The 57,377-nt window shown below is 69.2% G+C and carries 55 protein-coding genes and 1 pseudogene (2 of these 56 only partly in view); 27 read left to right on the top strand and 29 right to left on the bottom strand.

The features are described 5' to 3' along the window. From A4R44_RS33615 to A4R44_RS33635, 5 genes are all read left to right on the top strand, one after another. Positions 1–283: the final stretch of an alpha-hydroxy acid oxidase gene (locus A4R44_RS33615; protein ID WP_067589677.1), read on the top strand. Its footprint begins 743 nt before the window's first position; the window shows 283 of its 1,026 coding nt (coding positions 744–1,026); its start codon lies beyond the left edge, outside the window; it ends in the stop codon at positions 281–283. Continuing rightward, positions 280–1,602, top strand: coding sequence for a cytochrome P450 (locus A4R44_RS33620; RefSeq protein ID WP_067589680.1), 1,323 nt, complete (start codon positions 280–282; stop codon positions 1,600–1,602). The genes A4R44_RS33615 and A4R44_RS33620 overlap by 4 nt, the downstream gene beginning before the upstream one ends. After that, on the top strand, positions 1,599–2,870 hold the full coding sequence (locus A4R44_RS33625) for a cation:proton antiporter (protein WP_067589683.1): 1,272 nt from the start codon (positions 1,599–1,601) through the stop codon (positions 2,868–2,870). Before A4R44_RS33620 ends, A4R44_RS33625 begins: the two co-directional genes overlap by 4 nt. Positions 2,871–2,962: 92 nt before the next feature. Further along, on the top strand, positions 2,963–3,610 hold the full coding sequence (locus tag A4R44_RS33630; RefSeq protein ID WP_043831817.1) for a response regulator transcription factor: 648 nt from the start codon (positions 2,963–2,965) through the stop codon (positions 3,608–3,610). Continuing rightward, on the top strand, positions 3,607–4,788 hold the full coding sequence (locus tag A4R44_RS33635) for a HAMP domain-containing sensor histidine kinase (RefSeq protein ID WP_067589686.1): 1,182 nt from the start codon (positions 3,607–3,609) through the stop codon (positions 4,786–4,788). The genes A4R44_RS33630 and A4R44_RS33635 overlap by 4 nt, the downstream gene beginning before the upstream one ends. On the opposite strand, the gene A4R44_RS33640 is transcribed toward A4R44_RS33635, so the two are convergent. Beyond that, positions 4,763–5,455, bottom strand: a complete 693-nt coding sequence (locus tag A4R44_RS33640) for a YitT family protein (protein ID WP_067589688.1) — start codon at positions 5,453–5,455, stop codon at positions 4,763–4,765. The two genes, A4R44_RS33635 and A4R44_RS33640, sit on opposite strands and share 26 nt — an antisense overlap. A 23-nt stretch (positions 5,456–5,478) precedes the next feature. Beyond that, positions 5,479–7,236, bottom strand: a complete 1,758-nt coding sequence (locus tag A4R44_RS33645) for an adenine deaminase C-terminal domain-containing protein (protein ID WP_198545535.1) — start codon at positions 7,234–7,236, stop codon at positions 5,479–5,481. A 117-nt stretch (positions 7,237–7,353) separates the two neighbouring features. Here A4R44_RS33645 and A4R44_RS33650 point away from each other — a divergent pair, with 117 nt between their 5' ends. Then, positions 7,354–8,262, top strand: a complete 909-nt coding sequence (locus A4R44_RS33650) for a LysR family transcriptional regulator (protein WP_067589694.1) — start codon at positions 7,354–7,356, stop codon at positions 8,260–8,262. Between the two features lie 174 nt (positions 8,263–8,436). On the opposite strand, the gene A4R44_RS33655 is transcribed toward A4R44_RS33650, so the two are convergent. Then, a complete protein-coding gene (locus A4R44_RS33655) occupies positions 8,437–8,799 on the bottom strand; it encodes a hypothetical protein (protein WP_067589698.1) in 363 nt (120 codons plus the stop codon). Positions 8,800–9,234: 435 nt separating this feature from the next. Here A4R44_RS33655 and A4R44_RS33660 point away from each other — a divergent pair, with 435 nt between their 5' ends. Beyond that, a complete protein-coding gene (locus A4R44_RS33660; RefSeq protein WP_067589984.1) occupies positions 9,235–9,618 on the top strand; it encodes a hypothetical protein in 384 nt (127 codons plus the stop codon). Positions 9,619–9,654: 36 nt separating this feature from the next. Next, positions 9,655–10,950, top strand: coding sequence for a histidine--tRNA ligase (hisS, locus tag A4R44_RS33665; protein ID WP_067589700.1), 1,296 nt, complete (start codon positions 9,655–9,657; stop codon positions 10,948–10,950). A gap of 445 nt (positions 10,951–11,395) precedes the next feature. Here hisS and A4R44_RS33670 read toward each other — a convergent pair whose 3' ends face one another. Further along, complete coding sequence (locus A4R44_RS33670; protein WP_067589703.1) at positions 11,396–11,845, bottom strand: flavodoxin family protein; 450 nt, start codon at positions 11,843–11,845, stop codon at positions 11,396–11,398. 10 nt (positions 11,846–11,855) lie between these two features. Beyond that, positions 11,856–13,484 carry a phospho-sugar mutase gene (locus A4R44_RS33675; protein ID WP_067589706.1) on the bottom strand — a complete coding sequence of 543 codons (1,629 nt, stop codon included), beginning with the start codon at positions 13,482–13,484 and terminating at the stop codon, positions 11,856–11,858. A 57-nt stretch (positions 13,485–13,541) separates the two neighbouring features. Between A4R44_RS33675 and A4R44_RS33680 the strand changes: the two genes are divergently transcribed. Continuing rightward, a complete protein-coding gene (locus A4R44_RS33680) occupies positions 13,542–14,693 on the top strand; it encodes a glycosyltransferase (protein WP_067589709.1) in 1,152 nt (383 codons plus the stop codon). A 53-nt stretch (positions 14,694–14,746) separates the two neighbouring features. Here A4R44_RS33680 and A4R44_RS33685 read toward each other — a convergent pair whose 3' ends face one another. The 3 genes from A4R44_RS33685 to A4R44_RS33695 are packed head-to-tail and all read right to left on the bottom strand — an operon-like array spanning position 14,747 to position 16,934. After that, entirely contained in the window at positions 14,747–15,532 is a 786-nt protein-coding gene (locus A4R44_RS33685; RefSeq protein WP_067589712.1) for a purine-nucleoside phosphorylase, read from the bottom strand. Further along, positions 15,529–15,957: an ABA4-like family protein gene (locus A4R44_RS33690; protein ID WP_093575881.1), complete on the bottom strand. Its 429-nt coding sequence runs from the start codon at positions 15,955–15,957 to the stop codon at positions 15,529–15,531. The genes A4R44_RS33685 and A4R44_RS33690 overlap by 4 nt, the downstream gene beginning before the upstream one ends. Then, entirely contained in the window at positions 15,954–16,934 is a 981-nt protein-coding gene (locus tag A4R44_RS33695; RefSeq protein WP_067589715.1) for a hypothetical protein, read from the bottom strand. The genes A4R44_RS33690 and A4R44_RS33695 overlap by 4 nt, the downstream gene beginning before the upstream one ends. A 107-nt stretch (positions 16,935–17,041) precedes the next feature. On the opposite strand from A4R44_RS33695, the gene A4R44_RS33700 reads away from it, so the two are divergent. Beyond that, positions 17,042–17,662, top strand: coding sequence for a MerR family transcriptional regulator (locus tag A4R44_RS33700; RefSeq protein WP_067589989.1), 621 nt, complete (start codon positions 17,042–17,044; stop codon positions 17,660–17,662). 55 nt (positions 17,663–17,717) lie between these two features. Here the strand turns inward: A4R44_RS33700 and A4R44_RS33705 are convergent, their stop codons facing one another. Beyond that, positions 17,718–19,412, bottom strand: coding sequence for a serine/threonine-protein kinase (locus A4R44_RS33705; protein ID WP_067589992.1), 1,695 nt, complete (start codon positions 19,410–19,412; stop codon positions 17,718–17,720). A gap of 268 nt (positions 19,413–19,680) precedes the next feature. On the opposite strand from A4R44_RS33705, the gene A4R44_RS33710 reads away from it, so the two are divergent. From A4R44_RS33710 to A4R44_RS33730, 5 genes are all read left to right on the top strand, one after another. Further along, positions 19,681–21,546 (top strand): methylmalonyl-CoA mutase family protein, encoded by a 1,866-nt coding sequence (locus tag A4R44_RS33710; protein WP_198545536.1) that lies wholly within the window; start codon positions 19,681–19,683, stop codon positions 21,544–21,546. After that, entirely contained in the window at positions 21,543–23,711 is a 2,169-nt protein-coding gene (gene scpA / locus A4R44_RS33715) for a methylmalonyl-CoA mutase (RefSeq protein ID WP_067589718.1), read from the top strand. Before A4R44_RS33710 ends, scpA begins: the two co-directional genes overlap by 4 nt. A 3-nt stretch (positions 23,712–23,714) precedes the next feature. Then, complete coding sequence (gene meaB / locus A4R44_RS33720; RefSeq protein ID WP_067589720.1) at positions 23,715–24,707, top strand: methylmalonyl Co-A mutase-associated GTPase MeaB; 993 nt, start codon at positions 23,715–23,717, stop codon at positions 24,705–24,707. A 174-nt stretch (positions 24,708–24,881) separates the two neighbouring features. Beyond that, positions 24,882–25,196 (top strand): hypothetical protein, encoded by a 315-nt coding sequence (locus tag A4R44_RS33725; protein WP_067589723.1) that lies wholly within the window; start codon positions 24,882–24,884, stop codon positions 25,194–25,196. A gap of 190 nt (positions 25,197–25,386) precedes the next feature. Next, positions 25,387–26,673, top strand: a complete 1,287-nt coding sequence (locus A4R44_RS33730; protein ID WP_067589726.1) for an amidohydrolase — start codon at positions 25,387–25,389, stop codon at positions 26,671–26,673. Positions 26,674–27,281: 608 nt separating this feature from the next. Here A4R44_RS33730 and A4R44_RS33735 read toward each other — a convergent pair. Next, positions 27,282–27,734, bottom strand: coding sequence for a gamma-glutamylcyclotransferase (locus tag A4R44_RS33735; protein WP_198545537.1), 453 nt, complete (start codon positions 27,732–27,734; stop codon positions 27,282–27,284). A 131-nt stretch (positions 27,735–27,865) separates the two neighbouring features. Between A4R44_RS33735 and A4R44_RS33740 the strand changes: the two genes are divergently transcribed. From A4R44_RS33740 to A4R44_RS33760, 5 genes are all read left to right on the top strand, one after another. Continuing rightward, the gene (locus A4R44_RS33740; RefSeq protein ID WP_067589732.1) at positions 27,866–29,269 is read left to right on the top strand and encodes an NAD(P)H-quinone dehydrogenase; all 1,404 of its coding nucleotides are present in this window, start codon (positions 27,866–27,868) and stop codon (positions 29,267–29,269) included. 78 nt (positions 29,270–29,347) lie between these two features. Beyond that, the gene (locus A4R44_RS33745; protein WP_067589735.1) at positions 29,348–29,800 is read left to right on the top strand and encodes a hypothetical protein; all 453 of its coding nucleotides are present in this window, start codon (positions 29,348–29,350) and stop codon (positions 29,798–29,800) included. A gap of 198 nt (positions 29,801–29,998) precedes the next feature. After that, positions 29,999–30,637: a hypothetical protein gene (locus A4R44_RS33750; protein ID WP_067589738.1), complete on the top strand. Its 639-nt coding sequence runs from the start codon at positions 29,999–30,001 to the stop codon at positions 30,635–30,637. A gap of 58 nt (positions 30,638–30,695) precedes the next feature. Beyond that, entirely contained in the window at positions 30,696–31,280 is a 585-nt protein-coding gene (locus A4R44_RS33755; protein ID WP_067589741.1) for a class F sortase, read from the top strand. Positions 31,281–31,364: 84 nt separating this feature from the next. Continuing rightward, a complete protein-coding gene (locus tag A4R44_RS33760; protein ID WP_067589744.1) occupies positions 31,365–32,162 on the top strand; it encodes a VOC family protein in 798 nt (265 codons plus the stop codon). A gap of 311 nt (positions 32,163–32,473) precedes the next feature. Here the strand turns inward: A4R44_RS33760 and glpK are convergent, their stop codons facing one another. After that, a complete protein-coding gene (gene glpK / locus A4R44_RS33765) occupies positions 32,474–33,982 on the bottom strand; it encodes a glycerol kinase GlpK (protein WP_067589747.1) in 1,509 nt (502 codons plus the stop codon). A gap of 22 nt (positions 33,983–34,004) precedes the next feature. Then, positions 34,005–34,754, bottom strand: a complete 750-nt coding sequence (locus tag A4R44_RS33770; protein ID WP_067589998.1) for an MIP/aquaporin family protein — start codon at positions 34,752–34,754, stop codon at positions 34,005–34,007. A gap of 207 nt (positions 34,755–34,961) precedes the next feature. Between A4R44_RS33770 and A4R44_RS33775 the strand changes: the two genes are divergently transcribed. Next, positions 34,962–36,731 carry a glycerol-3-phosphate dehydrogenase/oxidase gene (locus A4R44_RS33775; RefSeq protein WP_067589750.1) on the top strand — a complete coding sequence of 590 codons (1,770 nt, stop codon included), beginning with the start codon at positions 34,962–34,964 and terminating at the stop codon, positions 36,729–36,731. A gap of 42 nt (positions 36,732–36,773) precedes the next feature. Here A4R44_RS33775 and A4R44_RS33780 read toward each other — a convergent pair whose 3' ends face one another. The 6 genes from A4R44_RS33780 to A4R44_RS33805 all read right to left on the bottom strand — a co-directional run bounded on the left by A4R44_RS33780 (position 36,774) and on the right by A4R44_RS33805 (position 41,878). After that, complete coding sequence (locus A4R44_RS33780) at positions 36,774–37,307, bottom strand: GNAT family N-acetyltransferase (RefSeq protein ID WP_198545538.1); 534 nt, start codon at positions 37,305–37,307, stop codon at positions 36,774–36,776. An 89-nt stretch (positions 37,308–37,396) separates the two neighbouring features. Further along, the gene (locus A4R44_RS33785; protein ID WP_067589756.1) at positions 37,397–38,674 is read right to left on the bottom strand and encodes a sensor histidine kinase; all 1,278 of its coding nucleotides are present in this window, start codon (positions 38,672–38,674) and stop codon (positions 37,397–37,399) included. Beyond that, entirely contained in the window at positions 38,659–39,039 is a 381-nt protein-coding gene (locus A4R44_RS33790; RefSeq protein ID WP_067589759.1) for a DUF1707 domain-containing protein, read from the bottom strand. Before A4R44_RS33790 ends, A4R44_RS33785 begins: the two co-directional genes overlap by 16 nt. 8 nt (positions 39,040–39,047) lie before the next feature. Then, a complete protein-coding gene (locus tag A4R44_RS33795; RefSeq protein WP_067589762.1) occupies positions 39,048–39,608 on the bottom strand; it encodes a DUF1707 domain-containing protein in 561 nt (186 codons plus the stop codon). Positions 39,609–39,662: 54 nt separating this feature from the next. Then, positions 39,663–41,456, bottom strand: coding sequence for an acetyl/propionyl/methylcrotonyl-CoA carboxylase subunit alpha (locus A4R44_RS33800; protein WP_067589765.1), 1,794 nt, complete (start codon positions 41,454–41,456; stop codon positions 39,663–39,665). Between the two features lie 101 nt (positions 41,457–41,557). Continuing rightward, positions 41,558–41,878: an SAV_915 family protein gene (locus tag A4R44_RS33805; protein WP_093575869.1), complete on the bottom strand. Its 321-nt coding sequence runs from the start codon at positions 41,876–41,878 to the stop codon at positions 41,558–41,560. A 29-nt stretch (positions 41,879–41,907) separates the two neighbouring features. Between A4R44_RS33805 and A4R44_RS33810 the strand changes: the two genes are divergently transcribed. Continuing rightward, complete coding sequence (locus tag A4R44_RS33810) at positions 41,908–42,627, top strand: hypothetical protein (protein ID WP_067589768.1); 720 nt, start codon at positions 41,908–41,910, stop codon at positions 42,625–42,627. A gap of 42 nt (positions 42,628–42,669) precedes the next feature. Here the strand turns inward: A4R44_RS33810 and A4R44_RS33815 are convergent, their stop codons facing one another. The 4 genes and pseudogenes from A4R44_RS33815 to A4R44_RS33830 form a co-directional block, all read right to left on the bottom strand. Beyond that, positions 42,670–44,016 (bottom strand): dicarboxylate/amino acid:cation symporter, encoded by a 1,347-nt coding sequence (locus tag A4R44_RS33815; protein WP_067589771.1) that lies wholly within the window; start codon positions 44,014–44,016, stop codon positions 42,670–42,672. A gap of 103 nt (positions 44,017–44,119) precedes the next feature. Next, positions 44,120–44,731, bottom strand: a complete 612-nt coding sequence (locus A4R44_RS33820) for a nucleoside triphosphate pyrophosphatase (RefSeq protein WP_067589774.1) — start codon at positions 44,729–44,731, stop codon at positions 44,120–44,122. A 799-nt stretch (positions 44,732–45,530) separates the two neighbouring features. Beyond that, positions 45,531–47,158: pseudogene (locus A4R44_RS33825) on the bottom strand (DHA2 family efflux MFS transporter permease subunit). Beyond that, positions 47,139–47,747: a PadR family transcriptional regulator gene (locus A4R44_RS33830; RefSeq protein WP_067589777.1), complete on the bottom strand. Its 609-nt coding sequence runs from the start codon at positions 47,745–47,747 to the stop codon at positions 47,139–47,141. Before A4R44_RS33830 ends, A4R44_RS33825 begins: the two are co-directional and overlap by 20 nt. Positions 47,748–47,994: 247 nt before the next feature. Between A4R44_RS33830 and A4R44_RS33835 the strand changes: the two genes are divergently transcribed. Next, positions 47,995–48,708 (top strand): tyrosine-protein phosphatase, encoded by a 714-nt coding sequence (locus A4R44_RS33835; protein ID WP_067589780.1) that lies wholly within the window; start codon positions 47,995–47,997, stop codon positions 48,706–48,708. Here the strand turns inward: A4R44_RS33835 and A4R44_RS33840 are convergent. After that, positions 48,698–49,987, bottom strand: a complete 1,290-nt coding sequence (locus A4R44_RS33840; RefSeq protein WP_232791894.1) for an MFS transporter — start codon at positions 49,985–49,987, stop codon at positions 48,698–48,700. The two genes, A4R44_RS33835 and A4R44_RS33840, sit on opposite strands and share 11 nt — an antisense overlap. Positions 49,988–50,078: 91 nt before the next feature. On the opposite strand from A4R44_RS33840, the gene A4R44_RS33845 reads away from it, so the two are divergent. Both A4R44_RS33845 and A4R44_RS33850 read left to right on the top strand, forming a co-directional pair. Further along, on the top strand, positions 50,079–50,690 hold the full coding sequence (locus A4R44_RS33845; protein ID WP_067589786.1) for a TetR/AcrR family transcriptional regulator: 612 nt from the start codon (positions 50,079–50,081) through the stop codon (positions 50,688–50,690). A gap of 12 nt (positions 50,691–50,702) precedes the next feature. Then, entirely contained in the window at positions 50,703–51,107 is a 405-nt protein-coding gene (locus tag A4R44_RS33850) for a hypothetical protein (protein WP_067589789.1), read from the top strand. A 299-nt stretch (positions 51,108–51,406) separates the two neighbouring features. On the opposite strand, the gene A4R44_RS33855 is transcribed toward A4R44_RS33850, so the two are convergent. From A4R44_RS33855 to A4R44_RS33870, 4 genes are all read right to left on the bottom strand, one after another. Further along, complete coding sequence (locus tag A4R44_RS33855; protein WP_067589792.1) at positions 51,407–51,619, bottom strand: acyl-CoA carboxylase epsilon subunit; 213 nt, start codon at positions 51,617–51,619, stop codon at positions 51,407–51,409. Between the two features lie 7 nt (positions 51,620–51,626). Next, positions 51,627–53,264, bottom strand: a complete 1,638-nt coding sequence (locus tag A4R44_RS33860; RefSeq protein WP_067589795.1) for an acyl-CoA carboxylase subunit beta — start codon at positions 53,262–53,264, stop codon at positions 51,627–51,629. Between the two features lie 14 nt (positions 53,265–53,278). Further along, the gene (locus A4R44_RS33865) at positions 53,279–53,872 is read right to left on the bottom strand and encodes a hypothetical protein (protein ID WP_232791895.1); all 594 of its coding nucleotides are present in this window, start codon (positions 53,870–53,872) and stop codon (positions 53,279–53,281) included. A gap of 110 nt (positions 53,873–53,982) precedes the next feature. Continuing rightward, a complete protein-coding gene (locus tag A4R44_RS33870; protein WP_157905066.1) occupies positions 53,983–54,420 on the bottom strand; it encodes a hypothetical protein in 438 nt (145 codons plus the stop codon). 83 nt (positions 54,421–54,503) lie between these two features. Here A4R44_RS33870 and A4R44_RS33875 point away from each other — a divergent pair, with 83 nt between their 5' ends. Further along, positions 54,504–55,322, top strand: coding sequence for a GNAT family N-acetyltransferase (locus tag A4R44_RS33875; RefSeq protein WP_232791896.1), 819 nt, complete (start codon positions 54,504–54,506; stop codon positions 55,320–55,322). Positions 55,323–55,468: 146 nt separating this feature from the next. On the opposite strand, the gene A4R44_RS33880 is transcribed toward A4R44_RS33875, so the two are convergent. Both A4R44_RS33880 and A4R44_RS33885 read right to left on the bottom strand, forming a co-directional pair. Continuing rightward, positions 55,469–56,251, bottom strand: a complete 783-nt coding sequence (locus A4R44_RS33880) for an SRPBCC family protein (protein WP_232791897.1) — start codon at positions 56,249–56,251, stop codon at positions 55,469–55,471. A gap of 31 nt (positions 56,252–56,282) precedes the next feature. After that, positions 56,283–56,984, bottom strand: coding sequence for an NAD(P)H-dependent oxidoreductase (locus A4R44_RS33885; RefSeq protein ID WP_067589807.1), 702 nt, complete (start codon positions 56,982–56,984; stop codon positions 56,283–56,285). 70 nt (positions 56,985–57,054) lie between these two features. Here A4R44_RS33885 and A4R44_RS33890 point away from each other — a divergent pair, with 70 nt between their 5' ends. Continuing rightward, positions 57,055–57,377: the beginning of a GlxA family transcriptional regulator gene (locus A4R44_RS33890; RefSeq protein WP_095213787.1), read on the top strand. 661 nt of this gene lie beyond the right edge of the window; only the first 323 of its 984 coding nucleotides appear in the window; the start codon lies at positions 57,055–57,057; the stop codon falls past the right edge of the window.

Below are 57,377 nucleotides of genomic sequence, written 5' to 3' on the forward strand. Positions count from 1 at the left end.
GATTTCGAGCCTGGCCGCGCTTCCCGAAATAGTGTCCGTTGTGGACGGTCAGGTGCCGCTGATTCTCGATGGCGGCGTGCGGAGCGGCGCGGACGTGGTCAAGGCCCTCGCTCTCGGCGCGGACGCGGTCGGCGTCGGCAGGCCGGTGCTGTGGGGGCTCGCCGCGGCGGGACAGGAAGGAGTCGCCGAAGTGCTGGAACGGCTGCGCGAGGAAACGGACACCGCACTCGGGCTGTGCGGGGCGCGCACGCCCGGCGAGCTGACCGCGGACCTGGTCCGATGAAGCGGCTCGTGCTCGCCGGGGCGGCCGGGCTGATCGCGACCTCGCCGAAATGGCTGCCCGGCCGGGTGGTCGCGCTGCGGAACCGGATTTTCGCGCTGGTCAACGGGGACGAGGGCTACCCGGTCCCGGTCGAGGACTTCCGCCGGGTGTACGCCGATCCGGCGGCCGACGGACGCAGCGAGGGCGCCGCGCTGTCCGACCTGTTCTGGTACTGGCTCGCGCCCGGACCGCAGGTGCACCAGGAACATCTGGAGCCGGGTCCGCGCTACGACGAGGTCGCCAAGACCACCCGCAACATCCTGGTCAAGTCCAAGGCGGAGTCGCAGGCGCTGACCGAACGGGTCGCCGCGCGCGTGCTCGACCGGATCGAGACCGGGCCGGGACGGTTGATCCGGTTGCGCGACGAGATGATGCCGGTCTGGGCCGAGCTGTACTACGAGCTGGTCTTCGGCGAACCGTGTCCGCCGGAAGCGCGGGACCTGATCGTCGGGCATGCCGACGACGTCGTGTCCGCGCTGAAGTGCGTGCGCCCGCGCAACATGCGCCGTCGCGCCCGGCTCACCGCGTACCTGCGGCGCAGGCTCGACGACGTACCGCATCCGCTGCCGTCCCGGCTCACCCGCGAGGAGCAGGCGTTCTACCTGCAAGGGACGTTCTTCAACACCGCGGTCGTGCAGATGTCCGAGGCGATGGCGCACCTGCTGATGGTGCTCGCCGAACATCCGCAGGTGCAGCAGCGGCTCGCGGAAAACCCGGACGACGACGAGTATTTCGACCGCGTGCTGGACGAATGCCTCCGTACGTACCCGCTGTTCGGCATCGCGCACCGCATCACCACCGGCGACATCGAACTGGCCGACCGGACCATCGACGCCGGCACCGTGCTGCTGTTCAGCTACCCGGAATTCCACCACGCCGGGGTCGACCGTGCCGACGAGTTCGACCCGGAGCGCTGGGTCGGCTGCCCCGCGCACCAGCAGAGAAATTTCCTGCCCTTCGGCGTCGCGCAGAACCGGTCGTGCCCCGCGCGCGGCCTCGCCCCGGTGACCATGCGGGTGGTCACCAGGGAGTTCCTGCGCCGGTTCACCCTTGCCACGAGCGCCGCGCACACCCGGTCGATTCCCAATCGCGGGCCGGTTTTTCTCGCCTCGCGCGGATCGCGGAGAAACCCGCGGACGGTGCTGGCCTATTTGGCGGTGCGCGATCGCTGGGAAGACGTGTGGCGCAGCCTCGCGCAGTTGGTGTTCGGCACCTACATGGTGCTCGACGCGCGCCGGCTCCGGTTGTGTACCACACACTTCCAAGGAGGAACCCGATGAGCGCCGTAGCAGCCGCACCCGCGTTTTTCCTGGCGGCCGTGGTGATCCTGGCGGCCTGCCGGGCGGTGAACGCGCTCGCCGTGCGCCTCGGGCAGCCGCCGGTGGTCGGCGAAATGATCACCGGCGTGCTGCTGGGCCCGTCGTTGCTCGGGCTCGTGGCACCGGGCGTGCAGGAATGGCTGTTCCCGGATTCGGTGCGGACGCTGCTGTACCTCGGCGGCCAGATCGGGCTGGTCATCTACATGTTCGGCGCGGGCTACGAGTTCCGGCTGAGCGCGCTGAAGGAAGGGCGGAAAACCGTCGCGGCGGTGTCCGCCGCGGGCACCGCCGTGCCGCTCGCGCTCGGCGTGGGGGTGAGCGTGCTCGGCGCGAACTGGGCCGGAATCCTGAAACCCGGGGTGTCGCCGGTGGTTTCGGCGGCGTTCGTCGCGGTGGCGCTCGCGATCACGGCGTTCCCGATGATGGCCCGGATCATCACCGAGCGCGGCCTGGGCAGCACGAGGTTCGGTTCCCTCGCGCTGGCCTGCGGCGCTCTCGACGACGTCCTCGCCTGGATCCTGCTGGCCGTCGTGCTCGGCATGCACGCCGGCACGGCCGGTCCGATAGCGACGGCCATCGGCGGCGGAGTGCTGTTCGTGCTCCTGGTGTGGCTGGTGGTCCGCCGGATCGTGGCGAAGGTGATGGACAACCCGCGCGGGTCGGTGGACCAGCGGATGCTCGTGACCGTCATGTTCCTGTTCGGCGCCGCGTGGTTCACCGACGTCATCGGCCTGTACGCGGTGTTCGGCGCGTTCATGCTCGGGCTGGTGTTCCCGCGCGGCGAGGCGGCCGACGCGGTGCTCGCGCGGATCATGCCGGTCGGCCGGGTCGTGTTCCTGCCGCTGTTCTTCACCTATTCCGGCCTCAACACGCGATTCGCGCTGCTCGCCGACCCGAAACTGCTGCTGTTCGCGCTGGTCTGCATCGCGGTCGCGGTGGCCGGCAAACTCGGCGCCTCGTGGGGCGCGGCACGGATGACCGGCGAACCGCAACCGGTCGCGCTGCGGATCGGCGTGCTGGTGAACGCGCGCGGGCTGATGCAATTGGTGGCATTGAACGTCGGGCTGTCCGCCGGAATCGTCTCGCCCGCGCTGTTCACCGTGCTGGTGCTCGTCGCGCTCGTCACCACGATCATGACCTCGCCGCTGCTCGGCTGGCTGGACAAACGCGACGCCCGCCGGTACGCGGACGGGGAAATGCCCGAATTTCTCCTGAGCGGGCGAAGCTGAGCGATTGCCTACGAAAGTCGAGGGTCGGATGGCCGGATCACTGCGAGTATGGACCTGTGCACGATGAGGCAGAGACCCCGGCGGCTTCCCGGGTGCTCCTGGTCGAGGACGATCGCGACCTCGCCGGGATGCTCGTCGAATTGCTCGCCGGAGAAGGTTACGAGACCGAAGTGGCCCACGACGGACAGCGCGGCCTGCACCTCGGGCTCACCGGAAGGCACGCGGTGGTGATTCTCGACCGGCGGCTGCCGGTGGTCGACGGCCTGTCGGTGCTGGCCCAGCTGCGCCGCCGGGCGGTGCCCGCACGGGTGCTGGTGCTGTCCGCGCTGGGCGAGCTGGCCGACCGGGTGCACGGCCTCGACACCGGGGCCGACGACTACCTGGTGAAACCGTTCGAGACCGACGAACTGCTCGCCCGGGTGCGTGCGTTGTGCCGCCGCGACGAGGAACACGCCGAATCCCTCCCGCTCGGCGCGGCGGCGCTCGACCTCCAGCGGCACGAGGTCGTACTGCCGCGTGGCGAGCGGGTGACGCTGTCCGGTCGCGAGTTCGAGCTGTTGCGCACGCTCGCCCAGCGGCCCAAAGCGATCCACCCGCGCGCGTCGCTGCGCGCGGGAGTGTTCACCGAATCCGCCGCGGAGTCCATTGTGGACACCTATGTTTACTACCTGCGGCGGAAGCTGGGCCGGGGCGTAGTGAAGACCGTGCACGGCCTCGGCTACCAGATCGGGGCGGTGTGACCACCGTCGTCGCCCCGGAGGCGCGGGCGCTGCGGCGCGCGCGGCGGACCATCGCGAGTCAGATCGCCGTGGTGATCACGATGGTCGTGCTCGCCGCGGGCGTGATCGCGTACTGGGTGCTGCTGCGCGGGCAGGCCGCGGAGACCGAACGGCAGCTGGAATTCGCGCTGGGCCACGGGCTTTCCGCGACCCCGCCCGGATGCACCTACCTGGTGACGCCGCAGGGGCACGCGCCTGCCGGGCGGCTGCCGTTCCCGCTCCCGCCGGCGCCGCGAGTACCGAATGACGGCGATGTGGTGACCGAAGAACGCGTGCTGGACGGTGCCACGTACACCATCCGCACGGTCAACCGCGGCGGCGAAGTCTGGCAGGCGTTCTTCAACGAGCATTACCTGATCTCGGACCGGGAACAGCTGCTGCTAGGGCTCGGGGTGGCCGAGCTGGTGGTGCTGATCGTCTCGGTGATCAGCGGGTATCTGCTGGCCGGGCGGGCGATCCGGCCGTTGGGCGAGGCGTTGCGCAGGCAACGGACGTTCGTCGCCGACGCGTCCCACGAGCTGCGGGCGCCGCTGACCCGGTTGCACACCCGCACGCAGCTGCTGGCCCGGCGCGGCGGCGCGGGACCGGCCGAGCTGGAAACCCTGGTCTCCGGCACCCGGGAACTGGGCGCGGTGGTCGACGATCTGCTGTTGTCCGCGCAGGCCTGTTCCGAGCGGCCGCACCTGGAACCGGTACAGCTTGCGGTGCTGGCGGAACAGGCCGTGGCGGCGGAATCGGTCCGCGCGAGCGACCGGCAGGTGGACCTCCGGCTGAGCCGTTCGCCGGGGCTGGAGGACGTGGTGCCGGGTGTGCCGACCGCGTTGCGGCGAGTGCTGTCCGCCTTGCTGGACAACGCGATCGGGCACACGCCGCCGGGCGGGTCGATCGAGGTGATTCTCGCCAACCCGGACGCCCGGCACGTGGAACTGCGCGTGTGCGACACCGGGACGGGCTTCCCGCAGCACGAAGCGGAACGGCTTTTCGAGCGGTTCGCCCACGGGGCGCACGGCGAGGGGCGGCGGTTCGGACTGGGGCTGGCGCTGGTGCAGGAAGTGGTCGCGGGACACGGCGGGACGATCGCCGCGTTCGGAAAGCCCGGGGCCGGCGCGACGTTCACGTTGCGCTTTCAACGGGCTTGAGCTTGCGGGCTTGGAACTTCCGGTACAGGAAGAAGTAGAGCTTGATGTACTGACCGACCAGTACGGCGTTGATGATCGTGCCCTCGCGGATGAAATGCGGTCCGCCGAGGAAGATCAATCCGATGCCCGCCGAGATGGCCAGCAGCGTGCAGTCGAAGCCGGTCTTGATGTTTCCCCATTTGCGGCCGGTCTTCTTCTGCAGGGTGTTGACGAACAGGTCGATCGGCATCAGCACCAGATTGGCGCGGATCATCAGGAAAAGCCCGAACGCCAGCATCGCGTCGGCGAGGAACAGCAACGCGAGATTAGCCGCGTACGGCGCCAGGGAGATCCACTTCGTCGCCATCAGGTTGAAGTCGAGCAACGCGGCCAGGATCAGTGCCGGTACCAGCGAGAACAGATTTTGGAGCGTGAATGCCCTTGGCAGCACCAGGAAAGTCAGGATGAGCATGAGCACTTCGAGCATGAGATTGAACGTGCCCTGGCTGAGCGGCGGGAGCACGAGCGTCATCGTGCGGGTCAGGCTGCTTTGCGGGGAGATGCCGATCCCGGCCCGGATGGCCAGGCCGAGACCGAGTGTCAGCAGATAGATGCCGACGATGTAAGTGATCCAGCGCCGTACTGCGTTTCCGTTGTCGACTACGCCCGCGTCTTTGTCGTAAGGCACGACCGCGACCTCCTCGTTGAGGGTTACTTCATGAATCCGAAACGGTCGAGCGAGATGAACAGGGTCAGGAGCTTGTTGACAACGGGCTCGCCTTCGTTGCGGTTGCCCAGTTTTTCGAGCGCGGTGTCGACCGTGTGGGTCGCGTCGATGAGTTCGGCGAGGTTCATGTCGGCCATCACGCCGTAGAACTCCAGCGGCAGACACGCTTTCGTCTCGCCGTCCTCGGTCACGAGGCAGCCGCCGACCAGCGTGTCCAACTGCTTGAGGTTGGCGCACATCTCCGCGCTCTCGCTGCCGACGCTCACGAAGTACGCCGACGGTGCGGGCCAGAACGTCGACACCGCACCGCGGTCGATCTTCACGCCCTTGAACAACCCGGTGACGATGTGCCGTTTCCCATCGGCATAGCGCTGCACGACCGAGATCCGGTTGAGCCGCTCGCCTTCGTGCTCGGGCACGACCGCGCCGTCGCGGAACGGTACCCAGATCTCTTGGGCGAACTTGCGGTGACCGCGTCCGTAAACGTCGAAAAGCAGCACCTTCGCCTGATCGCCCGCTGCCGAGATTTCGATCGGCTTCAGATCGAGCTGTTCGGGCGTAAGATCGGTGAGCCCCGGTTTCGGTTCCTTGGCCAGACTGGAGTAATCGATGCCGACGCGGTTGAGCAGCTCGCGGTCGCGGGCCACCAGCTCGCCGCCCTTGAACACATACCGCGGGTTGATCTTCGCGAGACTGTCGGTGAGGACGATGTCCGCGAAGCGGCCCGGGCTGAGCGAACCGAGGTCCCGGTCCTTGCGGAACGAGCGGGCGGCGTAAAGGGTGCCCATTTTGATCGCCTTGATCGGCGGCATGCCCATTTCGATCGCCAGCGAGATCACCCAGTCGATATGGCCCTGCCGCAGGACGCGGTCCACCGAGATATTGTCGGCGCAGAGCTGGAAGTTCTCCGCGGGCCAGCGCCGTTTCACGATGGCACGCAACATGGTCCGGATGACCTCGGGACTTCCGACGCCGAACTTGATCTGCGTGTTCAGGCCGTAGCGGACGCTCTTTTCGATGTCGTCCTCGTTCCAGACGTCGTGGTTGTTGTCGACGCCGATCGCGGGCATGTAGTTCAGCAGCATGTCCGACAGCGCCGTGACGCCCCAATGGCAGTTCACGAACCCGGAATTGGCCCGGCCCAGCGCGGATTTGCGGAAGTCGTCGGCGTCCCCGGTCATGTAGGACAGGTGAGCCAGTTCGCCCAGCCCGATCACCGGATCCATCTTCAACATGGCCTCGGTGACGTCCGTCGAGGTCTTCTTCCCCGGCGCGAACGCGTAAAGCCGATACGGCAGCTTTTCGTGGTCAGCGAACAGCGTCTGGACCGCTTCCACCGCCTCGTCCCCGGCCGCGCTGGCGAAATCCAGGGTTTCCCCGAAGACCGTGGTCGTTCCGCTCGGGACGATCGCCTCCCCGAACGCCGCCGGATGCGCGAGCTGAGACTCGAAATGCAGATGCGCGTCGATCAACCCGGGAATCGCGTAAAGCCCCTCGCCGTCGAAAACCTCACGCACCCGCACGATCGACTCGTCGGGGTTCAGCGCGATGATCCGCTGCCGGTAAACGAGAAGCGTGCCGGGATAGACACTTTCCGTGTGCACGTCGACGATGTGAAGATTGCGCAGCAGCAGGTCCGCTTCCTGCTCGCCGGCGAGAATGTCGAAGATCGTCCGCAGGTGATCTTCTTGCGCGGCAACGTCTTCCGTCGCGAGCGGGGGATAGGTCGGCGATTCCGGCACGGTGTCCTCACTTCGATGTCGTTGGTGCACTGATAGAACCCGGCGGACACCGTTGCTGACAAGCATTCATTTTCGTACGACGTGTACTCTTTTTTCGTACGCTTAGGAGGTCCGCCCGTGCTCCACTCCCGGTTGCTGCAGTACATCGACGAAGTGGCGCGCCTCGGGTCCATCCGCGCGGCCGGCGCCCGGCTGCATGTCGCGCCGTCGGCGATCAACCGGCAGATCCTGCTGCTGGAAGCGGAACTCGGCCAGCCGCTGTTCGACCGCCTGCCGCGCGGCATGCGTCCGACGCCGGCCGGGGAGGCGCTTCTCGCGCACGTCCGGCGCACCCTGCAGCAGTACCGCGAAACCGTCGCGGACATCCGCGACCTGCACGCGCTCGGCAGCGGCGAGGTCGTGATCGCCACGATGACCGGCCTGGCCAGCAGCGTCGTCGCCACCGCCGCAGCGGCGTTCCGGGCTCGGCACCCGCGAGTCCGGATCTCGATCCGGACGATGACAACGCAGGACATCCTGCGCGCCGTCGAGGCCAGCGAGGCCGACCTCGGTCTCGGCTTCAACGTCCCGCCGTCCGCGCACCTCGAGGTCTGCTGGCAGATGAACACCCGGCTCGGCGTTGTCGTGGCCCCGCACCATCCGCTCGCCGGCGCGGACCCGATCCCGCTCGCGCAGTGCCCGCCCTATCCGCTGATCTTCGCCGACCGATCGATGGTTATCCACGGCATCGTCGCGGAGGCCTTCGCCAAAGCCGGTCTCGACATCGAACCGGCTTTCCACACGAACTCGATCGAGACCATGAAACGGCTCGCTGCCTCCGGTGACGCGATCGCGTTCCTCAGCGAATTCGACATCGCCGAAGAAATCCGGGACGGACGGCTCGTCTTCCGGCCGGTGCGCGACGCGTTCAGCAACAATGTGGTTTCGTTGGTACGCCGGGAAAAGCACGGCCACGGCTTGGCGAGTCTTTTGCTGGCCGAGGACATCGTGGGCGCGCTGACCCACGCACAGACACCGCGGCCGTAACGTTGAGCCTGCCCTGGTTCCGGCGCGGGTCCAGTGTCTCGCCGAAGCGCCCAATGCCACGTTGGGCTTTCTCGGTAGCTGTGGTGTGCGGCCTCGCTGCGGCGCTCTCCTCTCACGCACGCCCACGCCGGGCAGCGCGCTACCGAGAAACCCACTGGGGCAGCGCCAGCCGGCTCAGTCGGTGAGGGTGTCTGTCGGCAACAACGCCCGCAACCGCCGGGTCGTCGCCTCGTACTCGACATACGCGCGCGAATTCTCCGGCCCGCCAGCGGCCATCAGCTCGTCGTGCGCGATCGCCTGCTCCGCGATCACCGAAGCGAGCAGCACCAGAAACCGGGCCGAACGTTCGGAACGGACCGCCATCTCGGCGGAACCGGGGAGGCCGCGTTCGGCGAACCCCTCGAACGCGGCGGTGTTCTCGCGCTGCTTTTCCGCCAGCAACCGGCAGGTCGCCGATTGCTGGCGAAGCTGGTCGGCATAAGCCAACGCGACGTCCTGCGGCGAAGCGGCATCCCCTGGCTGGCTCACGCCCGACATGATGCCCGTTCTCCGCCGCGGACACCTACTGGATCGGTTTCCTGGAACGCGATGCCCGTGAAAACAGCGGAGACAGCGACGGTGAACAGGGTGGATTCGGTGCGGAAGACCCGCAGGGGCACGGTCCCGGACGCATTCAGAGCAGGGTGGCGCGGACGAGACGGAGGCGAGGTTCGCCCAGATCCGGCCTTGAGATGGACCGGTTTCTTCTTCGCCGTCTGGTGCGCGGCCTGAGTGAGCAGGGCGAGACACCGAAGGCGACGGACAAGGCGAGACCGGCCCGCTGGCGCGGCGTCGGAGGTCCTAGCCCATGGACTTCTGTGCCGTGCGCCGTGCCGCACCGCCTGCAGGCGGGGACAGCGGCACCGTCTCCGAAGTTTCGTGACAGTGTTTTAAAACGGTGTTATGGTCATGGTCGCACTCAAGGAGGCGTCCATGCACGGCCCAGTCCAGTTGTTCACCGTCATCGCGCTCGTATCGCTGCCCACCGTCATGTACGGCGGCTACGCGCTGAGTGGCGTGCTGCGCCGCGGTGACCTCACCGAGAAGCAGCGCGGGTTCTTCCGCGCTGGCCACGCACACGCCGGTGTGCTGCTCGTCCTCACGCTCGCCGCGTTGCAGCTGGTCGAGCACGGCGGGCTCACCGACACCGCGCGCTGGATCGTCTGCTTCCTGCTGCTGTTCGGCGTGCTCGCGCAGTCCGGCGGGTTCTTCCTCGCGATGCTGCGCACCCGCGTCGGCATGAGCGTCACGACCGGCGGCGCGGTGCTGCTCGGCGCGGCCATGCTGCTCACCGCCTACGGCATCGCGTTCCCCTGACGAAATCGCTGGCGCCGGGTCGTTAAGCTGGATGACGTGCCTGAATACCTGTCAACTGCGCCTGTCAAGGGGACCCGAGACTTCCTCCCCGCCGAAATGTCCGTCCGCACGCAGGTGTTCGGCCATCTCTACGACGTGCTGGAGCGCTACGGCTACCTCCGCTACGACGGCCCGATCCTGGAGCAGGCGGAGGTCTACGAGCGGAAGTCCGGCCAGGAGATCGCCGACCAGCAGCTGTACACGCTCACCACGCGCGGCGGCGAACGGCTCGCGCTGCGCCCGGAGATGACGCCGTCGGTGGCCCGGATGATCGCCGGCCACGCGAAATCGCTGTCGTTCCCGGTGCGCTGGTACAGCCACCCGAACTGCCACCGCTACGAACGCCCGCAGCGCGGCCGCGTGCGCGAGCACTGGCAGATCAACGCCGACATCTTCGGTTCGGAAAGCGCGAACTGCGAGATCGAGATGTTCGAGCTGATCCACGACCTGATGGGCGGCCTCGGCGCGACGCCGGACATGTTCGCGGTGCGGGTCAACGACCGGAACCTGCTTTCGTCGGCGCTGACCGACGTCGTCGGGATCTCGCCGGATCACTTGGCGCAGGTGTTCGCGCTCGTCGACCGGTGGGAGAAGACCTCGGCCGAGGAGCACGCGGCGAGCGCCGCCGAGATCGGGCTGTCGGACAAGCAGTACGAGAAGCTCGCCGAGACCCTCAGCGCGGGCCCGGCGCTGCTCGACGAGCTGCCCGCGGAGGTCAAGGCCGGGTCGAACCTGGTCAAGGTGCTCTCCAGCAGCGCGGCGAGCCTGGTCCGGTACGAGCCGCTGATCGTGCGTGGGCTGGCGTACTACACCTCGACGGTGTTCGAGGTCTTCGACACCTCGCCGCAGAACCGCCGGGCGCTGTTCGGCGGCGGCCGGTACAGCAACCTCGCCTCGATGTTCACCAAGGAGCAGATCTCCGGCATCGGGTTCGGCATGGGCGACGTGACGTTGATGGACTTCCTCGACACGCACGGCCTTGCGCCGCAGCCGCGCAGCGAGGTCGACGTCGCGGTCATCCCGGTCACCGAGGATCTGGCGGACCCGGCTCGCGACGTCGCGACGGTGCTGCGCAAGGCGGGCCTGCGCACGTCGACCCCGCTGGAACTGCGCAAACTGGGCAAGGAGCTCACCCGTGCGGACAAGGCGGGCGCGGTCGCGGTCGTCATCGTGGGCGAGGAGGACTGGGCGGCAGGCCGGGTGACGGTCCGGAGCCTGGCCACGCGCGAGCAGCAGCAGGTCGCGGTGGCCGATGTCCCGGCCGCGGTGCGGGCGATGGTCTCGCCGGCCTGATTTTCTCGAGGCGGGCGGCGGTCTCCGGACTGGCGCCCGCCTTTCTTATCCGCCGAGTGGCGGATTCGGTGCGTTTTCGTCACTCACCGCAGTCGGCTGCCGGTGAATCAGCCGCCGGCTCCGGCTATCCACAATGGACGGTCCGTTGGGCCGGTCGGGGTGCCGGTGGTCCGCTGACTGGGACACGGAGCGTGCCGGATCCATGTTTCCCGGGCTTCGCGGGCCTGGTCGGCGCCCTCGGAGTTGAATCGAGCACGCTTGGTTGCCAGTGCAGGGTCGTCATGATCGGTTCTTTGTAGTACCCTTGCGTAGTCGAGGTTGATCGCCTTCGTTGCGAACCCTTGACCTGGCCTGTTGCCGGAGGTCGACCCCCAGGGCTTCCGGTGACAGGCCTCTTTACTTTTCCCTGGAAGGCTGGTGGCCCTGTTCCGGACAGCAAGACTGCTCACATGAGCGTCGCGGCAAGGGTTCCGCCGAGTTCGGTCACCGCGTCCAGCGCGGCTTTGCCCGGTTCGCCCGTCACGAGCACGGGCTCGGCCACCCGGGTCCAGCCGAGCCCGGTCGTGATCGCGTCGAGTTGCCGCACGGTCCCGGACGTGTCGTTGTTGCCGTGCACGTACGCCCCGAACGGACGGCCCCTCGTCGCGTCCAGGCACGGGTAGTACACGGTGTCGAAGAAATGCTTCAACGCGCCGCTCATGCTGCCGAGATTCGCCGGCGTGCCGAGGAGGTAGCCGTCGGCGGCGAGCACATCGGCCACGGTCGCGCCGAGCGCGGGACGGCGGACGACGTCGACGCCCTCGATGTCCGGATGCTTCGCACCGGCGAGCGCGGCTTCGAACATCGCCTGCATCGACGGCGACGGCGTGTGGTGCACGATCAGCAACGTTGGCATGGTTCTCCCGTCAGCGCAGCAGCGCGGTGATCTCCTCCCGGACCGAGTCGAGCACTTCCGTCGCGCTGCGCCGCGCGTCGGCGAGCTCGCCGGTCACCGGAGCCACCACTTGCAGGTACGCCTTCAGTTTCGGTTCCGTGCCGGAGGGCCGCACTACGACCCGCACGCCGTCGCCGCTCAGCCGGAGCACGTCGGCGTCCGGCAGGAGGTCTTCGAGCGTCACCGGCACCCCGCCGAGCGCGGCGGGCGGGTTCGAGCGCAACGCGGCCATGAGGCGTCCGCGCACGGAAAGATCGGTGACCCGCAACGACACCTGGTCAGTCAGGTGCACGCCGTGCCGGGTCGCGATGTCGTCGAGGACCTCCAGCAGCGTCCGGCCCTCGGCCTTGAGCGTCGCGGCCAGGTCCGCGCCCGCGACCGCGGCGGCGATGCCGTCCTTGTCGCGAACGAAGCTCGGGTTCACGCACAGGCCGAGCGCTTCCTCGTACGCGAACACCAAGCCCTCGCCCGCGCGGACCAGCCACTTGAACCCGGTGAGCGTTTCCGCGTAGCGCGCGCCCGTTTCCTTCGCGACTTCGCCGAGCAGCGATGAGGACACGATCGTGGTGGCCACCAACGGATCCGGGTTGTCCGTTGTGGACAGAATATGCGACCCGAGCAGAACGCCGGTCTCGTCGCCGCGCAGCATCCGCCAGCCGTCGGGGCCGCGGACGCCGAGCGCGCACCGGTCGGCGTCCGGGTCGAGCGCCACTGCCAGATCAGCGTCCACTTCGGACGCCAGAGTCAGCAGGAGGTCGGTCGCGCCGGGTTCCTCGGGGTTCGGGAACGAGACGGTGGGGAAGTCCGCGTCCGGTGCGGACTGTTCGGAAACCAGGTGCACGTCAGTGAATCCGGCCCGGGACAGTGCGGCTTGGAGAGTCTCCGCGCCGACCCCGTGCAGCGCCGTCGCGGCGATCCGCAGCTCGCGTGTCGTGCCCCGCGGCAGCGCGCCGACCGCGGAAAGGTACGCCTCGCGCGGGTCGACGACCTCGGCGCCGGGCGTGCGCGGAATGCTCCGGGTAGCTGGGGCGGTCTGGATCGCGCGCTCAATTTCGCCGTCGGACGGCGGCACGATCTGTCCGCCGGTGGCGTCGTACAGCTTGTAGCCGTTGTCCGCGGGCGGGTTGTGCGACGCGGTGATCTGGATTCCGGCGACCGCGCCGTAGTGCGGCACCGAGAACGCCAGCAACGGCGTCGGCAACGGCTGCGGCAGCACCTTCGCCACGAACCCGGCGGCGGTCAGCACTTCGGCGGCGGCGGTGGCGAACGCTTCCGAACCGTGCCGTGCGTCGCGGCCGACCACGACCACGCCGCCCGCGTGCCCCTGCGCGGCGAGCCAGGCCGCGACACCCGCGGTGGTCCGCGTGACGACCGCGACGTTCATCCCGTTCGGACCCGCGCGCACCGGCCCGCGCAGACCCGCGGTCCCGAACTCCAGCGGCCCGGCCATCCGGTCGGCGATCTCCTCGATCGCGCCGGGCTCCTTGCCCATCGCGCGGGCGAGGGCGGCGGTCAGTTCCTCGCGCGAGGCCGGGTCCGGGTCGTCGGTGATCCAGCGGTAGACGGAATCGCGGAGGCGGGAATCGAGGCTGTCGGACACCCGGGCCAGCTTACGCGGATCCAGAAACTGGGTGGTGACTGACGATACGCTCGCCTGGTGCGCATTCTCTTCACTTCCCTCGCGTCCTACGGACACCTTTACCCGTTGCTGCCGCTCGCCTCCGCCGCGCGCGACGCGGGCCACGACGTGGTTTATGCGACCGGACCCGGCTTTCACCCGACTTTGGAGAAGGCAGGGCTTGAACCCGTCACCGCCGGGTTGACGCTGCACGAGGCGTTCGGTCTCCTCTTCGCCGGAGACACCCGCAGCCGCTACGAGGTCCCGGAAGCCGAGCTGAACGAGGCGATCGGCAAGGCGTTCGGCCGGCTGCTGCCCACCCGGTTCATGACCGATCTCGCCCCGCTGCTCGCCGAGCGGGAACCGGACCTGGTCGTGTACGAAATGGGCAATCCGGGCGGCGCGTTCGCCGCACACCAGGCGGGGATCCCCGCGATCGCGCACGGCTTCGGCCGGGTGTCCTCCGGCGGCCCGATGGACCACATCAGCGAACAGCTCGGCGTGTTCGCCGCCGAACTCGGCCTCGACGGCGACACCAGGTTTTTCTGGGGCCAGCCGTTCGTGGACATCTGCCCTCCGTCGGTGCAGGCGCCGGAGTTCGCCGCCGGGGCCCGGCGGGTGCCGCTGCGCCCGGTCGGCTGGAGCGAACCGGGCGATCTGCCGCCCGGCGTCGAAAGCCGTGACCGCGGCCGCCCGCTCGTGTACCTGACGCTCGGCACCACCGGAGCCAGCCAGGCGCACCTGCTGACCTCGGCGTTGCGGGGACTGGCCTCGCTCGACGCGGAAGTGCTGGTGGCCACCGGCCCGGCCGTCGACGTCGCGGCGCTCGGCGAGGTGCCGTCGAACGTGCGGCTGGAGGCGTGGGTGCCGCAGTCGGAACTGCTGCCGCACGTCGATCTGGTGGTGCATCACGGCGGCAGCGGGACCACGCTGGGCGCGTTCGCCGCGGGGGCGCCGCAGCTGCTGATGCCCCAGGGCGCGGACCAGTTCACCAACGCGGACGCCGTGGTCGGTGCGGGTGCGGGCGCGAAGCTGGTCGGCGACGAACTGACGACGGAAGCAGTTCGCGAGACGGCTGGCCGGTTGCTCGCCGACAGAGCGGTGGCGGACGTCGTGCGCGGGCTGGCGGAGGAGGTCGCGGGGATGCCTTCGCCGGAGGAGGTGGCGGCGCAGCTGCCGCAGTACGGGTGAGCCGTGAGTGTTGATCCCGGTTATTATAGAATCGGGATCAACACTCACGAGCATCACGCGCGCGCGACGAGTTCCTTCAGCAGCGAACCCATCCGCGTCGCCGACTGCCGTCCGGCTTCGAGGACTTCTTCGTGGTTGAGCGGTTCGCCGGTCATGCCCGCGGCCAGGTTCGTGACCAGCGACAGCCCGAACACCTCAAGCCCGGCCGCGCGGGCGGCGATCGCCTCCAGCACGGTCGACATGCCGACCAGGTCCGCGCCCATGGTGCGCAGCATCCGGATCTCGGCGGGCGTCTCGAAATGCGGCCCGGGCAGGCCCGCGTACACGCCCTCCTCCAGCGAACCGTCGATCTCCCGCGCCAGCTCGCGCAGCCGCTTGGCGTAGAGATCGGTCAGGTCGACGAAGTTCGCGCCGACGATCGGGGAGCGCGCGGTCAGGTTGAGGTGGTCGGAGATCAGCACTGGCTGCCCGACGCTCATGCCCTCCCGCAGCCCGCCCGCCGCGTTGGTGAGCAGCACCGTCCGTGCGCCCGCCGCCGCGGCCGTGCGCACGTTCTGCACGACCGGGTCGATGCCCTTGCCTTCATAGAAATGCGTACGGCCGAGCAGGACCAGCGCGCGCTTGTCGCCGACCCGCAGTGACCGCACCGTGCCGCCGTGGCCGACGGCTCCGGGCGGGGTGAAGCCCGGCAGCTCGCCGAACGGGATCTCCGCGTCGGCGGTTCCGATCACGTCCGCGGCCGGACGCCAGCCCGAACCCAGCACCACGGCGATGTCGTGCTTCTCGACGCCGGTGCGCTCGGCGATGACGGCCGCGGCCGCCTCCTCCAGGTTGCTCATGCCGCCGAGCGTATCCGGGCGCTGCGCACGGCGAGGAACGCGACCAGGCCGAACGGCGACAGGAAGATCGTCAGCAGGAGCAGCGGGCTGACGATCCACCACGGGATCCGCTGCGTGCGTGCCTCGAAGAACATCCAGCGGGCGATGAACAGGTCGAACGCGACGAGGTGCGCCCAGACCAGCGCGGCACCGTACGGCGTGCTCAGGAACCCTTGCAGGACGCCGAGATCCGGCCGTTGCATCGCGTGCCACAGTTCGCCGAAGTGCGGGATCGCGAGCACGAAGTACCAGACCAGCGGCAGCAGCGGCACCCACGGCGAGGTCAGGATCCGGCGAGTGCCGCGCCAGCCGGGCAGGAAGATCATCAGTGCCCAGAACGGAACCGCGACCGGGAACGTCCAGGCGAAGACGGTCAGGTCGCTCACCGGAGCACCTTCCTGGCCGGTGCCAGCACCGACGCCGCGGTAGCCACCGCGATGACGCCGACGAGCAACCCGGCGGCGGCCAGCGTCGTACTGCTCGGGTGGATGAGCGGCTCGCCGCGTTCGGCCTGCCACAGGATCAGGCCGACGAGCCCCGCGTAGCCGGCCGAACCCGTCCACACCAGCCGCACGCGCACCGCGCTCTCGCGCAGCCGGGGCAGCCGCGTCGCGAGCACCGCGAGCCCGAAGGCCAAGAGCGGCAACGCTTGCAGCGCGTGCAGGCCGACGAAGTGCGCGATGCGCAGGTCGCCGCCAGTGGTGCTCCAGCCCAGCAGCGGAAGTCCGGGGCCGCCGTCCGCGACGCCGACGCTGTGCGCGCCGATGAGGTCGGAACGGCCGGTGGCTTTGATCGTGGCCACCTGCTCCGGTGTGGCGCCGGTCATCAGCACGCCCAGCCCGGCTCCGATCAGCGCGACGACCGCACCGGTGCGCACCGCCCAGTACACGGCGCGGTCTTCGATCTGGGTGAACATGAGCAGCACGGTGCCGACGAGTGTGGCGAGCCAGAGCCCCGCCACCATCATGCCCATGATCCGGAAGAGCGTGGCGTCGAAGGGTGAGGTGTTCGCGAAATGGCTCGGCCGGGCGCGGGCCGCTTGAAAGGCCATCGCCACGTACTCGCCGGCGAACAGCACGACGGAGACGGTCGTGGCGACGCTCGCGATCTTGCGCAACCGCCCGTTCAGCAGCGAGACGAGCCAGCTCCAGGTGAAGTAGTAGAGCCCGGCGGACACGGCGAACTTGAACAGCTTCGCCCACACCGGCGAGCCGAGCAGGGTCCGGTGGTCGATCAGCATCGCCGCGACGGTCAGCACGGTCGCGACGCCCATCGCCGCGGCGAACCACAGCGACGGGCGGTGCCAGGTGCGCATCCGGGCGGTGGGCAACGTCGTCGTGGGCGGGTCGACGGTGGTGGTCATGAGGTCCTCCCAGAATGGATAGTAACACTCTCCGTTATAGGAAGTTAAACTATCCATCCTGAGAGGTCCTCAGGGTTTTTCCCGGAAGTAGGGTCGAGCGGGTGCGGATGGCAGAGCTGAGCGCCGAGTCCGGGATTCCGGTGGCGACGATCAAGTACTACCTGCGGGAGGGGCTGCTTCCGGCCGGGGAGCGGACCAGTCCCAACCAGGCTCGCTACGGCGAGGAGCACGTACGGCGGCTGAAGCTGATCCGCGCGCTGGTCGAGGTCGGCGGGTTGTCGGTGGCGACCGTGCGGGAGGTCGTGGCGGCGGTTGAGTCAGATCAGGCCGCGTACAAGGTGCTCGGGGTGATGCAGGGGGCGTTGACCGGTTCCGCGGTCGATGTTTCGGACGAGGATCGCGAGTGGGCGACGGGGTTGCTGGGGGCGCTCGCTCGCGAGCATGGGTGGAAGTTCGAGGACGACAATCCGGTGGCCGGGATGTTGGTGGGGACGGTGTGCGCTATCCGGGCGCTGGGGCATCAGGCGTTGCTGGATCAACTCGGCCGGTATGCGGATGTCGCCGATCGGATCGCGTTGGCTGATCTGGACACTATTGACGCCGTTGGGTCGATGGACCGGATTGTCGAGGCGGCGGTGGTGGGGACTGTTTTGGGGGATCGGTTGTTTGCGGGGTTGCGGAGGTTGGCACAGGCTGCGGAGACTGCGCGGAGGTATTCGGAGTGGTGAATCCGGCTCGTCGCCGGGCGGCGATATTGCGCGGCTTTGGCGCGCTGCCGCGGTTTTAGGAGGTTGCCGGGAAAGACAGGGTCGGCGCTATTTGGCTGAAGGTGTTGGCGGCGGTGTCTTCTTGTTCTGCCGGGACGGTCAGCGACAGAAGCCACAGGGTGTTGTCGGATTGCTTGACGAGCGCGAAGGTGGCCCGGGTGATCGCGGTGGCGTTGCTTTGTGCTCGTTCTACTGCGCGGAACATGACCTCGGTGCCGTTGGCCGTTTGCGCTGGGTCGCGGGTGAAGTTGAAGGAATCCTGCGAACCCGAGGAGCGCAGTGCTGCCATCGCGTCGCCGAGGGAATACTTTTCGTAGAAGTTCGGGATTCGTTCCAGGCGCAGGGATTGGCGGCCGTCCGGGGAAATGTACTGGACTACCGTCGAGGTGCCGAAGACTGATTTCCGGGACGCGATGAAGCGTTTCCATCCCTCGGGCACGGAGAGGGTGTATTCGCTGTCGCGCGTTACGTTCGCTGTTGAGCTCGCGTTGGCCTGCTGGGGGATCAGGTTCAGCGGCTGCGAGGATTCCGCGACGGTGCCCGGAGCGGCCAGCCCGCCCACCGCCGGGCCTTGCGGCGGCAGCAGGTTCTGTCCGCTCACCACGCGGGCCAGCGCGAAACCGCCGCCGCAGGCCAGGGCGAACAGGACTAGTGAGGCGACCGTCAGCATCGCCGTTGCCCTGCCGCCGCGGCGCGGGGGTGGCGGCGGCAGCGGGGCGGGCAGCGGCGGGGGAGTGGGCAGCGGGGGAGCGGGGGTGAAGGCGGGCGCGGATCCGGTGTTTCCCGAGCGCATGAACGGCAGCGGGCCCGGGTCCGCGGCGAGTGCGGCGGGCTGCTCGGGCGAGTCCGGCTTCGGGGCGACCGTCTTGATGACCTGGGTGTCGGTGGCGTCCAGGTGGGCGGCGGTTTTCTTGCCGTCTGGCGTGTGGAACAGCTCGGGGCCGAACAGGTCCACGGTGGCCTTGGTTTGCTTCGGGTACAGCCGGTGGCGCACCTCGCGCAGGGAGATCCGCTTCTCCGGCTCCTTCTTCATCAACGCGGCGATGACGTCGGCCAGCGGGCCCGGCTTCGGGCGCGGGACCTTGCCGTTCACGACCTTGCCTACGGTTTCCAGCGGGTCGCCGTCCGCGTCGTACGGGGGAGCGCCTTCGACGGCGGCGAACAGCGTCGCGCCGAGGCCCCACAGATCGGCGTTCGGGGTGACCGCGCCGCCGGACGCGACCTCCGGCGAGATGTAGGCGGGCGAACCGAGCATGATGCCGGTCCTGGTCATGGTGGCTTCGGAGACGTTGCGGGCGATGCCGAAGTCGGTGAGTTTGATCCGGCCGTCGCTGGCCACCAGCACGTTGCCCGGCTTCACGTCGCGGTGCGTGATGCCTGCGTCGTGGGCCGCTTCGAGGGCCGCCGCCACCGCGATGCCGACTGCTGCGGCCTGTTCGACCGTCAGGGGACCGTGGTCGCGCAACAGGTGCGCGAGGCTGCGTGAGGGCAGCAGCTCCATCACGACGAACGGAGCGTCGTTCTCGCGCGCCACATCGTGCAGCGTGATGACGTTCGGATGCGACAGCACGGCGATCGCCCGGGCCTCGCGGAGCGTGCGTTCGCGCAGTTCATCCGCCTGTTCGGCCGGGATGCCCGGTGGCACCTTCATCTCCTTGACCGCGACCGGGCGGTGCAGGAACTCGTCGTAAGCCGACCAGACCGTGCCCATCGATCCCGACCCCAGAACCGACCGCAGCCGGTAGCGCCCGGCGACTACCCGCGGCTGGTCGCCGCCGGTCGACGGCTCGGCGTTCGCCGAGCCGGTGCTGTCGGTGCTGCCGGGCTGGTCCTTCTCGCTGTTCTCCGAGGGCACCCCATGATTGTGGCCCACCCCGCCGACACTGTTCGACTCAGCACCGCTACCCCTGAGTTCACCCGTACGGGGGGCGAGCAGAGTCACAGGTGCGGGTGGTGGCGTGGCTCTACCATCACTGGGTATGACGAACGTGGCTGGTCCGGAGCCGGCGCCGACTTCCGAGCCCGGGCTCGCGCTCGCGGCGGAGTTCCCGACCGCGGACCGCGCCCAGTGGCAGGAGCTGGTGGCGGGAGTGCTGCGCAAGAGCGGCAGGCTCCCGGAGGATTTCGCGGGTGCGCCGGAGAGCAAGCTCGTCTCGCGCACCTACGACGGCATCGAGATCCAGCCGCTGTACACCGCCGACGACGCGGGCGGCGACCTCGGCTTTCCGGGGCTGCCGCCGTTCGTGCGCGGGGCCCGGCCGCAGGGCGTCGTCGACACCGGGTGGGACATCCGGGTCCGTCACCAGCGCGAAGACGTCCGCGCGGCGAACGCGGCGATCCTCGCTGATCTCGAAGGCGGCGCGTCCTCGGTGTGGCTGCGGCTCGGCGAGGGTTCGCTCCCGATTTCCGCGCTCGCGGACGCGCTGAACGAGGTGTACGTCGGACTCGCGCCGGTCGTCCTCGACGCCGGTGCGGAGTACGAAACCGCTGCTCAGGCGCTTCTCGACCTCTTCGCTGAGCGCGAGGTCCCGGCCAGCGAAGCCGTTGGCACGCTGGGCGCGGACCCGCTCGGCACCTCGGCGCGAACCGGGCAGGCGCTGCCGCTCGGCCCGGCCGCCGAATTGGCCGCGAAGGTTGCCCCTAAGTACCCCAAGGTCCGCACGATCGTCGCCGACGGACTGCCGTTTCACGAGGCAGGCGGCTCCGACGCGCAGGAACTCGGCGCGACCATCGCGGCTGGCGTCGCTTATCTGCGTGCGCTCACCGAGGCGGGCCTGGACGTCGCGGCGGCGGCCGCGCAGATCGAGTTCCGGCTCGCCGCGACTGCGGACCAGTTCCTCACCATCGCCAAGTTCCGTGCCGCGCGCCGGCTGTGGGACCGGGTTCTCGAAGTCTCCGGTGCGGCTGCGGAAGCACGCGGGATGCATCAGCACGCGGTCACGTCGCCGTCGATGTTCACCCAGCGCGACCCGTGGGTGAACATGCTGCGTACCACCGTCGCTTGTTTCGCGGCCGGGGTCGGCGGCGCGGACGCGGTCACCGTGCTGCCCTTTGACGCGGCGATCGGCCTGCCGGATGCGTTTTCCTCGCGGATCGCCCGCAACACCAACGCGATCCTCATCGAAGAATCGAAGCTGGGCAGCGTGATCGACCCGGCGGGCGGCTCCTGGTATGTCGAGAAGCTCACCGGCGAACTCGCCGAAACCGCGTGGCGCGAGTTCACCGCGATCGAAGCGGCGGGCGGCATCGAGGCCGAACTGGCCTCCGGAGCGTTGGCCGGACGGCTTGCCGGGACCTGGGAGAAGCGCGCGAGCCGCCTCGCCACCCGGCGCGACCCGCTCACCGGTGTCAGCGAGTTCCCGAATTTGGAGGAAAAGCCGGTCACCCGCGACCCGGTTCGATCCACTGTGGACGGCGGGCTGCCGCGACACCGGTACGCCGAGGAGTACGAGAAGCTGCGCGACTTGTCTGACGCCTACCTCGCCAAGCATGGTGAGCGGCCGAAGGTTTTCCTGGCCACGCTGGGCCCGGTCGCCGCGCACACCGCGCGCGCGTCCTTCGCGACGAACCTGCTGCAAGCGGGCGGCATCGAAGCGGTGAACCCCGGCGCGACCGACGACCTGCCCGGCGCGTTCCGCGAGAGCGGCGCGAAGGTCGCCTGCGTGTGCGGCACGGACGCGGCGTACGAAGAGCAGGCCGCGACCGTCGCGGCGTCGCTCGGCGCGGACAGCGTGCTGCTGGCGGGCAAGGGAACCTACGACGGAATCAGCGGCAATCTGTACGCCGGGTGCGACGCGCTCGAAATCCTGACCAGCCTCCACGCACAGCTGGGAGTCTCCGCATGAGCATCCCGAATTTCGCCGACATCCCGCTCGGCACGCCGGAACCGGGCGACCGTGCCGCGTGGGCACAGGCCGTGCAGGACGCCACCGGCAAGGGCCCGGACGCGCTGGCCTGGGAAACCCCCGAGGGCATCGGCGTGAAGCCGGTCTACACCGCCGCCGATCTGTCCGATGTGGACTTCCTGGGCACGTACCCCGGCATCGCGCCCTACCTGCGCGGGCCGTACCCGACGATGTACGTCAACCAGCCGTGGACGATCCGCCAGTACGCCGGGTTCTCCACCGCGCAGGAGTCGAACGCCTTTTACCGCCGCAACCTCGCGGCCGGGCAGAAGGGCCTGTCGGTCGCGTTCGACCTCGCGACCCACCGCGGCTACGACTCCGACCACCCGCGGGTGTCCGGCGACGTCGGCATGGCAGGCGTGGCGATCGACTCGATCTACGACATGCGCCAGCTGTTCGACGGCATCCCGCTGGACAAGATGTCCGTCTCGATGACGATGAACGGCGCGGTGCTGCCGGTGCTCGCGCTGTACGTGGTCGCGGCCGAGGAACAGGGGGTGAAGCCGGAGCAGCTCGCGGGGACGATCCAGAACGACATCCTCAAGGAGTTCATGGTCCGCAACACCTACATCTACCCGCCGCGGCCCTCGATGCGGATCATCTCCGACATCTTCGGCTACACCTCCCGTCACATGCCGAAGTACAACTCGATCTCCATCTCCGGTTACCACATGCAGGAGGCCGGAGCGACCGCCGACCTGGAGCTGGCGTACACGCTCGCGGACGGCGTCGAGTACATCCGCGCGGGCGTCGAGGCCGGGCTGGACGTCGACAAGTTCGCGCCGCGGCTGTCGTTCTTCTGGGCCATTGGCATGAACTTCTTCATGGAGGTCGCGAAGCTGCGCGCCGCGCGCTTGCTGTGGGCGAAGCTGGTTAAGCAGTTCGACCCGAAGTCGCAGAAGTCGCTGTCGCTGCGTACGCACTCTCAGACGTCAGGCTGGTCGCTCACCGCGCAGGACGTCTTCAACAACGTCACGCGTACGTGCGTCGAGGCGATGGCCGCCACCCAGGGACACACACAGTCGCTGCACACCAACGCTCTCGACGAAGCGCTGGCGCTGCCCACCGACTTCTCCGCACGGATCGCGCGCAACACACAGCTGTTGCTGCAGCAGGAATCCGGCACCACGCGCGTCATCGACCCGTGGGGCGGCAGCGCGTTCGTCGAGAAGCTCACCTACGACCTCGCGCGCAAGGCGTGGGGCCACATCACCGAAGTCGAAGGCGCGGGCGGCATGGCGCGCGCGATCGACGAAGGAATCCCGAAGCTGCGCATCGAAGAGGCAGCGGCGCGTACGCAGGCGCGCATCGACTCGGGACGACAGCCCGTCATCGGCGTGAACAAGTACCAGGTCACCGACGACGAGCAGATCGACGTCCTGAAGGTCGACAACGAGGGCGTACGCGCACAGCAGCTGGAGAAGCTGCGTCGGCTGCGCGAAGAGCGCGACCCGCAGGCCACCGAAGACGCGCTGCGCCGACTTACCGAAGGCGCGCAGAACAACGGCAACCTGCTCGAATTGGCCATCAACGCCGCGCGCGCCAAGGCCACCGTCGGCGAGATCTCCGACGCCCTGGAGAAGAACTGGGGCCGTCACTCCGGCCAGATCCGCACGATCTCCGGCGTGTACCGGGAAGAGGTGGGGAAGTCGGACAATGTCGAGAAGGCCCGTGAACTGGTCGACAAATTCGCTGAAGAGGAAGGCCGCCGACCGCGCATCCTCGTCGCGAAGATGGGCCAGGACGGCCACGACCGCGGCCAGAAGGTGATCGCCACCGGTTTCGCCGACCTCGGCTTCGACGTCGACGTCGGCCCGCTGTTCTCCACTCCCGCCGAGGTCGCGCGCCAGGCTTCGGAAGCAGACGTGCACGTGATCGGCGTGTCGTCGCTGGCCGCCGGGCACCTCTCGCTGGTGCCCGCGCTGCGCCACGAGCTGGCCGAGCTGGGCCGCGAGGACATCATGGTCGTGGTGGGCGGCGTGATCCCGCCGCAGGACTACCCCGAGCTGCGCGAAGCGGGAGCGGCGGCGATCTTCGGCCCGGGCACGGTGCTCGCGGACGCCGCGATCGACCTGCTCCAGCAGCTGGCCGCGCAGGAGTCCTGAACCTTGCCGCGGCGGATCGACGTCGGCGAATACGCCAAGGGCGTGCTCGCGGGCGACCGGGGGACCCTGTCCAAGGCCATCACGCTGGTCGAATCGCAGCGCGAGGACCACCGGCGGCAGGCGCAGGAGCTGCTCGTCGAGCTGCTCCCGCACGCGGGCGGCGCGAAACGCGTCGGCATCACCGGCGTGCCCGGAGTCGGCAAGTCGACATTTATCGACCAGCTCGGCACCGACCTCACCTCGGAGGGGCATCGCGTCGCGGTGCTGGCGGTCGACCCGTCCTCGACCCGCACCGGCGGGTCGATCCTCGGCGACAAGACCCGGATGGCGCGGCTGGCGGTCGACCCGAACGCGTTCATCCGGCCGTCGCCCACGTCCGGCACGCTCGGCGGCGTCGCCCGCGCGACCCGCGAGACGATCGTGCTGATGGAGGCGGCCGGCTTCGACGTCGTGCTGGTGGAGACGGTCGGGGTCGGGCAGTCCGAGGTGACCGTGGCGAACATGGTCGACTGCTTCCTCTTCCTGACCCTGGCGCGCACCGGAGACCAGTTGCAGGGCATCAAGAAGGGCGTCCTGGAACTCGCCGACGTCATCGCCGTGAACAAGGCCGACGGCCCGCACGAACGCGACGCCAAACGCGCCGCGCGCGAGCTGCAAGGCGCGCTGCGGATGATCTACGGCAAGGACGCGCTCTGGACCCCGCCGGTGCTCACGTGCAGCGGGCTCGAAGGCAGCGGCCTCGACGAGGTGTGGGCGGCGATCGGGAAGCACCGCGAGGTGCTCACCGAATCGGGTGATCTTGGCGAGCGGCGTAAGAGGCAGCAGGTCGACTGGACGTGGTCGATGGTCCGCGAGCAGCTGCTCGACCGGCTCACCGCGCATCCGGTCGTCCGCGCGCAGGTCGCTGACGTGGAACGCGCGGTGCGCGACGGAGAACTCACCGCCACGCTGGCCGCGCAGCGGATCTTGGCCGCGTTTACCGAGCCGTCTTCTTGAACGTCGTCCAAGAAGAAAGACCGCTGTGCGCACAAGTGCCTTTCGACCGTCTCCGGGGCTTGTTGCGCTCGACGGTCGTCAGCACGGGGCGAGCGGCCCGCCTCCACCGCGTGGCGGCTGACGCGTCCTCGCCTCGACGGGCACAATGCACGGTGACGGCGTAGAAGGGAAGTCATGGCGAAGGTGCGGGGACTGCTGCTGGCCGGTCTGCTCGGCGTGCTGCTCACCGGAGTGCTGCCGGCGGCGGCGTTCGCGGCGACCCCGGCTCCGGCCTCGGTCACCGTGGCGGCTGAGACGGCGATCACGCAGGTGAACGTCCTCCGCCAGGCCCCGCCCGGACCGGTGCTGGACCCGTCCCAGACCGACAAGGCCAACGCCGACAAGACGAAGAAGAACCTCATCGCCGGCGGGGCCGCGGTGGTGCTGCTCGCCATCGTGTTCTTCGGCCGCCGCCACCGCATCAAGCGCCGCAAGGCCCAAGGCGGCTGAGCTTTCCGGCGTTCACCCACGCCGAACTTCGTCAGCCGTTCGCCGCAGATCCGCTACCGGCCGTCTTGGTCGAACGGCGGCGCACCGCCGCTTGCCACCTGCATGGTGCACGATCGACTGCAATGCGTAAGACAGATCGATCGGCACGGTGCGTGTTCCCCTGCGCTCGTGTTGCGGGAGGAGGTGCGGCGTGACGGTGCTGGACTCACGGCCGGACGTTCCAGGTGACCACAACCCGATCGCGGCGCCCGGCGCGCTGCTGACCGAAGCCGGCGTCAGCATGGCTCCGGTGGAAGACCTTGGCGCGGGCCGCGGCCCGTTTTGGCTGGACGACTGGCTGCGCGCGAACGCGACCGACGTGCTCGCGTGGCGGCGGCACATCCATGCCCACCCCGAGCTGTCGCGCAACGAGTTCGCGACGACCGAGCTGATCGTCTCGCTGCTGAGCCGGGTCGGGCTCAAGCCGTGGGTGCTGCCCGGCGGCACCGGCGTGGTGTGCGACATCGGCAAGGGCGAACGCTGCGTCGCGCTGCGCGCGGACATCGACGCGTTGCCGCTGACCGAGGACACCGGCCTGCCGTATTCCTCCACCACCGAGGGCGCGGCGCACATGTGCGGCCACGACGCGCACACCGCGATCCTGCTCGGCGCCGGTCGCGCCCTCGCCGGTGCGCCCGAGCTGCCCGGCCGCGTGCGGCTGATCTTCCAGCCCGCGGAGGAGGTCATGCCCGGCGGTGCGCTGGACATGGTCGCCGCGGGAGCGCTGGAGGGCGTCGAGCGGATCTACGGCCTGCACTGCGACCCGCGGCTCGAAGCGGGCAAGGTCGGCACCCGGGTCGGCGCGCTGACCTCCGCCGCCGACCTGATCGAACTGCGCCTGACCTCGCCCGGCGGGCACACCTCGCGGCCGCATCTGACCGCTGACCTGGTGTACGCGCTCGGCACGGTCATCACGTCGCTGCCCTCGGTGCTGTCCCGGCGCGTCGACCCGCGGTCGGGCACGGTGCTGGTGTGGGGCGCGGTGCACGCCGGACAGGCCGCGAACGCGGTCCCGCAGGACGGCGTCCTGCGCGGCACGCTGCGGACCGCCGACCACGAGGTGTGGAAGGCGCTGGAGCCGCTCGTCGCGTCATCGGTGGAATCGCTGCTGGCCCCGACCGGGGTCGGGTTCTCGCTCGACTACCGGCGCGGCGTGCCGCCCGTCGTTTCCGACGAGGAGTCGACCGCGCTGATGCGCGCTGGTGTCGAGGCGGCGGTCGGCGAGACGGGGCTCGCCGGGACGGAACAGTCGTCCGGCGGCGAGGACTTCGGCTGGTACCTGGAGCACGTCAGCGGGGCCTTCGCCCGGCTCGGCGTGTGGTCCGGTCCGCCCGCTCCGCAGGCCGACATCCACCGCCCGACGTTCGTTCTCGACGAGCGCGCGCTGCTCGTCGGAGTGCGCACTTTGGTGCACACCGCACTGGCCTCGCTGGCCTGAGTTATCCACAGGCACCGCGTCGATGTGGATAACTCAGGCGGGTGAGAAGTACCCCTCATGCGGGGGTGTCAGCGAGGAGTTACCCGGCGTGGTCTAGACCGGTCGTACCTCTGCCGCGGCCTGTTTACCGAGAGTAATTCCGGACTTTTGTGCTACCCCGGTGCGGCGGTGGGTCGTTGGCCGCCGATAGTGGATTTCGTGTTGCGCGGCAACGGCTTTGGCGGAACCCGGGGCTGTCCGCGGCGCTCCGCCGACCTGATTTCTGCTGTCATTTCCGGTGACGCACTGCTGTTTTTCCTGCGCTTTGCGGTGCTGGATGCCCATGTGGGTGAGCCTCTGCCGTGTGGTATTGGGTGGCGGTCCGGTCAGCGGGTGGAGCACCTCGTCGCATGGAGTTATCCACAGGGTGGTGCCGTTGGGGACAACTTTCGGCCCCCGGCCGCGGCGAGTGTGGATGACTCCGGAAGCGAGCGTTCTGGGCCGTCTCGGGCGAGGTCGAGGCCACCGGTTTGCTTCGCCTCTCGAACGGCTGAAAGCCGGTGAAGGGCGCCTTGAGGGGATCAGGCTCCCTCAAGGAGCCCTTCACCGGCAGTAAGCCGGAGCGAGCGTCAGCCGCTGATCCCGGTGCACGGCCGGGTGCGCAGATCGTCCACGTAATCCACCGGGGCCCCAGCCGCCTCCGCGGCGTCCGCCAGCACCCCGAGATACCTCGCCGAGGGCAGCCCGCCCTCGTAGGCGTCCAGGACGTAGAGCCAGGCCACCGTCGACCCGTCCATCGTCTGGACCCGCAGCCGGATCTTCGTGTGCATCCCCAGCTCGCCGCCTTCCCAGCGGTCGAGCCGTTCCTCGTCGAGCCCGGTCACGTCGTAGAGCACCACGAACACCCGCGAAGACGGGTCCTCGACGATGGTGGCCAGCGCGCCTTCCCACCCGATGTCCTCGCCGCCGAAGGTCAGCCGCCAGCCTTCCAGCCAGCCGGTGCCCGCCATGGGCGAGTGCGGGGCGCGCTCCAGCATCTGGGCGGGCTCCATGTTGGATCCGTAAGCGGCATACAACGGCACGCGGCACAGCCTAGCGACCCGTCCTTCGCACGATGGGATGCACATGCCGTGTCCGGGCACTTCGCTTGCCGGTCAGGTTCGCCGCGTAGGGTCAGGACCACCGCCAAGCACGCGTACCTAGGAGGACCCCGGTGACCAGGATCGTGATCATGGGTGGCGGCCCGGCGGGCTACGAAGCCGCCTTGGTCGCGGCGCAGCACGGCGCCGACGTGACGATCGTCGAGCGGGACGGCCTGGGCGGTGCCTGTGTCCTCTACGACTGCGTGCCCTCGAAGACGTTCATCGCGTCGTCCGGTGCGCTCGCGAAGATGCACGACCTCGGCGAACTCGGCATCAACACCGATCTCGCGGACACCACCGTCGATCTGCCGACTGTCCACGGTCGCGTGAAAGGCCTGGCGCTCGCGCAGTCGGCCGACATTCGCGCCCGCGTGCAGCGCGAGGGCGTTCGCGTGATCACCGCCGAAGCCCGGTTCGCCGACGACGAGCCCGGTCTGGCCACGCACACGGTGGAGATCACGCACGCCGAAGGGACGGTCGAATCGCTGTCCGCCGACGTCGTGCTGATCGCCACCGGGGCCACCCCGCGCGTGCTGCCCGGCGCGGTGCCGGACGGCGAGCGGATCCTGGACTGGCGGCAGCTGTACGACCTCACTGAGCTGCCCGAACACCTCGCGGTGATCGGATCCGGCGTCACGGGTGCCGAGTTCGCGTCCGCGTACACCGAGATGGGCGTGAAGGTCACCGTCGTGTCCAGCCGGGACCGCGTGCTGCCGCACGAGGACGCCGATGCCGCCGCGGTGCTCGAAGAGGTCTTCACCCAGCGCGGCACCACGGTGGCCAAGCAGGCCCGTGCGGAACGCGTCGAGCGCACCGAGAAGGGCGTCGAAGTTCACCTGGCCGACGGTCGCGTGATCGAGGCAAGCCACGCGCTGATGACCGTCGGGTCCATCCCGAACACCGCGGACATCGGTCTCGACCGCGTCGGCATCGAACCCGGCCCCGGCGGCTTCATCGCGGTGGACCGGGTGTCGCGCACGAGCGTCCCCGGCGTGTACGCGGCGGGCGACTGCACCGGCGTGCTGATGCTGGCGTCCGTGGCGAGCATGCAGGGCCGCATCGCGATGTGGCACGCGCTGGGTGAGGGCGTCGCGCCGATCAAGCTCAAGACTGTCGCGGCGAACGTGTTCACCCACCCGGAAATCGCGACCGTCGGCATCAGCCAGCAGGCGATCGACTCGGGCGAGGTGCCCGCGCGCACGATCATGCTCCCGTTGGCGACCAACGCGCGCGCGAAGATGGAAGGCCTGCGCCGAGGTTTCGTGAAGCTGTTCTGCCGTCCTGCCACCGGTGTGGTGGTCGGCGGCGTCGTGGTCGCGCCTTCGGCGAGCGAGCTGATCCTGCCGATCGCACTGGCCGTGCAGAACCAGCTGACGGTGGACCACCTGGCGCTGACCTTCTCGGTGTACCCGTCGCTGTCCGGATCGATCACCGAAGCGGGCCGCCAGCTCATGCGGCACGACGATCTGGACTAATTTTTCGCGTCCGGGCAACCGCGTGCCGCACACCGCGTCTTGCGGGGTGAACACGGGTGGCACGGGGAAGGAACGAGGGTGCGCAAGAGCGCGATTTTCGCGGTGGCGGCGGCGATCGGATCGGCCGGGACAGCGGTCCCGGCGGTGGCGGCGGACGGTCCGGCCCCCGATCCGGTGACGGTGCAGCTGAACCAGGACACCGCGGTGCTGCACGGCCGGGTGAACGCCTACCAGCGCGGCGCTGACCCGAACCTCGCGCTCGCCTACTGCCCGGGAGCCAAGGCGGGCACGGCGGCGTTCAGTTCGCCCGTGCTGAAGTTCTCGCAGTACTTCTACGGCGAGATGGTCGGGGTGAAGGCCACGATGAACGCGCACGCGAACCTGGTGCCTGGCACCAAACCCGGCAGTTATCCGCTCACCGTCACGTGCGCCGGGAAGCAGTACAACGCGACGTTCACCGTGCCCGCCGCGCAGGTGTCCCGGGTGCCCCGGGGCGCGGCGAAAGCGGGCGACGGGAGCCTCGCCGGCTGATCGTCCATGCTTGCCCAAAACCGCCGGAAAACTGTTTCCGGCGGTTTTTTCGTTCCCAGGGCAACCCCGCGGCGGGCGGAGACGTCTTGATTGTTGTCGGAACGAAAACGCCCGGGCCGCAGGGGGAACTGTCGGCCGGGCGCGGATTCGCCGCCGTTGTTTCGCGGCGGGAATCGCATTTTCATCAAGGGGAGAGTCATGAAGCGTACCGTTGTTTTCTCCACCCTCGTCGCCGCCGGAATGCTTTCGGCCGCACCGGCTTTCGCCGCCGAAGCGCCCACCACGCCGCCCGCGACGAGCACTGCCGGCGCACCGTCTTCCTCGCCCGCTACCGAGGAACCGACGGATGGCAACGCCGGCGTGCCCAAGGCGTTCATCCGGGTGCTGCCGTCCTCCGGCCACGCCGGGGACCGTGTCACGGTGCGGGTCGGCTGCGAGGCCTCGGAGATCCAGAACCTGAGTTCGGCGGCGCTGCAGTTCGGCAAGCTGCACCCGGTCGGCCCGCAGAACGACCCGTCGAAGGCACCTGTCTCGCAGGGCACCGCGACTGTTCGCAACGGCGTGAAGCCCGGCACGTACAAGGTTTCGTTCTTCTGCGGCAGCGGCGACCTCACCACGAAGTTCACCGTGCTGGGCGCGAAGCCCGCCCCGAAGCCGACGCCCGCGCCGAAGCAGGTCAGCAAGGTCCCGTCCGGCGCGCCGCAGACCGGCGGCACGGACGGTCCGGTCGCGGACAACCAGTCGAACCTCGGCCTGCCGATCGCGGCCGGCGCGATGGGCGTGCTCGCCCTCGGCGGCACCGGGCTCGTCGCGGCGCGTCGTCGCCAGCGTGGCTGACTAGTCTCCTGGGCCTGGCTGCTTTCGCGCGGCCAGGCCTGGGCGGATCGGGGGAAAGATGATCAGGAAGACACTTGCCGCGGCTTCCGTCGCGCTCGCCGCGCTGCTGGCCGGATGCTCGGTCGGCTCGACGACCGCGGCGCCCGCTTCCAGCGTTCCGCCGGTTTCGTCGGCCGCCCTGCCGAAATCGGAGCCGGTCTCGCTGGACATCCCGCGCATCGACGCGCATTCCAGCCTGGTGCCGCTCGGCCTCAATCCCGACAATTCGGTCCAGGTCCCGCCGGTCAGCACACCCTTGCAGGCCGGTTGGTACGAAAACGGCCCGACCCCCGGCGAGATCGGCCCCGCGGTCGTCCTTGGCCACGTCGACGGAAACAAGCACAAAGGGATCTTCTACCGGCTCAAGGAAATGAAACCGGGAGACGACGTCGACATCGCCCGCCGCGACGGCTCCACCGCGCACTTCGAGGTGACCAAAGTGGACCAGGTGCCCAAGGACGTCTTCCCGACCGACGCGGTCTACGGGGACACTTCGGACCCGGAACTGCGGTTGATCACCTGCGGCGGCGCGTTCGACCGGGCCGAGCACAGCTATGTGGACAACATCATCGTGTACGCCCACCTGGTGAACGGCGGGCAATGACCTCGCGCATTGAACAAGACGCCCCCGATTTTGCCGGTCCCCGGTGCGACACTGTGGCGGTTGGCACAATTCTGGGAGGCACGCATGATCACCAGGACGCAACCGTGGCCCGCGGGCACACCGTGCTGGGGCGACTTGATGGTGCCTGACCGCGGCAAGGCGGTCACGTTCTACGAGTCGCTGCTCGGCTGGACAGTCGAATCCGGCGGCCCGGAGACCGGTTATTACGGAATGGCGCGGATCGGGGGCAGGCCGGTCGCGGGCATCGGGCAGATCCCGCCGGAGCAGGCAGGCATGCCGCCGAGGTGGACGACGTATCTGGCAGTGTCCGACGCGGACAAAACGGCAGCCGCGATCGCCGAGGCGGGCGGACAGGTCATCGCACCGCCGATGGACGTCCTGACCGAAGGCCGGATGGCCATCGCGACCGACCCGGCCGGGGCGACGTTCGGCCTGTGGCAGCCGGGCCGGCACTCCGGCACGCAGGCGACGCTGACGCCCGGGGCTCCCGCGTGGAACGAATGCATGACCCGGGATTTCGCCGCGGCCAAGCAGTTCTATGGCGATGTGTTCGGGTATGGCTTCGGCGACATGTCCGGGCCGGGCTTCACGTACGCGACACTGGACGTCGACGGCAGGCCGGTTGGCGGCCTCGGCGAGTTGTCCGCGGACAGCCCGGCGTCGCCTGGGTGGGTGACGTACTTCTGGACCGCCGACGCGGACCAGTCGGCAGCGCGGATCCCGGAACTGGGCGGCACGGTGGTGAGCCCGCCGACGGACACGCCGCACGGCCGGATGGCGATCGCGGTGGACGACCAGGGGGCGGGGTTTTCGCTGATGGCACCCAACACCCAGTCCGGAACTCAGGACGGGTGGGGGTGAGGTTCGTCCGGACCTCGCGCAACCGGCTCGGACGAGCTGGCTGAGAGGCGAGGTAGGCGGCGCACGCCATCGGACTGAGCGGGGGCCACCTGGCCGTCGCGCGGTGCGGAGCGGGCTGACTCTGCCGCAGTCTTGCCGAGTTGAGCTGGTGGTGGGTCGCGCCGCTGTGGCGGTGGGCTGGGCGGCGCTGGGCCAGAAGTACGTGAGGGGAGCCCTGAGGGAATCAGCTTCCCTCAGCGCTCCCCTCACGACCCGTCACTCAGCCAGGCGGCAAGCCCTCGCGGCGGACGCGGAAGAGCCTGCGGGAAGGCTCAGTCCTCCACCCAGTCGAAGGTCTTCGTCACCGCCTTCTTCCAGTTCCGGTATTCCTTCTCCCGGCGGGACTCGTCCATCGCCGGGTCCCACTGCTTGTCCTTGGCCCAGTTGGTCCGGATGTCGTCCTCCGACTCCCAGAACCCGACCGCCAGCCCGGCCGCGTACGCCGCGCCCAGTGCGGTCGTCTCGTTCACCACCGGGCGGATCACCGGCACGCCGAGGATGTCCGCCTGGAACTGCATCAGCAGTTCGTTCACGACCATCCCGCCGTCGACCTTCAGCGACTTCAGCGGGACACCCGAGTCGGCGTTCATCGCGTCGATCACCTCTCGCGACTGGAACGCCGTCGCCTCCAGCACCGCCCGCGAGAGGTGGCCCTTGTTCACGAACCGGGTCAGGCCGACGATCGCGCCCCGGGCGTCGGAGCGCCAGTACGGGGCGAACAGGCCCGAGAACGCGGGCACGAAGTACGCGCCGCCGTTGTCCTCGACCGTCCGGGCGAATTCCTCGATCTGGGCCGCCGACGAAATCAACCCCAGGTTGTCGCGCAGCCACTGCACCAGCGAACCGGTGACCGCGACCGAACCCTCCAGTGCGTACACCGTGTCGTTCGAGCCGATCTTGTAGCAGACCGTCGTGAGCAGGCCGTTTTCCGACATTACCTTCTCCGTGCCGGTGTTCAGCAGCACGAAGTTGCCGGTGCCGTAAGTGTTCTTGGCCTCGCCCGGCGAAAGGCACGCCTGGCCGAACGTCGCCGCCTGCTGGTCGCCCAGGATGCCCGCGATCGGCACTTCGGCGAGGGCTCCGCGCGGGCGGACCTTGCCATACACCTCCGACGATGACCGGATCTCCGGCAGCATCGACAGCGGGATCCCCATCTCCGCCGCGATGTCCTCGTCCCACTGCAAGGTGTCGAGGTCCATCAGCAGCGTGCGCGACGCGTTCGTCGGGTCCGTCACGTGCACGCCGCCGTCGGTGCCGCCGGTCATGTTCCACAGCACCCAGGTGTCCATGTTGCCGAACACCAGATCGCCCGCCTCGGCTCTGGCCCGCGCGCCCTCGACGTTGTCGAGGATCCACTTGATCTTCGGGCCGGAGAAGTACGTCGCGAGCGGGAGGCCGGTCTTCGATCGGTAGCGCTCCTGGCCGCCGCCGAGCGCCCCCAGTTCGCCGGCGATCTTGTCGGTGCGGGTGTCCTGCCAGACAATCGCGTTGTACACCGGCTTTCCGGTGTTGCGGTCCCACACGAGCGCCGTCTCGCGCTGGTTGGTGATGCCCACCGCGGCGATGTCGGTCGGCCGCAGGTCGGCCTTGGCGAGCGCGCCCGCCGCGACGGCGCGGGTGTTTTCCCAGATTTCCTCGGCGTTGTGCTCGACCCAGCCCGCCTTCGGGAAGATCTGCTCGTGCTCGCGCTGGTCGACCGCGACGACACGGCCGGAGTGGTCGAAGATCATGCAACGCGTCGACGTGGTGCCCTGGTCGATCGCGGCGACATACGAAGTCATGGATTCCCTCCGGAAAGCTGGGTCAGGTCAGGTTGTGCACGGCCAGGTACACCAGCGCCGCCAGCGCGGCGCCGACGAGCGGACCGAGGACCGGCACCCACGAGTAGTTCCAGTCCGGGTCGCGCTTGCCCTTGATCGGCAGCAGGAACGCGTACGCGATCCGCGGGCCGAGGTCGCGGGCCGGGTTGATGGCGTAGCCGGTCGGCCCGCCGAGAGAGATGCCGACCACCAGCACGATGAACGACACCCCGGCATAGCCCAGCGCGGTGTTGCCGAAGGTCGGCGTCCCGTCCGCGGCGGTCTTGAACGCCGGGGTCAGCAGGATCCAGCCGACCAGCACGAAGGTGCCGATGATCTCGGTCACCAGGTTCCACGCCTTGTTCCGGATCTGCGGGGCGGTGGAGAAAATGCCGAGCGTCTCCTCCGGATTCGGATGGTCGTCGAACTGCAGTTTGTAGGTCAGCCAGCACAGCACGGCGCCGAGAATCGCGCCGAGCATTTCGCCGATCAGATAGAACGGCACGTCCGCCCACGAAACCTTGCCCGAAATGGCCAGGCCGAGCGTGACCGCCGGGTTCAGGTGCGCACCGGTCGGCGCGGCGATGCTGGCCCCGGCGAACACGCCGAAAGCCCACCCGAAAGTGATGAACAGGGTTCCGGCTTGAAAGCCGTTGTTCTTGCGCAGCACGACGTTGGCGACCACGCCGTTGCCCAGCAACAGGAGCACCGCTGTCCCCAGCAGCTCCCAGACGATGATCGCGCCCGGACTCAGACTCACGCTTCCCGCACCTCCACACTGGACAGTCTGTGCAGGGCCGATCACGTCCGGCCACAGCCCCGTCGCCGACCCCAGTCCGCGGCACGTTACCGGTGCGTACGCGCGCAATCCATAAGCCGGGCGAAGCAATGTGACCATGATCGTCATGGGTTCCGCCACACGTGTCACCTCGGGGTCAGCAGACGATCACGCAAGCGTGCGATGCTGGGGAAGGTGGAGCACGAGGAGGAACGAGTGGTGACGAATCCGCACAGCGGCAGCGACCCGGCCCGGCTGGGTCCGGCGGGCCGGGAGGAATCCTGGCGGCGCTTCGGCGACGAGACCTTCGACCTGGTCGTGATCGGCGGCGGCGTCGTCGGCGCGGGCACCGCGCTCGACGCGGCGACCCGCGGCCTGCGGGTGGCTCTCGTCGAGGCCCGCGACCTGGCATCCGGCACGTCGAGCCGGTCCAGCAAGCTCTTCCACGGCGGCCTGCGGTATCTCGAACAGCTCGAGTTCGGCCTGGTGCGCGAAGCGTTGCACGAGCGCGAGCTGATGCTGACGAAGATCGCGCCGCACCTGGTGAAGCCGGTGAGCTTCCTGTACCCGCTGACGCACCGGATCTGGGAGCGTCCGTACACCGCCGCCGGGCTGCTGATGTACGACACGATGGGCGGTGCCCGGTCGGTGCCGGGCCAGAAACATCTCACCCGCGCGGGTGCCCTCCGGATGGTCCCCGCGCTCAAGCGGTCGGCGCTGATCGGCGGCATCCGGTATTACGACGCGCAGTCGGACGACGCCCGGCACACGATGACCGTCGCGCGCACCGCGGCGCATTACGGCGCGGTGGTCCGGACCTCCACCCAGGTCGTCGGCTTCCTGCACGAGGCGGACCGGATTTCCGGCGTGCGCGTGCGCGACGTCGAGGACGGCCGCGAGACCGAGATCCACGCCGGCGCGGTGGTCAACTGCACCGGCGTGTGGACCGATGAACTGCAGCGGCTCTCCGGCGGCCGTGGCCGCTTCCGCGTGCGCGCCAGCAAGGGCGTGCACATCGTGGTTCCGCGCGACCGGATCGTGTCGGAGTCGGGGATGATCCTGCGCACCGAGAAGTCGGTGCTGTTCGTCATCCCGTGGCGCAACCACTGGATCGTCGGCACCACCGACACCGACTGGAACCTCGACCTCGCGCACCCGGCAGCCACCAAGCACGACATCGACTACCTGCTCGAACACGTGAACTCGGTGCTCGCGACGCCGTTGACGCACGACGACATCGAAGGCGTGTATGCGGGTCTTCGTCCGCTGCTGGCCGGCGAGAGCGAAGAGACGTCGAAGCTGTCGCGCGAGCACGCGGTCGCGCGGGTCGCGCCGGGTCTGGTCGCGATCGCGGGCGGCAAGTACACGACGTACCGGGTGATGGCGGCCGACGCCGTCGACGCCGCGGTGGTCGACCTGCCGGGCCGCCCGCCGTCGTCCATCACCGACAAGGTCCCGCTGCTCGGCGCGGACGGCTACCACGCGCTGGTCAACCAGGCCGACCACCTGGCCGCGGAGCACGGACTGCACCCGTACCGCGTGCGGCACCTGCTCGACCGCTACGGCTCGCTGGTGCACGAGGTGCTGGCACTCGCGGCGGACCGGCCGGAGCTGCTCAAGCCGATCGAGTCGGCACCGGACTACCTCGGCGTGGAGGTCGTGTACGCGGCCAGCCACGAGGGTGCGCTGCACCTGGAGGACGTCCTCGCCCGGCGTACGCGGATCTCCATCGAGTACGCCCACCGCGGCGTCGACTGCGCCGAGCAGGTCGCCCACCTGGTGGCCGGCGTGCTGGGCTGGTCGGAGGAGGCGGCCAAGCGCGAGGTCGAGGTCTATCGGGCGCGGGTCGAGGCGGAGCGGGATTCGCAGCTGCAGCCGACGGACGAGTCGGCGGATGCGTTGCGGGCCGCTGCTCCGGAGGCTCGGGCCGGGTTGATCGAACCGGTCAGCTGAGAGGTCGTGAGTGTTTACGCCGGTGCGGACCGGCGTAAACACTCACGAGGGCTTGAGCACCCACCTGATGAGCTTTTCCCCGCTAGGCGAGGGCCGCTCCTCCGCCCCGACCCGGCTGAACCCGGCGCGGCGCGCCACCACCTCGGACGCGGTGTTGCTTTCGTCGTGCCGGTAAGCGATCTCGTGCAGCCCCAAGCGGGCGAATCCGAACTGGATCGCGGCCGAAAGCGCTACTGCCGCAATGCCTTTGCCCCGTTCGGCCGGATGCGTCCACACGGACGCTTCGGCGGTGCCGAAGTCGAGGTCCAGATCGCGCAGCCCCACTTCGCCGAGCAGGCGGCCAGTCGCCGGTTCGGCCACGGCCCATGAGCAGCGCTCGTCGCACGCCCACTGTGCGGCGCGCAGCGTCACGTACTCGGTGGCTTCGTCGGGGGTGCGCAACCGGTAGTTCAGCACGTACCGCCGATGCCGCGGGTCCGCGAACGCCTCCATCAGCGCGGGCCGGTCGTCGAGATGCCGGTCCGCGCGCAGCTGACGCAGGTAGTACGCGCCCGCGTTGATTTCCACGGGTTCCACAATTCGAGCCTAGTCGTCCGGAGGTGGGAAACAGCTGAGCGCCGCGTCACGACCGGGCGGACGCAGGGGGAAAAACCCGCCAAACCGAGTCACGCCGAACCGGGCGAAGGGATCGCCGGGAACTCCGCGTGCACGGCGGTCCCTTCCCCTCGCGCGGACTCGACAGTCAGTGAACCCGCCACCCGTTGCACCCGCTGACGCATGGCTTCCAGGCCGAAACCGGTGCCTTCGCCGCGGTCGCCGGGGGCGAAACCTCTTCCGTCGTCCCGGATGTCGAGCATGACCAGGTCGCTCGTGTAGGTGAGCGTGATGCCGATCCGGTCGGCGTGTGCGTGTTTTTCCGCGTTGGCCAAGGCTTCCTGTGCCACCCGGTACAGCGCCACCTCCAGCTCGGGCAGCAACGGCCGGGCATCGCCTTCGACTGCGGCGGTCACCTTGGCACCGGAGGTGCCGGACACTCGATTCGCCAAGCCCGCCAACGCTTCCGGCAGGTGTGAGTCCGCCAGCGGTTCCGGTCGCAACGCTTGAACCGCTCGGCGCGCCTCGGTGAGGCTGTCTTTCGCCAGCGTGTGCACGTGGTCGAGGTGCCGTTGCCGATCCGCGGCTTCGGTGGCCCGGTCGGCGGCCTGCAACTGGGTGACGATGCCGGTCAACCCCTGGGCGACAGTGTCGTGAATTTCGCGAGCCATGCGCTGTCGCTCGTCGAACACGCCTGCCTCGCGGGCTTGGGTGAGCAATTGCGCGTGCAGTGCCGCGTTCTCCGTTAAGGCCGTTTCCAGCTGCGCGTTCGATTGCGCGAGTTTTTCGTTGGTGCGACGGCGTTGCTCGTTTTCCGCGCCGACGAACCACGCCGCGTACAGGATCGGCCCGACGATCGACACCGCGGTGATCCATGGCGGTGAAGGTTGCCAAATGCCCTTGGCCAGCAACGGAACCACTGCGGTCGCGGCCGCCGCGAAGATGCTCCAGCGCGTCGGGAACAACACGAACGCGATCGGGTAACCGATCGAGGCGAAGGCGGTGAACGGATCCAGCCGCGAGGTGAGCAGGGTCGCGCTGGCCAGCAGCACAATGAAGAATCCGATGGCCAGCCACGGTTTCCGGGTGCGCCGCGGGAAGACCGGGATCAGCACCAGCAGCCACAGTCCGCTCGCCGCGGCGAGAAGCAGCGTGGTGCGCCATTGCGCGGGATCGCCGTGCGGCTGACCGGCGGCGACGATCGTGCACACCGCGAGTGCCAGAATCCCGACCCCGGCGAACATCGGGCCCGCCCGTCGTTCGGTCTTCGGATCGACCGAACCCGGCCGCAGCCCCATTATCGGGCTCGGCCGCGGCGCGCGTTCCGGCGGGCTCAGCGCCGCCGCCATCCGCTGAACAGGATCAGCAGCAACGGCAGCGCGAACACGATCAGCAACCGTCCGCGCGTCACGATGAGCACGACGACCGCCAAGGCGATGGAAAGCGGCACCGAATACCGCCACACGAACGCGCCCAGCTTGCCGTTGCCCGCGGGCACGACCGGTTCCGGCCGGGCCGTGGCCAGCAACGCGCTCGGTCGCGGCGAAGGCAAGTCGTCGAACAGCGGCACCAGTTCGCTGACCAGCTTGGCTGACGTGACCTTCGCCGAGCGGCTGCCGTACTCGTCGATGTCGAGGCGTCCAGTGCGGACGTGCTCGGAGAGGACGTCGAGCGCGTCCTGTCGTTCGGCGTCGCTCAGCCGCAGGTCAGCCATGGTCCGCTTCAGCGGTCCAGCCGGCGCTGCCGCCGGTGCTCGTCACGCATCGCGCGGAACTCCTCACGGCGTTCCCGATGCCGGTCGTGGCGGTGGTGATGGTCATGGTGTTCGAAACCCCTGCCCCAGAGCGCGCGGCCGACCGCGGTGAGCGCGATCGGCGCGAAGATCACCGGCCATCCCGCGGCTCCGGTGGCGATCAGGGCGATCGCCGCGATCCACACCAGCGGAACCAAGGCGGCGGCAGCGCGTTGCCCAGCCGACCAGTCCGGCTGCCGGGCGGCCACCTCGCCGGACGCGGCGGGCTGCGGCACGGACATCGGCGGTGGTGCCACCGCCGGTTCGGGCGCGGCGGTCGCGCCCGCGCCGAACACCGGATGCGGCACCGGAAGGTCGGTGAACAACTCGCCCAGCTCGCCCCGGGTTTTGGCCGCGGTGATCCGGGCGGAACGTTCGTCGAACTCGTCGATGTCGATCCGCCCCGCGCTCATGTGCTCACCGAGCGCATGCAGCGCGGACTCTCGCTCCTGGTCGCTGATCCGCAGCTGCGGAGACGGAACCTCAGTCACGTAGTCGATGGTAGGCCGCGCGAGCGCGCGGCACCCACGACATTCGGCACAACTTCAGTCCTTGAGCTCCAAGAGTTGCGTTCCCTGCGTGACCGCGGAGCCGATCTCGACCGAAAGCCCGGTGACCGTGCCCGCTTTGTGCGCGGTTACCGGGTTTTCCATCTTCATCGCTTCGAGCACCACGATCAGCTCGCCCGCTTCGACGTGCTGGCCTTCCTCGACCGCGATCTTCACGATGGTGCCCTGCATCGGCGCGGTGACCGCGTCGCCACTCACCGCTGCCTTCGCGCCGCCTGCCCGCTTGCGCGGCTTGGCTTTCGTCGCCGCGGGCGCACCGCCGCCTTCGAGGGCGAACCCGCCCGGCAGCGACACCTCGAGCCGGCGTCCGCCGACCTCGACCACGACGTTCTGCCGCGGCGTCTCCTCCTCGGCCTCGACCTCGGGCGCGGTGAACGGCTCGATCTGGTTGTCGAACTCGGTCTCGATCCAGCGGGTGTGCACGCTGAAGCCGGTTTCGTCGCCGATGAACGCCGGGTCGTTCACGATCACGCGGTCGAACGGCAGCACCGTCGCCATGCCCTCGACCTTGAACTCGGCCAGCGCGCGACGGCTGCGCTCCAGCGCGTTCGCCCGGTCCGAACCGGTGACGATGAGCTTGGCGAGCATCGAGTCGAACTGGCCGCCGATCACGCTGCCGGATTCGACGCCGGAGTCGACGCGCACGCCCGGCCCGGACGGGGCGACGAACTTGGTCACCGTGCCCGGCGCGGGCAGGAAGCCGCGGCCGGCGTCCTCGCCGTTGATGCGGAACTCGATCGAGTGGCCGCGCGGCGTCGGGTCCTCGGTGATCCGGAGCTTCTCGCCGCGGGCGATGCGGAACATCTCGCGGACCAGGTCGAGGCCGGTGGTCTCCTCCGAGACCGGGTGCTCGACCTGCAGCCGGGTGTTCACCTCGAGGAAGGAAATGGTGCCGTCGGTCGCGACGAGGTACTCGACGGTGCCCGCGCCGTAGTAGCCGGCTTCCTTGCAGATGGCCTTGGCGGACTCGTGGATCCGGGCGCGCTGGTCGTCGGACAGGTACGGCGCGGGAGCCTCTTCCACCAGCTTCTGGTGGCGGCGCTGCAGCGAGCAGTCACGGGTGCCCACGACGATCGCGTTGCCGTGCTGGTCGGCCAGCACCTGCGCCTCGACGTGCCGCGGCTTGTCCAGGTAGCGCTCCACGAAGCACTCGCCGCGACCGAACGCGGCCACCGCCTCGCGCGTCGCGGACTCGAACAGCTCAGGGATTTCTTCGCGGGTGCGGGCGACCTTCAGGCCGCGGCCGCCGCCGCCGAACGCCGCCTTGATCGCGACCGGCAGGCCGTGCTCGTCGGCGAACGCGATGATCTCGCCGGCGTCCTTGACCGGCTCCTTGGTGCCGGGCACCAGCGGCGCGCCCGCGCGCGTCGCGATGTGCCGCGCGGTCACCTTGTCGCCGAGGTCGCGGATCGACTGCGGGCTCGGTCCGATCCAGGTCAGGCCCGCGTCGAGGACGGCTTGGGCGAACTCGGCGTTCTCGGAAAGGAAGCCGTAGCCGGGGTGGACCGAATCGGCACCGGACCGCTTGGCGGCGTCGAGGATCTTGTCGATCGCGAGGTAGCTCTCGGCCGCGGTGTTCCCGCCGAGGGCGAACGCTTCGTCGGCGAGACGCACGTGCGGAGCGTCGCGGTCCGGGTCCGCGTACACGGCCACGCTCTGCAGGCCCGCGTCCTTCGCGGCCCGGATCACGCGAACCGCGATCTCGCCCCGGTTCGCGACCAGGATCTTGGTCACCGGACCGCCTGTGCTCGCGGTGTCCTGCTCGCTCACCACATACCTCCCGTGCCCGTCGCCGCGCTGCTGGTCAACCGGGAGTCTACGGACCCAGGCAGGGCCTGGATTGAGAGGTGGACCACCCAGTTCGGTCCTGTTTATACCCGTCCGGCCGGAGCCTGATGCCGCAGTCGCGCCGGTAGTTCGGAGTCGAGCACGATGACGTCGTAGGGGTTGACCTGGTGCACCAGCGCCAGGTTTTCGGTGTTGACCAGGATCCACGGCTGGTGCTCGCCGCAGCAGTCGACGAGCCGGTCGAGCGCGGTGAACGCGACCAGCGCGGTGCGGCCGTCGGGGGTGCGGCGCAGTTCGACGTTGGCTCCGGTCTGGCCGTCGGTGGTCGGGCCGGTGGGGCCGGTCGGCAGGTAAAGGGCCGGGGGCAGATTGGGGTTCGTCACTCCGACAACATAGACGGACACGGTGTGCAAGGTCGCTTACAGTCTCGGATATGCGGACTTGGCCGAAGCGCGTCCCGCGATCCGCGCTGCTTACCGCCGTTCTCGCGGCGGTGGTCACGGCGGCGGCGCTCGTCGTGGTCGTCGTGCTGCGCCCGAAGCCGGACAACGCGGTGACCATGGCACCGCGCGAGCCCGCGGCGGCTCCGGTGGAAGGACCGTCCTCGACCTGCGGAAACGGTCCGTGCAAGCAACTGGCCGCAGTGAGCGTCGGCGGTACCCCGGTCGTGTTGCTGGCGGACGCCGCTGGCGGATCGGGCCGGGTCCAGGTCGGGCAGCAGCCGTTCGAACTGGCGATCACGAACCTGGGCGCGAAGCTGACGGCGACTTCCCTGCGCTGTATCGACGGGTCCACCGCCGCGTGCCTGATCCGCGGCGACGCGGCCGGCGGTTCGTACGGCGAACTGCTCACCGAGTCCGGCGGGGTGTGGCGCGACTACGGCAAGCCGTATTTCTCTGACGCCGGCTCGCTGTCGCTCTACGACGTGAGCCAGGACGGCCGTCCGGACGTGATCGTCGTCCGGCACGAATGCCCGAAGGCGGTGTCCGGCACGCCGCGCTGCCAGGCGGCTCCGGTGGTAGCGGAGGTGTACGAACTCGACGGCGAGGTGATGGGCTGCACCAGCACCGTCACCGCGCCGTCGGATTTCCGGGGCTGGCCGGATGTGGAGCTGAAGAAGTCCCAGCTGCGGCGTTGTTCCGGCAACTCGTGAGCGGCGATCCCGGTTCTGACCGGGATCGCCGCTCACGAGACTTCAGGCAGTGGCGGGCCGCGCGGCACCGCCCTCGTCGCGATGGTCCGGACGAGCGGTTTGCGTGTGGAGGATTTCCTCGTCGAGCAGGCCCTCGCTGCGCGCGACGATCGTCGGGACGACGATCTGGCCCGCGACATTCGTGGCGGTGCGCATCATGTCCATGATCGGGTTCACCGAGTAGATCAGCGCGATGCCGAGTGCGACCTGCTTGGCGTCGAGCCCGATGAACGCGGTGGTCAGGGTGAGCGCGGTCAGCCAGCCGGTGGTGCCCGCGGTGGCCAGCGCGCCGACCACGGCGACGACCACGATGCCGGCGTACTGGCCGAAGCTCAGCGGCACCCCGGCGAGGTTGGCGATGAAGATCGCGCCGATCGCCGGGAACACTGCGGCGCAACCGTCCATTTTGGTCGCGCTGGCGAGCGGAGTGGCGAAGGCGGCGTACCCGGGGTCGACGCCGAGGTTCACCGCGGACTGCCGGGTCAGCGGCAGCGTGGCCGAACTCGACTGCGACGCGAACGCGAATTGGATCGCGGTGCCCGCCTTGGCGAAGAACGTCAGCGGGTTCACCTTCGCGACGAACTGCAGCAGGATCGGGTAGACGACGAACAGGACCAGCAGGCAGCCGACGTACACCGCGATCGTGGTCGACAGCAGCGGGCGGAACAGCGCGTCGCCGTAGTTGGAGACGGCGGCGCCGATCAGGCCGATGATGCCGATGGGCGCGAGGCGCACGATCCAGCCGAGGTAGCGCTGGATGATTTCGAAGACGCTCGTGGTGAAGTCGACGAACGGCTTCGCCTTGTCGCCGAGGCTGTAGGCGGCGGCACCGATCACGACGGCGAGGAACAGTACCTGGAGCGTGCTGCCCTCGGCGAAGGCGGAGAAGAAGTTCTCCGGCAGCAGGCCCTTGATGAAGGCATCCCAGGAGCCCCAGTTGCTCATGCTCTTCGCGGCCTTGTCGGCGTTTTTCGCGGTGGCCGCGACGCCCTCGCCGAGCCCGCCGGAGCCGGGGTTGAACAGCTTGCCGATCGCGATCCCGATCAGCGAGGCGATGAACGACGTAATCGCGAACCACAGCACGGTCTTGCCGCCGAGCCGCGCGGCGGTGCGGCCGCCGCCGAGGCCGCGGAGGCTGTTGATGCCGACCACGATCGCGGTGAAGACCAGCGGGATCACCGCGATCTGCAGCAGCGTCGTGAAGATCGTGCCGATATGGTCGAGGGTGTCGGTCAGCCAGCCGGCTTCAGTCGCCCGCGCGAGCACGCCGAGACCGGCGCCCACGACAAGCGAACCGAGGACGGCCGCGGCGAACACGCGCGGCTTGGTGTACGTCCTGACGAAGGACATGTGCCACCCCAGAGAGGTCGAGAGTTTCCACTGACCCGGATGCGGGCCAGCGTCGACTTTCCCCGATCACTCGTCCGAGTGACACATCGTCCCAATATGTGAACTAGTTCCACATTTCGGTGACGCTGACGCCCACCTCGGCGAGGAGCTGGCGCAGCAGCGGAAGACTGATCCCGATGACGCTCGACGGGTCCCCTTCGACGCCCTCGACGAACCACCCGCCGAGCGCGTCGAGCGTGAACGCCCCCGCGACGTGCAGCGGTTCGCCGGTGGCGACGTAGGCGTCGATCTCGGCCTGGCTGGGGTCGGCGAAGTGCACGGTGGTGGACCGGGTGCCGGAGGCTTCCTTGGTGCGCTGCCCGCCGTCGATCCGGACCACGGCGTGCCCGGTGAGCAGGACGCCGGAGCCGCCTGCCATCCGGGCCCACCGCTGCTTCGCGACCTCGGCGGTAGCGGGCTTGCCGACCATCTCGCCGCCGATGGAAAGCATGGAATCGCAGGCGACGATCACGGCATCGGGTTCGGAGACCATTTCGACGACGGCATTGGCCTTGGCCTTCGCGAGAGCCGAGACGAGGTCGGCGGGTTCCGGATCGGTGAGCGCGGCCGCGACAGCGTCCTCATCGACACCGGACACGACGACGGCCGGATCGAGACCGGCACTGCGCAGGACGGCGAGGCGGGCGGGGGACTGGGAGGCGAGGACTAGACGCACGTGCGAACGCTACCCCGGTGGGGCGGGGTCAGGGGGCGTGGCCCGGGAGGGTTGGCGTGCACTGGGCTGGGGGGAGCAGTTGAGCCACGTCGTGGCTTCTTCGCCGAGGGTGGGCGAGTTCTGCCGGGGCCGTGGCGGCCGCTGGAGTCGCAGCCGCAGCGGTGGTGGCGGCGGGGGCGGGGGCGGCGGTCGGAGCTGGAGCCGGGGCGGCAGCCGAAGTCGCGGCTGGAGCCGGAGCGGTGGCGGCGGCGGGATCCGGGGCGGTGGCCGGAGTCGCGGCTGTGGCGGGAGCCGGAGTGGTGGCTGTAGCGGGAGTCGGGGTGGTGGCTGTGGCGGGAGCGGTGGTGGTGGCGGGAGNGGCGGGAGCGGTGGTGGTGGCGGGAGTCGGGGTGGTGGCTGTGGCGGGAGCGGTGGTGGTGGCGGGAGTCGGGGTGGTGGCTGTGGCGGAAGCGGTGGCGGTGGCGGGAGCCGGGGTGGTGGCGGGAGTCGCGGCTGTGGCGGGAGCCGGAGTTGTGGCTGCGGCGGGAGCGGTGGCGGGAGCTGGAGCCGGGGCGGCAGTGGCGGCCGGAGACGGTTCGTTCGGTTTTCTCGGCCTTGTCCGGGCTCGGTTCGCGCGGTCTTCCTCGGCGGAAGTTCCGAGTTGCGCTGTCTCACCAGCTTGACCCGTCGGCTCCTGCCCGTCCGCCGCCACCTGGCGCGCCCCGCCTGGTGCCGTGCGCCACCCTGCTGCCGCGGCCTCCCCGGTCGCCTGCCGTGCCCCGGCTGGGTTGGCGGCCAGCCGGGGCAGGGGGTCAGCCGGTCATCGGGCTGGTTCCGGGGTTGGGGCGGTCGGCGCTGGTGCGTGCGGCCGAGGGGACACCCGGCGCAACGCCGCTGCCGACAGGACTCCCAGTACCAGCACCGCGATCGGCAGGATCAGCGTCGCGCGGGCGGCGTCGGTGAGTCCATTGTGGACGACCTCGCTGGCGAGGCGGCCCGCTTGTGCGGCGAGGTCCGCCGGGAGGCCCGGGATGGCCGCTGGGCCGCCGGAGCCGCCGAACTCGCCGGTCGAGGCGGCGGCGTGGGCGATTCCTTCGGTGAACGGGGTGCGGTACTGCTCCGGCAGTTGCGCGGCCGCGGTGGCGGCTTCGCTCGTGATCGAGGCGCTGATCCTCGCTTGCAGGAGCACGCCGATCGCGGCGCTGCCCAGTACTCCGCCTACCTGGCGGGCGGTGTTGAAGATGCCCGAGGCGGTGCCGGTGAGCCGCGGTTCCACCGACGCCATCGTCAGGTTGCTCATCGGCGAGAAGATGCAGCCGACGCCAAGGCCGCAGACCAGCAGAGCAGGGATCAGCGCCCACGGGCTCGTGTCCGGCCGTGCTTGCAGCGCGATGATGCCGACGCCCGCGGCCAGCAGGGCCAGGCCGCCCATCACCAGGTACTTGCCGTTGATTTTGTCCGAAGCGCGGCCGACGAAGGGCGCGATCACGCCGGACAGCAGCGACATCGGGGCGGTGAGCAGGCCGGCCATGGTGGGGGAGAGGCCGAGCACCGTCTGGATGTAGATGATCAGCGGGAGGAACATGCCGGTCATCGTGAAGCCGACCGTCGTCGCGGTGAGCGTGCCCGCGGAGAAGTTGCGGTTCGCGAACACCTGCAGCGGGACCAGTGGTTCCCGGCGGTTGTAGCGCTGCCACAGCACGAAGGCGATCAGCAGCGCCACCCCGGCCCCGATGATTTCGAAGACCGTGATGCCGCCGAACACCGTGCCCCAGTCGTACTGCTGTCCATTTTGGACACCGAAGACGACGCAGAACAGTCCGGCCGCGGACAGCAGGATGCCGATCAGATCGAACNATCGAACGAGTGCGAGTGTTTCGGCTGCCAGTCCGGCACCAGCCACAGCGTCAGCGCGATGGCGACGACGCCGATCGGCACGTTCACATAGAAGATCCACTCCCAGCCGAGGTGCTGCACCAGCACGCCGCCCAGCAGCGGGCCGGTGATCGTGGCCAGGCCCGCCACGCCGCCCCACGCACCCATCGCCGCGCCGCGCTTCGCGGGCGGGAACAGGTGGCTGATGAACGCCAGCGTCTGCGGCGTCATCAGTGCGGCACCGAGGCCTTGCACGGCACGGGCGGCGATCAGCATCTCGACGTTGCCGGACAGCCCGCACCACAGCGACGAAGCGGTGAACACGACGAGCCCGGCGACGAACACGCGCTTCGGGCCGAAGCGGTCGCCGAGGCGGCTGGTGAACAGCATCGGCACGGCGTAGGTGAGCAGATAGACGCTGATCACCCACACCACCGAGTTCAGCCCGGTGTCGAGGTGCTGCAGCATGGCGGGCACCGCGATGGACACGATCGTGGTGTCCAGCAGGATCATGAAGAACCCGATGCAGAGCGCGCTGAGCGCGGCCCACGGGTTAACCGGTCTTGCGTTCATCGTTTTCCTTGAGCTTGAGTTTCTTGTCCTGGAAAGGGATCCGGCCGCTGTCGAGGTCCGCGAACAGCTGCTCGATCCATGCCAGCTCGAACTTCCGCTGCGCCGCGCTGTAGCGGAAGTCGAGCCAGTAGATGTCGGGGGTGCCGTCGGATTCCAGGCGGCTGACGAGCACCGCGTCCGACGCCACGGCCGCGCGCAGCCGGGTGATGCGGTGCTCCAGCTCGAACAGCGCGACGTCGCGTCCGAGGTCGTCGATCACGGCGAGCCCGCTGAGCAGGTCGCTGTACTCCGGCACCACGTCGCCCAGCATTTGCCGGGCTCGTTCCTGGAAGGCGTCTTTGCCCGCGGCTGTCATGGCATACACCGTGCGCTCCGGCCGTTTGCCGTCTCGCTGTGTCTCGACCGCATCGACGAAACCGTTGCGCTGCAACCGATCCACCGTGTGATAGAGCGAGCCGGCCTTGAGCTTCACGCGGGCTTCGACGTGCCGTTCCCGCATGAGCTGGGCCATTTCGTACGGGTGCATCGGCCGCTCGTGCAGCAGCTCGAGCACGGCGACGCCCAGTGCCGTGAGCTTGGCCGCGACCATGACGGTATTCCTCCAGAAGATCCAATCGAGTGACCCAACGTGGGTTATTCCACGTGGACTATACGGTGTGGAGCAAACTGCGGTCCAGTGTGATCTGTGCTGGTGAGCAGCTTGTCGCTGACAGTGATGGGTGGTGCGTGATGGGGCGAGCGTAACTCCGACCACCGACAAAAACCGGCGATCGCCTGTTCGACGGCCCTCGGCGAGCTGGTTGTCGACGGTGGACAGCCGAGGCCAAGATCGGCTGATGGGCGAGAACCGGACGGTGGAATGGGAAGGCTTCTTCACCACCAGAAACCTCGGCGGTCTCCCGACCCGATCCGGCGGCCGCACCGATCCGGCGCGGTGCTACCGGTCCGCCAGCCTCCGGTTCGTCACCGGCGCTGGCTGGGCCCAGGCGCGAGAATCGGGTCTCCAGACCATCGTCGACCTGCGAAACCCCGCCGAGATCAGCACCTACGCGCCCGCCGTGCCGTCCGGAATGACACGCCTCGAAGTCCCGCTGGACGACGTCGAAGACATCGGGTTCTGGCAGTACATCGCCGACGAGCAACTCGACGGCACCCCGCTGTACTACCGCGTTTTCCTTGACCGCAAAGCAGAACGCTGCACAACAGTCCTGAAGGCGCTGGTCCGAGCCGAAGGCGGCGTGCTCTTCCACTGCACTTCCGGCCGAGACCGCACTGGCCTCGTCTCGCTCCTCCTGCTCGCCCTCGCCGACGTCGACCCGGAAACCATCGCCGCCGACTACGCCCTCTCGACCGAAGCCGTCCTCCCGCTGTACCGGGCGCTCGGCGAAGACCAAACCGCGCTGCTCGAAGCAGCTTCGGCGCGCCGCCGGAGCACCATCCGTGAAGCCGTTCTGGCCACCCTCGACGGCCTCGACGTTCGCGACTACCTCGTCCGCGCCGGAATGGCCGCGGACGAGGTAGACCGTCTTCGGATCCGGCTCAGTCGGTGAACTGGTGCAGTTGCCGCGCCCGCCGGCTGCCCAGCGAATACCACCCGGCGATCCCGGTGCCGACGGTGAGCGCGGCCGCACTGATGCCCAGCGACCAGTGCACCCCGACCGCGGAACCGAGCAGTCCCACGGTGAATCCGCTGCCGGCGCGAAGACCGTTGGCGGACACGCTGTACACGCCGATCACCCGGCCGCGTTCCTCCGGTTTCGCCAGCAACTGCACGACGGTCTGCCCGATCGACATCGACGCCAGGTTCGCCACGCCGCCGACCACCAGCAGTGCCACCGCGATCGGATAGCTGGCGGTCATCGCGAAGAACAGGCTTGAGAGCCCGTAGACCGCCGTGCTGATCACCGCGGCGGGCACGTTCGGTTTGATCTTCCCGGTCGCTTCCAGCAGGATCCCGCCGATCACGCCGCCCGCCCCGTTGGCGAACAGCAGCACGCCGTACGCGGTTCCGGCGCTGCCCGCGCCGAGATCCTGGGCGAAGATCGGCATCGAACTCTGCATCGAGGCGCCGACGAAGAACGCGCCGAGCCCGGCGAGGATGATCATCCCGACCATCGTCGGGTTCCCGCTGATTTCCCTGAGGATCCGCACCGAATCCATCAGCCCGACTCGGGGGCGACGGATGATTCCGCCGTCTCTCGTGTGTCCGGTGAACTTGGTGCGAAACAGGAACACGGTCAGCGGCAGGTAGAACGCGACGTTCACGAAAATGCCCGCCACCGGACCGAGTCCGAGCAGCAGCGCCGAGCCGACGACCGGGCCGAAGAGGATGCCCAGGCTGCGGAAGGTGGCGTTGAGCCGGACCGCGCTCGGCAGTTCCGCGGGACCGACGAAATCGTGCAGCATCAACTGCTCGCCCGGCCCCCAGATCGCGCCCGCGCAGCCGTGCAAAATCAGCAGTACGCAGGCACTCCACACCTCGAGCGTGTCGGTGACGATCAGGACGCCCCACGCCACCGACACCGCCATGAACAGCACCTGCGCGGCCTGGATGATCCGGCGGCAGTCGTGCCGGTCGGCGAGCCCGCCGAAGTACACCGAGAACAGCAGGAACGGCACCCAGTGGCTGATCACCTCGAACCCGGTCAGCGCGGGCGACTGGAACTTCTCCCAGAGCACCCAGTAGGTGATGACGTGCTCAATATTGTCGGCCATCATGGCCAGGCCGGTGCCGATCAGATACGGACGGCAGTCCTTGTTGTACAGCGCCGCGAACTTGCGCGGGGCCGCTGTGCCGGTAACCCCGGAATCGGGTTGGTGCGTCGGCACCCCGCACGCGGAACACATGACTGAGAACCCCCTAGTGAGCTGGTGCTCGTAACGCTAGACGAGACGTTGCGTCTTGGCTAGACTTATTCACGTGGGCGACGTCACTGAGCCCGGCGAGCGCCGGCATCACGGGAACCGCTACGGCCGCAGCGAGCGCGCGCGCCGCGCGGTCTTGGACGCGGTCGACAACCTGCTGGTGGAGGTCGGCTTCGCCCGGCTGACGATAGAGGGCATCGCGGCCAGAGCGGGGGTGGGGAAGCAGACCGTCTACCGCTGGTGGCCGTCCAAAGTGGACATTCTGCTCGAAGCGCTCGGCGACGACCTCGCCGAGGAACTTTCGCCGCCCGACTCCGGCGATCTGCGCAAGGACCTCTGTGCGCACCTCGCCGCGATGGCGTCCTTCCTGACCACAGCCGACGCCGGTGCGGTCTTCCGCACGCTGCTCGGCCAGGCCCAGCACGACCCGGACCTGGCGCGGCAGCTGCGCGAGGTGCACATCCGCGCCCAGCACAGGCGTGACCGGCTGCCGCTGGAACGTGCCGTCGCCCGCGGCGAATTGCCCTCAGACGTCGACCTGGACAGTGCGGTCGAGCAACTGGCCGGGCCGATCCACTACCGCGTGCTGGTCACCGGCGCGCCGGTGCCGCCGGAGTTCACAGATGGCCTGGTCGAGCGATTTCTCCGGGAGCATCCGCCCGAGTAGGCTCCCGGAGACATGGGAACGGTCTTGTGGCTGGTCGGGCTGGCTGTCGCCGCCGCGGTCGTGGCCGGGATTCTCTGGGTTTTCCGGGACCGGGCCGGCGGGCTCGATCAACGGTTACGGGCGGCCGAACAGGCCTCGCGGTGGCGATTCCTGCAGCAGCAATGGGAATCGGAACCGATGGCGCGGCTCGCGACCGTCCAGCAGGTGCACGCGCTTACCCAGAACGGTGGCTGCCAGGTCCGGATCGTCTGGACGGACAGCTACCACGCCGAGGACGTCGAGATCGAGCACGATCAGGCCGACGCGGGCGATTACCTGTTGCTCCGGGGCGTCGGGCCGCTGGGCTCGATCACCCGGGAAGAGCTGCTGGCGCACGCGGGCGCGGATGCGCCGGATTGGGCTCAGCGGGGGCGTTGACGTCTCAGGTCGTGAGTCTTCGGTCGGCTTGGCCGCGGCGCTCCAGTGAGGTTTTTCGGTAGCCGTTGTGCGCGGTCTCGCTGCTGTGACGCGCAGCGCCGGTAGCGCCAGGTGGCTCTCTCGGCTCCTGCTGGCACGGCCGGACCGCACCCAGATGTCCAGCGGGACGACTTCGCGAGCCCCGCTACGGAGAACCCCCCATGCCGCATTGGGTGCGTGTCGGGACCGTAGGCAGCCGGAACACGGTGCGCCCTAACCGGCACCGACACTCACGAGGGCTGCTGACACTCGCGGGGGCTTCAGCGAGGCAACGCCGAGGCGCGCCAGGCCCCGTCCCCGGCCGCCGGCGGCGCGTGCACCGCGGCTGCTCGGTCGCCCCACCACGACGTACGCCGCCGTGGCGGAGCGGGTGCCGACGCGGCCGCGGCAGTGGCCACCACCGCGGTGAGCGCGGCGAGTTCGGCGTCGTCCGGGTTGCCGCGGACTACGCGAAGCAGGGGAGTGTCCGTCATCGCGGCCTCACAGGGGGATGTTGCCGTGCTTCTTGGGCGGCAGCGATTCGCGCTTGGTGCGCAGCAGGCTCAGCGCCTTGGCGACGTGGCCGCGGGTGTGCGCGGGCACGATCACCGAGTCGACGTAGCCGCGTTCGGCCGCCGCGTACGGGTTCAGCAGCGTGTCCTCGTACTCCTGGATCAGATCGGCGCGCAATGCGTCCACATCGCGACCCTCCGCCGCCGCGTTGGCCAGCGTCTTGCGGTGCACGATGTTCGCCGCGCCCTGCGCGCCCATCACCGCGACCTGCGCGGTGGGCCAGGCCAGGTTGACGTCCGCGCCGAGGTGCTTGGAGCCCATCACGTCGTACGCGCCGCCGTACGCCTTGCGCGTGATCACCGTGATCAGCGGGACGGTCGCCTCCGCGTACGCGTAGATCAGCTTCGCCCCGCGGCGGATGATGCCGTTCCACTCCTGGTCGGTACCGGGGAGGAAGCCGGGAACGTCCACAAAGGTCAGCACCGGGATGTTGAACGCGTCGCAGGTCCGCACGAACCGGGCGGCCTTCTCGGACGCGTCGATGTCGAGGCAGCCGGCGAACTGCGTCGGCTGGTTCGCGACGACGCCGACGCTCTGCCCGTCGACCCGGCCGAATCCGACCAGGATGTTGGGCGCGAACAGCTCGTGCACCTCAAGGAATTCGCCGTCGTCGAGCACGCGGGTGACGACCTCGTGCATGTCGTACGGCGTGTTCGGCGAGTCCGGGATGAGTGTGTCGAGTTCGCGGTCGGTGTCGGTGACGTTCTCGAAGAACCCGGCCGGCGACTGGTTCGCGTCGAACTCCGGCGGTTCGGACAGGTTGTTCTGCGGCAGGTAGGAGAGCAGTTCCTTGACGTAGGCGATGGCGTCCTCGTCGTCGGAACCGAGGTAGTGCGCGACGCCCGACTTGGTGTTGTGCGTGCGCCCGCCGCCGAGTTCCTCGAAGGTGACGTCCTCGCCGGTCACCGTCTTCACCACGTCCGGTCCGGTGATGAACATCTGCGAGGTCTCGTCCACCATCACGACGAAGTCGGTGAGCGCGGGGGAGTAGACGTGCCCGCCCGCGTTCGCGCCCATGATCAGCGAGATCTGCGGGATCACCCCGGAGGCCATGGTGTTGCGGCGGAAGATCTCGCCGTACAGGCCGAGCGAGACGACGCCCTCCTGGATCCGCGCGCCGCCGCCCTCGTTGATGCCGATGATCGGACGGCCGGTCTTGATCGCCAGGTCCATCACCTTGACGATCTTCTCGCCGTAGACCTCGCCGAGCGCGCCGCCGAACACCGTGACGTCCTGGCTGAACACGCACACCGGACGTCCGTCGACGGTGCCGTAGCCGGTGACGACGCCGTCGCCGTACGGGCGGTTCTTCTCCAGCCCGAAGTTCGTGGAGCGGTGCCGCGCCAGCTCGTCCAGCTCGACGAACGAGCCCTCGTCGAGCAGCAGATCGATCCGCTCGCGGGCGGTTTTCTTGCCCTTGGCGTGCTGTTTCTCGATCGCGCGCGCCGAGCCGGCGTGCACGGCCTCGTCGTAGCGGCGGTAGAGATCCGCGAGCTTGCCGGCCGTGGTGTGGATGTCCGGTTCTCCCTCGGGCGGCGTCCCGAGCGGCTGCGTCGCACTGCTCATGTGGCGGAGCTTAGCTACTGCGCGGTTGCCGCGCGTGTGGCGTAGGACTCCCTCGCCGCTGTGTCGCGGACGAGCACGCGGTCGTCGAGCGCGACGATCTCGCCGGAGTTGTACGCGACGTAGACGGTGTACCCGATGGTGTCTATCGCGGTGACCTGGTGGCCGTTGACGAACACGCCGGGGGCCGCCGAAGAGGTTCCGGGCCGGGTCCCCTTCGAGGGGAAACAAGCGCTCGGTTCGCCGCCGCGCGGGATCGAAGGCGACGACCCATTTGTCCCGGCGCGTTCGCGGTCCTCGCCCGTGCAAGAACAACAGCGCCGGAGCCCGGCGGATGTCGAAGAAGTGGTTGACGAGGTCGTAGCCGCCAAGGTCGAAGCGGTGTTCCGGGGACAGCGCCTCGGTCGGCCCGGATGACGGGGGACCGCGAAATGCCCGGTGGTGAGCACGACGGAGTGATCGAGGTCGCGGAGCCGTTCGACGCTGTCGTCGGACAGCCGGACGCGTTCGACGGTCGCGCAGGATTCGGCCCAGCCCGCCCAGCCGGTGAGGACGGCGGAGGTCTCGGCGGGGTCGGGGTAGAGCTGGCAGCCGAGGCCCGAGGCAGGCACGGACCATTCGCGTTCGCCGACCAGCACTCAGCCGCGACGTGCTCAAGGCTGGCGAGGATCCGTCCGTAGCTCAGCGCCGCGACGGCCATTGTGGGACGCGCTGCTCCTCCTCATGCTCGTCGAACACGGACACCCCAGCGGAGTTCGGTGACCTCGCGGCGTTCGCGCGACAAAGAGGTCGCGCGGCCGGATTCGAGGTCGAGGACGGTCAGTTCACCCTCGTAGAAATAGCCGCCGTCGTACGCTCCGGAGCCGATGGCCGGAATCGGCAGCTCCGGATGGAACGCCAGCGCGTTGACCGGCCAATGCAGGCTCACCAGGTGCACGCATTCGAGCGTGTCGGCGCGGTAGACGCCGACGCGGTTCCAGGCGGTCGGCTCGGACGAACTCGTCACGCTGTGCCCGGCCCACTGCGGATGCCCCAGCGAACCCCCGACGGCCACACAGCCCGTGCGGGAATCGGTCTCGGTCAGCCGCACCTCGCCGACCTCGGCGAACCGGCCGTCGCCGAGAACCTGCTGGCCGGTCAGCACTTCGAAGTCGGTCACCAGCGAAGCCAATGCCGGGCGTCAGTTGAATTTTCGGCGTCGAGCCGACCACTGTGGCCGCGGCCGGGCCTAGGGTGGGCAGCGTGCTGCTCGCCGACGCCTCGGTCCGCTCGCTCGGGCCCGCCGACCTGTCCGCTTGCCTCGACCTCGGAACCGATCGCGGGTGGCCGCGCGAGGAACGGAAATGGGCGATGCTGCTGGAGGTCGGCCGCGGATTCGGCATCGACGCCCCAGACGGCGGTCTCGCCGCGGCGGCGGTGCTCAGCCGGACCGGGCCGACCGCGTCAGTGTCGATGGTCGTCGTGGCGGAACGGTTCGCGCGGCAGGGACTCGGCTCTCAGGTGATGGCGGAGGCGCTCGACGCGGCCGGTGACGCGGTGGTGTCCTTGCACACCACGGAAAACGCGCGTCCGCTGTATGAATCGATGGGCTTCGAAGTCGACGGCGGCTGCGACGACCATCGCGGCCGGTTCGCTGACGACGGCGGCCCGGCGGCGCGGCCGATCGGTCCGCCGGACGTGGCGCGAGTGTACGAATTGGACAGTGCGGCGCAAGGCTTCGCGCGGCGGGAGTTGCTGAACCGCATGCTGTTCGAGGCCGAGCACGTCCACGTGACCGACGACGGTTACGCGCTCGGCACCGCGCACGCCGGAGTGCTGGTGATCGGTCCGGTGGTGGCCGGGGACATGGACCAGGCCCGCGCGCTGATCCGCGGCATCGCCCGCACCACGTCCGGCGATCTCCGGCTCGCGGTCGACCACCGGTTCCCGGAGCTGTCGGCGTGGTGCGAGGCGCGTGGGCTGGCGGTGCATGGTCCGGCGCCGAGGCTGGTGCTGGGAGGGAAAGCGTTGCCAGGCCTGGCTGAGGTGCGGTTTTCGCCGTACAACACTGCGCTGGGGTAGGGGGTCTCGGGTCGGGAGTGCTGATCCCGGTGAGAACCGCGATCGGCACTCACGAGCTGTACCGCCTCCGCACCGCCGCCCGCCGCTGCTCGTCCCACGGTTCCAGCTCCACCCCGAAGGACCCGGCGAACAACGCGTTCAGCTGCTCATGCCGTGCCGTCAGCAAGTCCGGCAGCTGATCGTTCAGTTCCGCCGGAACGGTCTGGGTCAGCTCCACCCGCACCCCGTCCAGCGGATCCGCCGTCACTTCCCACCGCACGTGCCCAGCCGGTTCCCCGTCGTGCAGCCAGGCGTAGGCCAGCACCTCCGGTGACCGCGACTCCAGCACCTCCGCTCCGGCTTCGGGCTGAGGCAGCCGCTTCCAGACTTCCTCGGCAGGCGGCCAAGACCAGGTCCCGGCGGAACCGGAGCACGCCGCCGTCCAGGACTTCGCCGTCTTCCAGGCCGAATTCCTCGGCGTAGTGCACCATCCGCGCGTGCCAGTCGGCCGGCGGTTCCGGCGTCCGGCCCTCCAGCGTGGCTTCGAGGGAATCCAGGCAGGCGACCCAGCCTGCGACGTGCCGTCCCGTGCCGAGCAGGGCGATGTCCGGTTCGCCACGGTTGAAGACGTGCGTGAAGGCGAGCTTGCTGCCCGTGCCCTCAGCCGACACCTCGATCCGGATCAGGTCCGAGTTCCAGGTGAACTCGAAGACCTCCGGCGGCCGGTAGCCGACGATCTCGCCCTCGCTGACGTCCCCGGTTTCGGTGAAGGTGAACGTGATCTTCCCGCCCGGCGCCGGGGCGTCCGGCAGCGTGACCGCGGCGGGGAACCAGTGCGCCAGTTCTTCCGGCGAGGTGACCGCGCGCCACACCTTCTCCGGCGGATGGGCCAAGATCCGTTCGAGGGTGACGCTCGGTCGTCCGCCAGGAGCCGTTCGCAGGATCGCCATGCTCGTATATAACCACGGAGGTATATACGGGTCAAGCGGTCAGATGCGCGCCATACCCGGTCTGACCTGGGGCTACCTTGGGAAGCAGGACGAGCCGCCGGTCGTAGTCGCCGCCGTCCTGGGTGCGGTACGGCAGCGGATCGGTCGTTTCCAGGGAGTGCAAACGTTTGCGCAACTGCTCGACGACGCAGTCGAACCTCTCCGGCGGCATCCGGGTCGTGCCGGTCACCTTGAGCGGCGGCAGGACTGTCATGCCGGTGTAGAAGAGCGTGGCGTGCTGGACGTTGAACAGCAGATCGTCCAGCGAGCCGTGCGCGCCGCGCGGGCCGAGGCTGTCCTCGTGCGCGCCGGCGGTGACGATGACCATCGCGCGTTTCCCGGCCAGGACGCCGTTGCCGTAGCGCAGGGTGTGGCCGGTTTCGTCGCGGTAGTCGTAGCCGTAGCCCTGCACGAAAACGCGGTCGAACCAGCCCTTCAGGATGGCCGGGGTGTCCGCCCACCAGAGCGGGAACTGGACAATGACGGTGTCCGCCCAGCCGAGTTTTTCGTGCTCGATCCGGACGTCCTCGGGCACGGTCGCGATCTCGTCGACGATCGGGTTCCAGCGCATCGCGTAGAGATCGGATTCGCGCACGTCGTGGCCGAGATCGCGCAGCGTCGTGACGCCCTCGTCGCGAAGTGCGCCGTTGAGCGAGGCGGGGTCGGGGTGGGCGTAGATCCACAAGACGTTCATGAGGCCAGGGTGCAACCGGCGAAACGGGCACAACAGTGGCCCGATGGCCACCTTGTGCAAGAATCGGGCCATGGCTGTTTTTCGTCATTCGGAGCGGCACAAGGTCGCGGTGCTGGTGCGCCACGGCATGCTCGTGATGGAGCTCGGCATCGTCCACCGGCTGTTCGGCCAGGCCAGATCCGCTGACGGCGAGCGGTTGTACGAGGTCGTCACCTGCACGCCGGAGCCCGGCGACATCCGCACCGATGCGGACTTCACCATCCCGGTGGCACAGGGCCCGGAGGCAGTGGCCGAGGCCGACACCGTGATCGTTCCCGCGTCGTCGCTCGAATACGAGCCCACCGGGCGGCAGCTGACCCCGCAGCTCAAGCACGCGATGAGCCTGGTGTGCCC

Source organism: Amycolatopsis sp. M39, from assembly GCF_001651785.1.
Taxonomy (GTDB): Bacteria; Actinomycetota; Actinomycetes; order Mycobacteriales; family Pseudonocardiaceae; genus Amycolatopsis; species Amycolatopsis rubida.

Coding starts and splice junctions, on each gene's coding strand:
- A4R44_RS33660 (WP_067589984.1), top strand. CDS start 9,235: ATGCACGGCCCAGTCCAGTTGTTCACCGTCATCGCGCTCGTATCGCTG.
- A4R44_RS33850 (WP_067589789.1), top strand. CDS start 50,703: ATGGGAACGGTCTTGTGGCTGGTCGGGCTGGCTGTCGCCGCCGCGGTC.
- A4R44_RS33755 (WP_067589741.1), top strand. CDS start 30,696: ATGATCAGGAAGACACTTGCCGCGGCTTCCGTCGCGCTCGCCGCGCTG.
- A4R44_RS33620 (WP_067589680.1), top strand. CDS start 280: ATGAAGCGGCTCGTGCTCGCCGGGGCGGCCGGGCTGATCGCGACCTCG.
- A4R44_RS33705 (WP_067589992.1), bottom strand. CDS start 19,412: ATGGGCACGGTCTGGTCGGCTTACGACGAGTTCCTGCACCGCCCGGTC.
- A4R44_RS33860 (WP_067589795.1), bottom strand. CDS start 53,264: ATGAGCAGTGCGACGCAGCCGCTCGGGACGCCGCCCGAGGGAGAACCG.
- A4R44_RS33835 (WP_067589780.1), top strand. CDS start 47,995: ATGGGCGAGAACCGGACGGTGGAATGGGAAGGCTTCTTCACCACCAGA.
- A4R44_RS33830 (WP_067589777.1), bottom strand. CDS start 47,747: ATGGTCGCGGCCAAGCTCACGGCACTGGGCGTCGCCGTGCTCGAGCTG.
- A4R44_RS33815 (WP_067589771.1), bottom strand. CDS start 44,016: ATGTCCTTCGTCAGGACGTACACCAAGCCGCGCGTGTTCGCCGCGGCC.
- glpK (WP_067589747.1), bottom strand. CDS start 33,982: ATGACTTCGTATGTCGCCGCGATCGACCAGGGCACCACGTCGACGCGT.
- A4R44_RS33655 (WP_067589698.1), bottom strand. CDS start 8,799: ATGTCGGGCGTGAGCCAGCCAGGGGATGCCGCTTCGCCGCAGGACGTC.
- scpA (WP_067589718.1), top strand. CDS start 21,543: ATGAGCATCCCGAATTTCGCCGACATCCCGCTCGGCACGCCGGAACCG.
- A4R44_RS33885 (WP_067589807.1), bottom strand. CDS start 56,984: ATGAACGTCTTGTGGATCTACGCCCACCCCGACCCCGCCTCGCTCAAC.
- A4R44_RS33880 (WP_232791897.1), bottom strand. CDS start 56,251: ATGGCGATCCTGCGAACGGCTCCTGGCGGACGACCGAGCGTCACCCTC.
- A4R44_RS33810 (WP_067589768.1), top strand. CDS start 41,908: ATGCGGACTTGGCCGAAGCGCGTCCCGCGATCCGCGCTGCTTACCGCC.
- A4R44_RS33785 (WP_067589756.1), bottom strand. CDS start 38,674: ATGGCGGCGGCGCTGAGCCCGCCGGAACGCGCGCCGCGGCCGAGCCCG.
- A4R44_RS33760 (WP_067589744.1), top strand. CDS start 31,365: ATGATCACCAGGACGCAACCGTGGCCCGCGGGCACACCGTGCTGGGGC.
- A4R44_RS33725 (WP_067589723.1), top strand. CDS start 24,882: ATGGCGAAGGTGCGGGGACTGCTGCTGGCCGGTCTGCTCGGCGTGCTG.
- A4R44_RS33750 (WP_067589738.1), top strand. CDS start 29,999: ATGAAGCGTACCGTTGTTTTCTCCACCCTCGTCGCCGCCGGAATGCTT.
- A4R44_RS33695 (WP_067589715.1), bottom strand. CDS start 16,934: ATGACCACCACCGTCGACCCGCCCACGACGACGTTGCCCACCGCCCGG.
- A4R44_RS33700 (WP_067589989.1), top strand. CDS start 17,042: ATGGCAGAGCTGAGCGCCGAGTCCGGGATTCCGGTGGCGACGATCAAG.
- A4R44_RS33855 (WP_067589792.1), bottom strand. CDS start 51,619: ATGACGGACACTCCCCTGCTTCGCGTAGTCCGCGGCAACCCGGACGAC.
- A4R44_RS33685 (WP_067589712.1), bottom strand. CDS start 15,532: ATGAGCAACCTGGAGGAGGCGGCCGCGGCCGTCATCGCCGAGCGCACC.
- A4R44_RS33775 (WP_067589750.1), top strand. CDS start 34,962: ATGCTGGGGAAGGTGGAGCACGAGGAGGAACGAGTGGTGACGAATCCG.
- A4R44_RS33710 (WP_198545536.1), top strand. CDS start 19,681: ATGACGAACGTGGCTGGTCCGGAGCCGGCGCCGACTTCCGAGCCCGGG.
- A4R44_RS33790 (WP_067589759.1), bottom strand. CDS start 39,039: ATGGCTGACCTGCGGCTGAGCGACGCCGAACGACAGGACGCGCTCGAC.
- A4R44_RS33625 (WP_067589683.1), top strand. CDS start 1,599: ATGAGCGCCGTAGCAGCCGCACCCGCGTTTTTCCTGGCGGCCGTGGTG.
- A4R44_RS33670 (WP_067589703.1), bottom strand. CDS start 11,845: ATGCCAACGTTGCTGATCGTGCACCACACGCCGTCGCCGTCGATGCAG.